This is a genomic window from Sphingobacterium bovistauri, from assembly GCF_020295405.1.
In the GTDB taxonomy this organism is placed as follows: Bacteria; Bacteroidota; Bacteroidia; order Sphingobacteriales; family Sphingobacteriaceae; genus Sphingobacterium; species Sphingobacterium bovistauri.
The window spans coordinates 115,344-173,014 of record NZ_JADEYP010000004.1; the positions used below are offsets into that span (position 1 = coordinate 115,344).

The 57,671-nt window shown below is 35.4% G+C and carries 64 protein-coding genes (2 of these 64 cut by a window edge); 52 read left to right on the forward strand and 12 right to left on the reverse strand.

The genetic code is table 11. The features are described 5' to 3' along the window. From pdhA to IPZ78_RS03670, 5 genes are all read left to right on the forward strand, one after another. A protein-coding gene (gene pdhA / locus IPZ78_RS03650; RefSeq protein ID WP_225551581.1) for a pyruvate dehydrogenase (acetyl-transferring) E1 component subunit alpha crosses the window boundary here: on the forward strand, positions 1–402 show its end. 594 nt of this gene lie to the left of the window's left edge; the window shows 402 of its 996 coding nt (coding positions 595–996); the start codon falls outside the window, past its left edge; its stop codon occupies positions 400–402. A gap of 48 nt (positions 403–450) precedes the next feature. Then, on the forward strand, positions 451–2,076 hold the full coding sequence (locus IPZ78_RS03655; RefSeq protein ID WP_225551582.1) for a 2-oxo acid dehydrogenase subunit E2: 1,626 nt from the start codon (positions 451–453) through the stop codon (positions 2,074–2,076). A 114-nt stretch (positions 2,077–2,190) separates the two neighbouring features. Next, positions 2,191–3,378, forward strand: coding sequence for a serine hydrolase domain-containing protein (locus IPZ78_RS03660; RefSeq protein ID WP_225551583.1), 1,188 nt, complete (start codon positions 2,191–2,193; stop codon positions 3,376–3,378). Positions 3,379–3,398: 20 nt separating this feature from the next. Beyond that, positions 3,399–3,758, forward strand: coding sequence for a CoA-binding protein (locus tag IPZ78_RS03665; protein WP_225551584.1), 360 nt, complete (start codon positions 3,399–3,401; stop codon positions 3,756–3,758). A 412-nt stretch (positions 3,759–4,170) separates the two neighbouring features. Next, complete coding sequence (locus IPZ78_RS03670; RefSeq protein WP_225551585.1) at positions 4,171–6,546, forward strand: right-handed parallel beta-helix repeat-containing protein; 2,376 nt, start codon at positions 4,171–4,173, stop codon at positions 6,544–6,546. Positions 6,547–6,626: 80 nt separating this feature from the next. Here the strand turns inward: IPZ78_RS03670 and IPZ78_RS03675 are convergent, their stop codons facing one another. Next, complete coding sequence (locus IPZ78_RS03675; RefSeq protein ID WP_225551586.1) at positions 6,627–7,517, reverse strand: DUF3078 domain-containing protein; 891 nt, start codon at positions 7,515–7,517, stop codon at positions 6,627–6,629. A gap of 557 nt (positions 7,518–8,074) precedes the next feature. On the opposite strand from IPZ78_RS03675, the gene rplC reads away from it, so the two are divergent. The 29 genes from rplC (at position 8,075) to rplQ (ending at position 23,092) form a co-directional block, all read left to right on the forward strand. Continuing rightward, a complete protein-coding gene (gene rplC / locus IPZ78_RS03680; protein ID WP_225551587.1) occupies positions 8,075–8,692 on the forward strand; it encodes a 50S ribosomal protein L3 in 618 nt (205 codons plus the stop codon). Positions 8,693–8,697: 5 nt separating this feature from the next. Beyond that, positions 8,698–9,327: a 50S ribosomal protein L4 gene (gene rplD / locus IPZ78_RS03685; protein ID WP_225551588.1), complete on the forward strand. Its 630-nt coding sequence runs from the start codon at positions 8,698–8,700 to the stop codon at positions 9,325–9,327. A 1-nt stretch (position 9,328) separates the two neighbouring features. Continuing rightward, entirely contained in the window at positions 9,329–9,619 is a 291-nt protein-coding gene (rplW, locus tag IPZ78_RS03690; protein ID WP_149912413.1) for a 50S ribosomal protein L23, read from the forward strand. Between the two features lie 7 nt (positions 9,620–9,626). Beyond that, complete coding sequence (gene rplB, locus IPZ78_RS03695) at positions 9,627–10,454, forward strand: 50S ribosomal protein L2 (protein WP_225551589.1); 828 nt, start codon at positions 9,627–9,629, stop codon at positions 10,452–10,454. Continuing rightward, positions 10,454–10,720 carry a 30S ribosomal protein S19 gene (gene rpsS / locus IPZ78_RS03700; protein WP_132777943.1) on the forward strand — a complete coding sequence of 89 codons (267 nt, stop codon included), beginning with the start codon at positions 10,454–10,456 and terminating at the stop codon, positions 10,718–10,720. The genes rplB and rpsS overlap by 1 nt, the downstream gene beginning before the upstream one ends. 6 nt (positions 10,721–10,726) lie before the next feature. After that, on the forward strand, positions 10,727–11,158 hold the full coding sequence (gene rplV / locus IPZ78_RS03705; RefSeq protein WP_225551590.1) for a 50S ribosomal protein L22: 432 nt from the start codon (positions 10,727–10,729) through the stop codon (positions 11,156–11,158). 11 nt (positions 11,159–11,169) lie between these two features. Further along, entirely contained in the window at positions 11,170–11,970 is an 801-nt protein-coding gene (gene rpsC, locus IPZ78_RS03710) for a 30S ribosomal protein S3 (protein ID WP_225551591.1), read from the forward strand. Between the two features lie 56 nt (positions 11,971–12,026). Continuing rightward, positions 12,027–12,449, forward strand: coding sequence for a 50S ribosomal protein L16 (gene rplP, locus IPZ78_RS03715; RefSeq protein ID WP_021071217.1), 423 nt, complete (start codon positions 12,027–12,029; stop codon positions 12,447–12,449). A gap of 95 nt (positions 12,450–12,544) precedes the next feature. Next, entirely contained in the window at positions 12,545–12,763 is a 219-nt protein-coding gene (rpmC, locus tag IPZ78_RS03720; RefSeq protein ID WP_225551592.1) for a 50S ribosomal protein L29, read from the forward strand. 13 nt (positions 12,764–12,776) lie between these two features. Next, positions 12,777–13,031 (forward strand): 30S ribosomal protein S17, encoded by a 255-nt coding sequence (rpsQ, locus tag IPZ78_RS03725; protein ID WP_153844936.1) that lies wholly within the window; start codon positions 12,777–12,779, stop codon positions 13,029–13,031. 1 nt (position 13,032) lies between these two features. After that, complete coding sequence (rplN, locus tag IPZ78_RS03730) at positions 13,033–13,401, forward strand: 50S ribosomal protein L14 (RefSeq protein ID WP_225551593.1); 369 nt, start codon at positions 13,033–13,035, stop codon at positions 13,399–13,401. A 2-nt stretch (positions 13,402–13,403) separates the two neighbouring features. Next, positions 13,404–13,748 carry a 50S ribosomal protein L24 gene (gene rplX, locus IPZ78_RS03735; protein WP_262903829.1) on the forward strand — a complete coding sequence of 115 codons (345 nt, stop codon included), beginning with the start codon at positions 13,404–13,406 and terminating at the stop codon, positions 13,746–13,748. After that, on the forward strand, positions 13,748–14,317 hold the full coding sequence (gene rplE / locus IPZ78_RS03740) for a 50S ribosomal protein L5 (RefSeq protein WP_225551594.1): 570 nt from the start codon (positions 13,748–13,750) through the stop codon (positions 14,315–14,317). Before rplX ends, rplE begins: the two co-directional genes overlap by 1 nt. Continuing rightward, on the forward strand, positions 14,310–14,579 hold the full coding sequence (gene rpsN, locus IPZ78_RS03745) for a 30S ribosomal protein S14 (RefSeq protein ID WP_132777951.1): 270 nt from the start codon (positions 14,310–14,312) through the stop codon (positions 14,577–14,579). The genes rplE and rpsN overlap by 8 nt, the downstream gene beginning before the upstream one ends. 141 nt (positions 14,580–14,720) lie before the next feature. Further along, positions 14,721–15,119 carry a 30S ribosomal protein S8 gene (gene rpsH / locus IPZ78_RS03750; protein ID WP_160069052.1) on the forward strand — a complete coding sequence of 133 codons (399 nt, stop codon included), beginning with the start codon at positions 14,721–14,723 and terminating at the stop codon, positions 15,117–15,119. A 23-nt stretch (positions 15,120–15,142) separates the two neighbouring features. Further along, positions 15,143–15,697, forward strand: coding sequence for a 50S ribosomal protein L6 (rplF, locus tag IPZ78_RS03755; protein ID WP_225551595.1), 555 nt, complete (start codon positions 15,143–15,145; stop codon positions 15,695–15,697). Between the two features lie 5 nt (positions 15,698–15,702). Further along, positions 15,703–16,056, forward strand: coding sequence for a 50S ribosomal protein L18 (gene rplR, locus IPZ78_RS03760; RefSeq protein ID WP_225551596.1), 354 nt, complete (start codon positions 15,703–15,705; stop codon positions 16,054–16,056). Positions 16,057–16,068: 12 nt separating this feature from the next. Beyond that, positions 16,069–16,587, forward strand: coding sequence for a 30S ribosomal protein S5 (rpsE, locus tag IPZ78_RS03765; protein ID WP_225551597.1), 519 nt, complete (start codon positions 16,069–16,071; stop codon positions 16,585–16,587). A 5-nt stretch (positions 16,588–16,592) separates the two neighbouring features. Continuing rightward, a complete protein-coding gene (gene rpmD, locus IPZ78_RS03770; protein ID WP_225551598.1) occupies positions 16,593–16,772 on the forward strand; it encodes a 50S ribosomal protein L30 in 180 nt (59 codons plus the stop codon). A 126-nt stretch (positions 16,773–16,898) separates the two neighbouring features. Further along, entirely contained in the window at positions 16,899–17,345 is a 447-nt protein-coding gene (gene rplO, locus IPZ78_RS03775) for a 50S ribosomal protein L15 (RefSeq protein ID WP_225551599.1), read from the forward strand. A gap of 3 nt (positions 17,346–17,348) precedes the next feature. After that, a complete protein-coding gene (gene secY, locus IPZ78_RS03780; RefSeq protein WP_225551600.1) occupies positions 17,349–18,689 on the forward strand; it encodes a preprotein translocase subunit SecY in 1,341 nt (446 codons plus the stop codon). Positions 18,690–18,698: 9 nt separating this feature from the next. Further along, positions 18,699–19,481 carry a type I methionyl aminopeptidase gene (gene map / locus IPZ78_RS03785; protein ID WP_225551601.1) on the forward strand — a complete coding sequence of 261 codons (783 nt, stop codon included), beginning with the start codon at positions 18,699–18,701 and terminating at the stop codon, positions 19,479–19,481. Between the two features lie 77 nt (positions 19,482–19,558). Beyond that, positions 19,559–19,777 carry a translation initiation factor IF-1 gene (infA, locus tag IPZ78_RS03790; RefSeq protein WP_225551602.1) on the forward strand — a complete coding sequence of 73 codons (219 nt, stop codon included), beginning with the start codon at positions 19,559–19,561 and terminating at the stop codon, positions 19,775–19,777. Between the two features lie 37 nt (positions 19,778–19,814). Next, positions 19,815–19,931, forward strand: coding sequence for a type B 50S ribosomal protein L36 (gene ykgO / locus IPZ78_RS03795; protein WP_021071232.1), 117 nt, complete (start codon positions 19,815–19,817; stop codon positions 19,929–19,931). A gap of 29 nt (positions 19,932–19,960) precedes the next feature. Beyond that, positions 19,961–20,338: a 30S ribosomal protein S13 gene (gene rpsM / locus IPZ78_RS03800; RefSeq protein WP_225551603.1), complete on the forward strand. Its 378-nt coding sequence runs from the start codon at positions 19,961–19,963 to the stop codon at positions 20,336–20,338. A gap of 10 nt (positions 20,339–20,348) precedes the next feature. Next, positions 20,349–20,738, forward strand: coding sequence for a 30S ribosomal protein S11 (gene rpsK / locus IPZ78_RS03805; RefSeq protein WP_225551604.1), 390 nt, complete (start codon positions 20,349–20,351; stop codon positions 20,736–20,738). Between the two features lie 64 nt (positions 20,739–20,802). Beyond that, positions 20,803–21,411, forward strand: coding sequence for a 30S ribosomal protein S4 (rpsD, locus tag IPZ78_RS03810; RefSeq protein WP_225551605.1), 609 nt, complete (start codon positions 20,803–20,805; stop codon positions 21,409–21,411). A gap of 86 nt (positions 21,412–21,497) precedes the next feature. Beyond that, entirely contained in the window at positions 21,498–22,490 is a 993-nt protein-coding gene (locus tag IPZ78_RS03815) for a DNA-directed RNA polymerase subunit alpha (RefSeq protein ID WP_225551606.1), read from the forward strand. Between the two features lie 89 nt (positions 22,491–22,579). Then, complete coding sequence (gene rplQ / locus IPZ78_RS03820; RefSeq protein WP_225551607.1) at positions 22,580–23,092, forward strand: 50S ribosomal protein L17; 513 nt, start codon at positions 22,580–22,582, stop codon at positions 23,090–23,092. A gap of 75 nt (positions 23,093–23,167) precedes the next feature. On the opposite strand, the gene IPZ78_RS03825 is transcribed toward rplQ, so the two are convergent. Beyond that, complete coding sequence (locus IPZ78_RS03825) at positions 23,168–24,478, reverse strand: acetylxylan esterase (protein WP_225551608.1); 1,311 nt, start codon at positions 24,476–24,478, stop codon at positions 23,168–23,170. 311 nt (positions 24,479–24,789) lie between these two features. Here IPZ78_RS03825 and IPZ78_RS03830 point away from each other — a divergent pair, with 311 nt between their 5' ends. From IPZ78_RS03830 to IPZ78_RS03850, 5 genes are read left to right on the forward strand one after another with little or no spacing between them, the layout of a single operon-like run. Next, positions 24,790–25,923: an aspartate aminotransferase family protein gene (locus IPZ78_RS03830; protein WP_225551609.1), complete on the forward strand. Its 1,134-nt coding sequence runs from the start codon at positions 24,790–24,792 to the stop codon at positions 25,921–25,923. Between the two features lie 29 nt (positions 25,924–25,952). After that, the gene (locus IPZ78_RS03835; protein ID WP_225551610.1) at positions 25,953–26,918 is read left to right on the forward strand and encodes a Rossmann-fold NAD(P)-binding domain-containing protein; all 966 of its coding nucleotides are present in this window, start codon (positions 25,953–25,955) and stop codon (positions 26,916–26,918) included. Positions 26,919–26,927: 9 nt separating this feature from the next. Beyond that, entirely contained in the window at positions 26,928–27,725 is a 798-nt protein-coding gene (gene argB, locus IPZ78_RS03840) for an acetylglutamate kinase (protein ID WP_225551611.1), read from the forward strand. A 19-nt stretch (positions 27,726–27,744) separates the two neighbouring features. Next, positions 27,745–28,545 carry a pyrroline-5-carboxylate reductase gene (proC, locus tag IPZ78_RS03845; RefSeq protein ID WP_225551612.1) on the forward strand — a complete coding sequence of 267 codons (801 nt, stop codon included), beginning with the start codon at positions 27,745–27,747 and terminating at the stop codon, positions 28,543–28,545. After that, positions 28,538–29,605: a M20 family metallo-hydrolase gene (locus IPZ78_RS03850; protein ID WP_225551613.1), complete on the forward strand. Its 1,068-nt coding sequence runs from the start codon at positions 28,538–28,540 to the stop codon at positions 29,603–29,605. Before proC ends, IPZ78_RS03850 begins: the two co-directional genes overlap by 8 nt. Before the next feature lie 33 nt (positions 29,606–29,638). Here the strand turns inward: IPZ78_RS03850 and IPZ78_RS03855 are convergent, their stop codons facing one another. The 6 genes from IPZ78_RS03855 to IPZ78_RS03880 all read right to left on the reverse strand — a co-directional run bounded on the left by IPZ78_RS03855 (position 29,639) and on the right by IPZ78_RS03880 (position 35,330). Then, complete coding sequence (locus IPZ78_RS03855; protein WP_225551614.1) at positions 29,639–30,226, reverse strand: hypothetical protein; 588 nt, start codon at positions 30,224–30,226, stop codon at positions 29,639–29,641. Positions 30,227–30,350: 124 nt separating this feature from the next. Beyond that, entirely contained in the window at positions 30,351–30,890 is a 540-nt protein-coding gene (locus tag IPZ78_RS03860; RefSeq protein ID WP_225551615.1) for a hypothetical protein, read from the reverse strand. A gap of 112 nt (positions 30,891–31,002) precedes the next feature. After that, on the reverse strand, positions 31,003–32,472 hold the full coding sequence (locus tag IPZ78_RS03865; RefSeq protein ID WP_225551616.1) for a glycine--tRNA ligase: 1,470 nt from the start codon (positions 32,470–32,472) through the stop codon (positions 31,003–31,005). Between the two features lie 40 nt (positions 32,473–32,512). Further along, entirely contained in the window at positions 32,513–32,980 is a 468-nt protein-coding gene (gene bcp / locus IPZ78_RS03870; protein WP_225551649.1) for a thioredoxin-dependent thiol peroxidase, read from the reverse strand. Positions 32,981–32,995: 15 nt separating this feature from the next. After that, positions 32,996–34,717 carry a M23 family metallopeptidase gene (locus IPZ78_RS03875; RefSeq protein ID WP_225551617.1) on the reverse strand — a complete coding sequence of 574 codons (1,722 nt, stop codon included), beginning with the start codon at positions 34,715–34,717 and terminating at the stop codon, positions 32,996–32,998. Position 34,718: 1 nt separating this feature from the next. Beyond that, positions 34,719–35,330 (reverse strand): fumarylacetoacetate hydrolase family protein, encoded by a 612-nt coding sequence (locus tag IPZ78_RS03880; protein WP_225551618.1) that lies wholly within the window; start codon positions 35,328–35,330, stop codon positions 34,719–34,721. A 200-nt stretch (positions 35,331–35,530) separates the two neighbouring features. Between IPZ78_RS03880 and IPZ78_RS03885 the strand changes: the two genes are divergently transcribed. The 13 genes from IPZ78_RS03885 (at position 35,531) to IPZ78_RS03945 (ending at position 53,268) form a co-directional block, all read left to right on the forward strand. Next, positions 35,531–36,718 carry a 6-bladed beta-propeller gene (locus IPZ78_RS03885; RefSeq protein WP_225551619.1) on the forward strand — a complete coding sequence of 396 codons (1,188 nt, stop codon included), beginning with the start codon at positions 35,531–35,533 and terminating at the stop codon, positions 36,716–36,718. Positions 36,719–36,724: 6 nt separating this feature from the next. Continuing rightward, complete coding sequence (locus tag IPZ78_RS03890; protein WP_225551620.1) at positions 36,725–39,541, forward strand: peptidase associated domain and porin domain-containing protein; 2,817 nt, start codon at positions 36,725–36,727, stop codon at positions 39,539–39,541. 309 nt (positions 39,542–39,850) lie between these two features. Beyond that, positions 39,851–40,438, forward strand: a complete 588-nt coding sequence (locus IPZ78_RS03895) for an RNA polymerase sigma factor (RefSeq protein ID WP_225551621.1) — start codon at positions 39,851–39,853, stop codon at positions 40,436–40,438. 81 nt (positions 40,439–40,519) lie between these two features. Continuing rightward, a complete protein-coding gene (locus tag IPZ78_RS03900; protein ID WP_225551622.1) occupies positions 40,520–41,686 on the forward strand; it encodes a FecR family protein in 1,167 nt (388 codons plus the stop codon). A 218-nt stretch (positions 41,687–41,904) separates the two neighbouring features. Beyond that, entirely contained in the window at positions 41,905–45,435 is a 3,531-nt protein-coding gene (locus IPZ78_RS03905; RefSeq protein WP_225551623.1) for a SusC/RagA family TonB-linked outer membrane protein, read from the forward strand. 12 nt (positions 45,436–45,447) lie between these two features. Further along, entirely contained in the window at positions 45,448–46,884 is a 1,437-nt protein-coding gene (locus IPZ78_RS03910; protein ID WP_225551624.1) for a RagB/SusD family nutrient uptake outer membrane protein, read from the forward strand. Further along, positions 46,885–47,754 carry a putative zinc-binding metallopeptidase gene (locus IPZ78_RS03915; RefSeq protein WP_225551625.1) on the forward strand — a complete coding sequence of 290 codons (870 nt, stop codon included), beginning with the start codon at positions 46,885–46,887 and terminating at the stop codon, positions 47,752–47,754. A 1-nt stretch (position 47,755) separates the two neighbouring features. After that, on the forward strand, positions 47,756–48,769 hold the full coding sequence (locus IPZ78_RS03920; RefSeq protein WP_225551626.1) for a DUF4302 domain-containing protein: 1,014 nt from the start codon (positions 47,756–47,758) through the stop codon (positions 48,767–48,769). A gap of 51 nt (positions 48,770–48,820) precedes the next feature. Then, positions 48,821–49,636: a hypothetical protein gene (locus IPZ78_RS03925; RefSeq protein WP_225551627.1), complete on the forward strand. Its 816-nt coding sequence runs from the start codon at positions 48,821–48,823 to the stop codon at positions 49,634–49,636. Between the two features lie 164 nt (positions 49,637–49,800). After that, the gene (locus IPZ78_RS03930) at positions 49,801–50,280 is read left to right on the forward strand and encodes a gluconate 2-dehydrogenase subunit 3 family protein (RefSeq protein ID WP_225551628.1); all 480 of its coding nucleotides are present in this window, start codon (positions 49,801–49,803) and stop codon (positions 50,278–50,280) included. Position 50,281: 1 nt separating this feature from the next. Beyond that, on the forward strand, positions 50,282–51,997 hold the full coding sequence (locus IPZ78_RS03935; RefSeq protein ID WP_225551629.1) for a GMC oxidoreductase: 1,716 nt from the start codon (positions 50,282–50,284) through the stop codon (positions 51,995–51,997). 113 nt (positions 51,998–52,110) lie between these two features. Beyond that, positions 52,111–52,767 (forward strand): HAD family hydrolase, encoded by a 657-nt coding sequence (locus tag IPZ78_RS03940; protein WP_225551630.1) that lies wholly within the window; start codon positions 52,111–52,113, stop codon positions 52,765–52,767. A gap of 60 nt (positions 52,768–52,827) precedes the next feature. Then, positions 52,828–53,268, forward strand: coding sequence for a Dabb family protein (locus tag IPZ78_RS03945; RefSeq protein ID WP_225551631.1), 441 nt, complete (start codon positions 52,828–52,830; stop codon positions 53,266–53,268). A gap of 44 nt (positions 53,269–53,312) precedes the next feature. On the opposite strand, the gene IPZ78_RS03950 is transcribed toward IPZ78_RS03945, so the two are convergent. From IPZ78_RS03950 to nrdE, 4 genes are all read right to left on the reverse strand, one after another. Further along, positions 53,313–54,809, reverse strand: a complete 1,497-nt coding sequence (locus IPZ78_RS03950; protein WP_225551632.1) for a S41 family peptidase — start codon at positions 54,807–54,809, stop codon at positions 53,313–53,315. A gap of 126 nt (positions 54,810–54,935) precedes the next feature. Continuing rightward, positions 54,936–56,351, reverse strand: coding sequence for a M20/M25/M40 family metallo-hydrolase (locus IPZ78_RS03955; RefSeq protein ID WP_225551633.1), 1,416 nt, complete (start codon positions 56,349–56,351; stop codon positions 54,936–54,938). 127 nt (positions 56,352–56,478) lie between these two features. After that, entirely contained in the window at positions 56,479–57,465 is a 987-nt protein-coding gene (gene nrdF, locus IPZ78_RS03960; RefSeq protein ID WP_225551634.1) for a class 1b ribonucleoside-diphosphate reductase subunit beta, read from the reverse strand. A gap of 96 nt (positions 57,466–57,561) precedes the next feature. Further along, positions 57,562–57,671, reverse strand: the 3' end of a protein-coding gene (gene nrdE / locus IPZ78_RS03965; RefSeq protein WP_225551635.1) for a class 1b ribonucleoside-diphosphate reductase subunit alpha. It continues 1,996 nt past the right edge of the window; only the last 110 of its 2,106 coding nucleotides appear in the window; the start codon falls outside the window, past its right edge; its stop codon occupies positions 57,562–57,564.

The following is a 57,671-nucleotide window of genomic DNA, read 5'->3' on the forward strand; positions in this document are numbered from 1 at the left end:
TTAGGTTTTGATATGCCATGTGCTCCAGTTGATGGTATGGATCCAGTAGCTGTTCACAATGCAATGGATGAAGCTGTTCAACGTGCACGTGCAGGTGAAGGACCTACATTTTTAGAGATTCGTACTTACCGTTACAAAGGACACTCAATGTCTGATCCGGCTAAATACCGTACAAAAGAAGAATTAGAAGAGTACAAAGGTAGAGACCCATTATTGGCTACTAAAGCTGCTATTGTAGAAAATAAATATGCTGACGAGGCTTGGTTTGCAGAAGTAGAAGCTGAGGTTAAAAAAGTGGTTGATGATTCAGTGAAATTTGCGGAAGAATCTCCATATCCTTCAGTTGATGAATTGTACAAAGATATCTATGTACAAGAGGACTATCCATTTGTAATGGACTAATTCAAAATAATTCAAGGTTTTTATAAAAGATTTAATCTACTATAATACATGGCTGAAGTAGTTAGAATGCCAAAAATGAGCGACACCATGACAGAAGGTGTAATCGCTAAATGGCACAAAAAAGTTGGTGATAAAGTGAATTCTGGCGACCTTTTAGCAGAGGTTGAAACAGATAAAGCAACAATGGATCTAGAGTCTTACGAGGAAGGAACATTGTTATATATAGGTCCAAAAGATGGTGAGGCAGTAGTTATTGATGCTATTATCGCAATCTTGGGCGAGGAGGGCGAGGATTTCCAAGCCTTGTTAAGCGGAGACTCAACTCCAGTTAAAGAAGAAGTTACAGAGACTAAAACTGAAGAAGCTGTTGCTCCTGCAAGTTCGGGTTCAACTGTTACTGCTGAAGATTTAGGCGTTACTGTAGTGACTATGCCATTGTTGAGTGATACAATGAAAGAAGGTGTGATTGCACAGTGGAATTTCAAAGTGGGTGACTCAATCAAATCTGACGATGCTATTGCAGATGTAGAGACAGATAAAGCTACAATGGAAGTAACGGCGTATGCTGATGGTACTTTATTGTATGTCGGGCTTGAAGCTGGACAAGCAGCGAAGGTAAATGATATTATTGCTATCGTTGGCCCAGCTGGGACTGATATTACTCCATTATTGAATCAACCTGCGGCAGCAGCTCCTAAAGCTGAAGCTAAGGAAGAAGTAAAAGCACCTGAAGCAACGACTACTACTGCTCCAGCGGCTACGACATCTTCATCTTCGGATGATTCAAGAGTGAAAGCTTCTCCTTTGGCACGTAAAATTGCTAAAGATAAAGGTATTAACCTGAATGATGTAAAAGGTTCAGCAGACGGTGGTCGTATCGTTAAGAAAGACGTTGAAAGCTTTGTTCCTGCAGCTAAATCAGCTCCTATTCCAGCACAAGATGCTGCTAAATCTGAAACAAAAACTATTAGCTTACCAACTTTCGTTGGCGAAGAAAAATATACAGAGGTTGGTGTCTCGCAAATGCGTAAAACAATCGCTCGTCGCTTAGGTGAGTCTTTGTTTACAGCGCCACATTTTTACTTGACTGTAAGTATCGATATGGATAATGCTATTGCTGCGCGTGCTCAAATAAATGAGGTTGCTCCAGTAAAAGTATCTTTCAACGATTTAGTTATCAAAGCAGTTGCAGTTTCATTGAAACAACATCCTGCTGTTAACTCTTCGTGGCAAGGCGATAAAATCAGATTCAACCAACATACTAACATCGGTGTTGCTATGGCGGTAGAAGATGGTTTATTAGTTCCAGTTGTTCGTTTTGCAGATGGAAAATCATTATCACACATCTCTGCAGAGGTGAAAGATTTCGCTGGTAAGGCAAAAACTAAAAAATTGACTCCAGCAGACTGGGAAGGATCTACATTTACAGTTTCTAACTTGGGTATGTTTGGTATTGATGAGTTTACTTCTATTATCAACTCCCCTGATGGAGCAATTTTATCTGTAGGTGCTATTCAACAAATTCCCGTGGTGAAAAACGGTGCAGTAGTACCAGGTAATGTAATGAAATTGACATTAGGTTGTGACCACCGCGTAGTAGATGGTGCGACAGGTGCTCAATTCTTACAAACATTAAAAGGATTATTAGAAGCTCCAATCCGTTTATTAGCATAAGGGATTATAGTTTGATCTTACAAAAGCCACTTTATGAAAATAAAGTGGCTTCTTTTTTGGGTTTTCAGGTAGATTCCTTTTATATTTAATAAAATCAAAATCGTATTAGAAATAGTGAATAGGTTAGTTAGGTTAGTAGCGTTTTTTGTCTTTACAATTTTTATTATCTCGTGTAAATCTGCCGTCAAAAAGAAAGAAGAAATTCTGCAAAAGCAATCTGAGTTGGATAGCATCGCTTTGATTTACGATCCCAAGAATGTTGATCTTCGAGTAGATGAGTATATGCAAAAATTGCATAAGCGCTCAGGTTTTAATGGCAATGTGTTGATTGCCAAAAAGGGTAAAATTATATATCAGAATTCTTTTGGCTGGGCAGATTACCTACATAAGGATAGTTTAGATATTGATTCTAAATTCGAACTAGCTTCTGTTTCAAAACCAATAACAGCTTTAGGTGTTTTACAATTGATCGATAACGGAAAGGTTGGGATTGATCAATTAGTTTCTGACTTTTTTCCTGGGTTTCCATATGAAGGTGTGACAGTGAGACAATTGTTGACCCACCGATCTGGGATGCCGAACTATGTCTATTTTGTTGATAAAATTTGGCCAGATCGCAAGAAGGGAATGTCCAATACAGATGCGATTAATTTAATGATTCAACATAAGCCTGCGCGATATGGTAAGCCAGATGGACGTTTTCATTACAATAACTCAAATTACATGATGTTGGGAGCCATAATCGAGAAGGTGTCAGGTCAAGATTTTGATACTTATATGCAAGAGAATGTTTTTAAACCAGCAGGAATGAAAAATACTGCGGCATTATCTCGGGTGAAGTATGATAAGATTCCCACCGATGTCATCGGGCACGATCGCGTGTGGAGAAGATCTGTTGTACAGGATTATTTGGATGGTCCATTGGGAGACAAAGGGATTTACAGTACAGTAAAAGATATGTATTTGTTGGATAAAGCTTTGAAAGAAGGCAGACTTTTGAAACCTGAATTGTTAGATTCAGCATATGTACCACGATCAGATGCTAAACGTGGTGTATTCAGTTATGGTTATGGATGGAGAATGTTTAGTTCGGGTAAAGAAAAAATTGTATATCACACAGGGTGGTGGCATGGTTTTAAAAACCTGTATGTAAGGGATTTAACTAATGATGTGACTATTGTTCTTTTGTCGAATATGGTCAATGGTAGTTTAAATCAACTCGATGAGTTGTATAAAATTTTAGAAATGCCTATATTAAGACAAAATGCATATGACTCTAATGGAGGATTTGTAGAACATTAATATTATAAAGTTTAAAGTATATGAAAAAGACATTGATTTTAGGTGCTAGCACAAATTCAGCTCGATATTCTTATTTAGTGGCTAATAAATTGGTAAGAAAGGGTTATCCGATAATCAATGTTGGGCGAAAAGTAGGAGAGGTAGCAGGTGTGGCGATTGAACCAGCTGAAGAAATTCATACAGATATTGATACAATAACATTGTACGTGGGGCCACGTAATCAAGAACCTTATTATGAATATATTTTAAAAACGAAGCCCAAACGTGTTATTTTTAATCCTGGCGCTGAAAACCCTGTACTTTCTGCAAAATTAGTAGAGGCGGGTATCGAACCGGTTGAAGCATGTACGTTAGTGATGCTAAATACTGGACAGTACTAGGTAATTGTAATACTGCAAAATATAGCACTTTCTCATAAGTGTTGCTGAGAGGTATATTTGATTTATTCATTTATACCTCTTTTTTGTACAATATAATTTTAGCTTGTAATTGGGGAGTCTTTAACCTCTTATATTTTGTAAAATGCTAAAATTTATGATTATGGACTTTTGAGTCATATTCCAAGAGCAATAATAATCAACGCGAAGGTTTATTTTGTGTTTTTTAATATATTACTTGTGTATATAGTTTATTTAATTGGTAGGATAGTTTATTTTTTAATAGAGCCATCTCCTTAACTTGGATTAATGTCTTTCAAGATGTTTTATGGATAACCATGCATAATAAACTAAATGAAGAAATTACAAACAATAATAAAGCACAAAATTCACTTTACCAATAAACTATAACATTATGAAGGTTTTGTTTTTGAATATATTAATAATTACACTTTTCGGTTTCTTGGATGCTAATGCGCAGTCTTCTCGAGCGATCTATGTGAGTGTGCATGGTCATGACAAAAATATTGGAGATGAAAAAAAACCGCTTAGTACAATTCAAGAAGGGATCAATCGTGTTAAAGAGATTAAAAAAACAAAATTCAAAGGAAAGGTAGAATTAGTAATAGGAGTTGGTACATATTATTTGGATAAAAGTATAAAGCTCGATCAATCTTTTTCAGGTAAGCAAAATACACCTTTTGTATTGCGAGCTGAAGATGGCGAAAAGGTAATTTTAAGTGCGGGTATTCTCTTGCAAAACTTAAAATGGAAATCTGAAACAAATGGTGTCTGGAGCACAGTTGTTCCTTCAGCGACAGTTATTGAGGATTTATACAGTAATGGCAAGAGATTAATCAAAGCACGATATCCAAATTACAATGCTAATATATTGCCTTTCAATGGATATGCAGCAGATGCAATTTCTAAAGAAAGGGTAGCGCGTTGGAAGAATCCAAAAGGTGGATATGTGCATGCTTTGCATGAAGGAAAATGGGGTGGTTTTCATTTTGAGATAAAAGGAAAGGATAGTCAAGGTAATTTGATGTTGGAAGGAGGTCAACAGAATAATAGGCCAAGTCCTATTCATGAGACTTTTCGATTTGTAGAGAACATTTTTGAGGAACTGGATGATACAAACGAATGGTACTTTGATATAAATAAATCTATTCTTTATTATAAACCTGAACAAGGTACAAATCCGAATGTTTTAAAATTTGAAACTGCACGTTTGGAAAATATCATATCGTTAGTTGGAACTAAACAACAGCCTGTTCGAAATATCAAGATTAAAGGATTAGATTTTGTGTGTACAGCTCCTACTTTTATGAAAACTAGTGAGCCACTGTTGCGTAGTGACTGGACAATCTATCGTCAAGGTGCTGTGAAATTTGAAAACGCAGAAAACTGTGAAGTTTCACAATCTAATTTTTATAATTTGGGTGGTAATGCTGTTTTTGTGAGCAATTACAATAGGGAGGTAAAAATTTCAGGTAACCTTATCGAACAAATCGGAGCAAGTGCAGTTTCTTTTGTTGGTGATCCTAGCGCTGTGAGATCTCCATCGTTTCGTTACGAAAACTTTGTGCCTGAAGCTGATTTGGATACTGTTCGCGGTCCTAAATCTGATAACTATCCTAAAGATTGTGAGGTAAGTGATAATTTGATTCGTAACATTGGTTTGGTAGAAAAGCAAGTGGCGGGAGTGCAAATTTCAATTGCTGAGTCAATTCGTGTGTTGCATAATACAATTTACGATATTCCAAGAGCTGGGATTAATGTGGGAGATGGTACTTGGGGTGGACATGACATTGCTTATAATGATGTGTTTAATACGGTGCTCGAGACAAGTGATCATGGAGCTTTTAATTCATGGGGTAGGGATCGATTTTGGCATCCTGATCGCGAAAAAATGGATGATTTAGTAGCAAGAAGGCCAGAGCTAATTTTACTAGACGCTTATAAAACAACATATATTAGAAATAATAGATTTCGTTGTGATCACGGTTGGGATATAGACTTGGATGATGGTTCTTCAAATTATGTTATTTTTAATAATCTATGTCTCAATGGTGGAATAAAGCTTCGTGAAGGATTTCATAGAACGGTTTATAACAATATTACCGTAAATAATGGTTTTCATCCACATGTATGGTTCAAAAATAGTCATGACGTATTTAGAAATAATATAGTGATGTTGCCCCATCAAGATATTCGTGTGGATTTTTGGGGAGATACCGTAGATTACAATTATTATGTTAAAGCTGAGGATTTGGTTAAAGATCAAGAAAAGAGATTGGAAAGGAATGGGAAAGTTATCACACCAAAATTCAAAGACGTAAAGAATGGTGATTTTACCTTATTGGCTGAGGTGCCTGATGGTTTTGTAAATTTTGATATGCAGAATTTTGGTGTGACTAGTGGTAGATTAAAAAAGCTGGCTGATTCGCCTATAATTCCTGAATTGAATTATAATAAACCAAAGACAAATACGGCTTCATCGGTCATTACTTATAAAGGAGCAACTTTAAAATCAATCGAGTCTCTAGGTGAACAATCTGCAGCAGGGTTGCCAACTATGGAGGGAATAATGATTGTAAAATTTGCAGACGATTCTTATTTGAAATACAATGGATTTCTGATTAATGATGTCATAGTGGCCTGTGAAGGTGAAAAAGTAATTAATACGACGGGTTTAGATAGTTTGTTGAAGCAATTCCATTATTACCATAAGCTGAATTTTACTATTTATAGAAATCAGGTAAAACAAGAAGTAGTCTTGAATTTATAGAGAAGAGTATTTTTGTTATTGTAAAATAAGAAAGGAGACCCATTTGGTCTCCTTTCAATTTATAAGTTGGTTAGTCTAGCCTAGAATTTGTAAGTAATACCAGCCCCTACGACTTGTTTTACTTGTAGTTTTGGACCTTCACCTGTCTTCACTCCATTTTCAAATGTTGGAATCTTGGTGTTGTCATCATAGATTAGTTGTACACCTGCATTTACAGTGATAAATTTATTTACTTTCATAAATAAATTTGCCGTGTAATCTATATCTATATTTTGAGGATTTTCTAAATAATTAGAATATAATCTTAGAATGTTTTCAAAGGCCACATTTTCCATAATATCCTTTTTGTAATAAGCATCCAAAGAAGCACCAAATTCAAAGCGCGATTTTTTACCTTCATCTAAGCCATATAATGTCTCGTCTATATTTTCATTTGTAACGAAGACGAATCTAGCAGAGGCGGGGGATATGTTGACTTTGAAATTATCAGATTCTTTATACGCTATACCAGGCCCAAAGCTTACATATGCGGGAGCAAAACCTGCTGATGTTAATTCACCATTTCCGTCAGCATCATATTTATAACCCTTTGCAAATTGGGTATTAAAATTCATAAAAAAAGTATATAACCATTTTTCTGTCAATTGTCGGCCCAAAAGAGAATTGAAAGCGAATCTATCATCATTTTTTCTCCAATCAGTTTCCTTTTGAAATGTTTGACCGTAGGCTGCTAATACTTTATTGTCCCAGCTCCATTTGTCTTTTTTGTAATTAAAGTCGTAATTGAAAATTACATTACCAGCAAATGAGTTAACACCACCTGCGGCCCAATTTGTGAATGAGCTTTGGTTAATTAGAAATGTATTTTCACCTTTTATAGTCCAAAACTTTGCCGTGTCAGCTATTTCTTGAGCTTGTGTGTCTAAGTTGTACAATCCAAATAGAGATAATGCTAAAAGAATTCTTCTCATACTCTTTAATTTTTGTGCAAAAGTATAATTAAACTATTAATGTTGTTCAATTAATAGTTTATGTTTTTCCATTTGTAGATAATGGTTTACATTTAAAGTTTAGGGAGGTATTATTTTCAACTATATGATAGCCCAAATCTTTAAATGTGTTATAATAGGATTACTAGCAAACGAAAAATACAAATAGTAGGCTATACATTACTCAATAATAATTTGGCAACAATTTTTAAGAATATTGCTAAACCTTACTAAGGTAAAATACTTCATTGTTGATTTTTGGGCAGAATACTGTGGGGCATGCAGATTAGCAATAGAACAAAGTTTTTCAGATAGAAAGAGGTTTGGTGATATTACTCAATTATTTCCGTTTGGGTATTTTAATACGAAGTAAATGTTTGTGTATAATTATCATTGACTCAAATATTTTATAAAAAATAATTCACTTATTATTTGATAGTTATAAAAATCTTTGTACTTTTGCAGTCCCTTATTGGGGAAAGTATGTCTTGAGCGAAGCCCTACTGCTTCGATGGACTTTAATTAATTTAATTTATAACATGTCAGGAATTATTGGTAAAAAAGTAGGAATGACCAGCCTGTTCAACGCTGATGGGAAGAACATCCCATGTACAGTAATCGAGGCTGGGCCGTGCGTGGTAACGCAGATACGTACGGTAGAGAGTGATGGCTATTCGGCTATTCAACTTGGCTATGACGAGGCTAAGGAGAAGAATACATCAGCTCCTCTAAAAGGACACTTTGCGAAAGCAGGAGTGACTCCTAAGCGTAAACTAGTTGAATTCAAAACTTTCGAAGATGAAAAACAACTAGGTGACATCGTGGATGTAACATTATTTGCTGAAGGCGAATTCGTAGATGTAGTCGGTACTTCAAAAGGTAAAGGTTTCCAAGGTGTAATGAAGCGTCACGGATTTGGTGGTGTAGGTGGTGCGACTCACGGTCAGCACAACAGACTACGTGCTCCAGGTTCAATTGGTGCTGCTTCATGGCCTTCACGTGTATTCAAAGGAATGCGCATGGCAGGTCGTATGGGTGGTGATCGTGTAAAAGTTCAAAACTTACAAGTTTTGAAAGTTTATGCTGAGCAAAACCTAATCGTAGTGAGTGGCTCTATACCAGGAGCTAAAGGTTCTTATGTAATCTTAGACAAATAGTAGAGATGGAAGTTAAAGTATTAAATTTATCAGGTAAAGAAACAGGTGCCAAGGTGCAACTTCCTGAAACAGTTTTCGGTGTAACGCCAAACGACCATGCGATCTATTTAGATGTGAAACTATACTTAGCGAACCAACGCCAAGGTACTCACAAATCTAAGCAACGTAATGAAATCGCGGGTTCTACTCGTAAATTACACAAACAAAAAGGTACTGGTGGTGCTCGTGCGGGTTCTATCAAATCTCCATTGTTTAATGGTGGTGGTCGTGTATTCGGTCCTCAACCACGTGATTACTCGTTCAAATTGAACAAAAAATTGAAACAAGTAGCACGTAAATCAGCGTTGTCTTACAAAGCGCAAGAAAACAATGTTTTAGTTTTAGATGCTGTTAATTTTGACTCTATCAAAACTAAAAACTATGTTGCTTTAGTAAACGCATTAAATGTAGCTGACGAAAAAACTTTATTAGTTTTGCCAGACTACAATAACAATGTTTATTTATCAAGCAGAAACTTGAAAAAAGCAAAAGTTGTAGTAGCTTCAGATTTAAACACATACGATGTGTTAAATGCTACTAAATTATTGTTAACTACAGATTCTGTTAAAACTTTGGAGGAAGCATTAGCTAAGTAATATGGAGATTATTAAAAAACCTATCTTAACTGAGAAAGCTTCATTATTGACGGAAAAATTAAACCGTTATGCTTTCAAAGTAGATCATAGAGCAAACAAAATTCAGATTAAATCTGCTATCGAAGAAATGTTTGGTGTGACTGTTGTTGCGGTAAATACTTCAGTAGTAGCTGGTAAAGCAAAAAGCCGTTACACTAAAGCAGGATTCGTTTCTGGAAGAGCTCCTAAGTATAAAAAAGCCATCATCACAATTAAAGATGGTGAAACTATTGACTTTTACAGTGTTATATAAATAAAAAATGGCAGTTAAAAGATTCAGACCGGTTACCCCTGGTACTCGTTTCAGAGTAGGCGCAGACTATTCTGATGTTACTACAAACGTTCCTGAAAAGTCGTTGGTAGTAGGCGCGAACAAAAGATCAGGTGGTCGTAACAAGACTGGTAAAATGACTATGCGTTATATCGGTGGCGGACACAAGAAAGTTTACCGTATTATAGATTTCAAACGCGATAAAAAAGAAATCCCAGCAACAGTAGCTACTATTGAGTACGATCCAAATCGTACTGCGCGTATCGCATTATTGCACTACGCGGATGGTGAAAAACGTTACATCATCGCTCCTACAGGATTACAAGTTGGTATGACTGTAATAGCAGGTGAAAAAGTTGCTCCAGAAATTGGTAATGCATTACCATTAGCAAACATTCCATTGGGTTCTATCATCCACAACATCGAATTGAATCCTGGTCAAGGTGGTTCAATCGCTCGTTCGGCTGGTACGTACGCTCAATTGTCTGCACGTGATGGTAAATATGCTATTATCAAGTTGCCATCAAGCGAAGTTCGCATGATCTTATTGACATGTGTTGCGACTATTGGTTCAGTATCAAATGCTGAAAAAGCTAACCAAGTATTAGGTAAAGCTGGTCGTAAACGTCACTTAGGTCGTCGTCCTCGCGTTCGTGGTGTTGCGATGAACCCTGTTGATCACCCTATGGGTGGTGGTGAAGGCCGTACTTCAGGAGGTCACCCACGTTCTCGTACAGGTGTGTTAGCTAAAGGTTTCAAAACACGCTACAAAAAGAAAACATCGAATCGTTACATCATTGAAAGAAGGAAAAAATAATGGCTCGTTCAATTAAAAAAGGTCCTTACATCGATCACAACTTAGAAAGAAAAGTTCTTTCTCAGAATGAAACAAACAAAAAATCAGTAATCAAAACTTGGTCTCGTAGATCAATGATTTCACCTGATTTTGTTGGCCATACCTTCGCAGTGCACAACGGGAATAAATTTATTCCAGTTTATGTAACAGAAAATATGGTTGGTCACAAGCTTGGTGAATTTGCGCCTACGCGTACATTCAAAGGCCACGCAGAAAAGAAAAAATAATAGGTAATGGAAGCAACAAAAAAAGTTAAGAAGTCTGTACTTGTCAGACAACGCAAAGAGCAGACAAAAGCTCAAACAGGAGGAGCTTCTACTGCCAAATTATTGAATTGCCCTACTTCACCACGCAAAATGCGTTTAGTAGTGGATCTGATCCGTGGCGAGAAAGTAGAGAACGCTCTTTACATTCTTAAACATTCAAGCAAAGAGGCAGCAGCTCGCGTAGAGAAATTGTTATTATCTGCAATCAAAAACTGGGAATCTAGTAATGAAGGTGCATCTGTCGCAGACAGCGCTCTTTTCGTGAAAGAAGTATCAGTAGGTGGTGGTCGTCAATTGAAAAGATTGCGTCCAGCTCCACAAGGTCGTGGATACAGAGTTCGTAAACGCTCAAACCACGTTACGTTGGTAGTAGATAGTTTAAATAACGTTAACAACTAATTTATTATAGAATGGGACAAAAAGCAAATCCAATAGGTAGCAGATTAGGTATCATCAAAGGATGGGATTCTAATTGGTTCGGAGGAAAGAACTATTCCGATAAATTAGTTGAAGACCAAAAAATCAGAAAATATCTTTCTGTACGTATCGCTAAAGGTGGCGTAGCTAAAGTTGTTATTGAAAGAACTTTAAAACGCATCACTGTAACGATTCACACGGCTCGTCCAGGAATCGTTATTGGTAAAGGTGGTCAAGAAGTTGACAAGATCAAAGAAGAGTTGAAAAAACTGACTAAAAAGGATGTTCAAATCAACATTTTCGAGATCAAACGTCCAGAACTAGATGCTAAATTAGTAGCTGAAGGTGTAGCTAAGCAATTAGAGGCTCGTATTTCATTCCGTCGTGCAATGAAAACTTCTATCGCTTCTACAATGCGCATGGGCGCAGAAGGTATCAAAATCATGTGTTCAGGTCGTCTTGGCGGTGCAGAGATGGCTCGTACAGAGCAATATAAAGAAGGAAGAACTCCTTTGCATACATTGCGTGCTGATATCGACTACGCTTTAGCAGAAGCTTTAACTACTTACGGTAAAATTGGTATCAAAGTATGGATCTGTAAGGGTGAAGTTTACGGTAAACGTGACTTATCTCCTAACATTGGTCAGACTTCTAACACTAAAACTCGTGGTGGAAACGAAGGTGGTGGTGAGCGCCGTGACAACCGTGGTGGTAATAACCGTGGTGGTCGTCGCGACAACAACAACCGTGGTGGAAACCGTGGTGGCCAAAACCGTGGTGCAAAAAAAGATTAATTAATAATAAGATTTAAAATTGTCCCGTCATAGGGCGGGATTAAAAAAATACGAACATGTTACAGCCAAAAAGAACGAAGTTCAGAAAGATGCAAAAAGGCCGTATGAAAGGTAATGCTTCTCGTGGAGCAGAATTATCTTTCGGTTCTTTCGGTATCAAATCAATGGAAGAAGCATGGATCACAAGCCGTCAAATCGAGGCAGCTCGTATCGCGGTAACACGTTTTATGAAACGTGAAGGTCAAGTTTGGATCCGTATCTTCCCTGACAAACCGGTTACTAAAAAGCCTGCAGAGGTACGTATGGGTAAAGGTAAAGGTGCTCCTGAGTATTGGGTAGCAGTTGTACGCCCGGGCCGTATGTTATTCGAAGCAGAAGGTGTGCCTTTAGAAGTTGCTAAAGAAGCTTTACGCCTTGCAGCTCAAAAGTTACCAGTACAAACTAAGTTTGTAATACGTAGAGACTACGTAGAAGCATAAAAATCGTTGGTAATGTCAATAGTTTAGCCTCTCGACCGTTACTCGGGAGGCAATATATAAACAGAATTGATAACCCAACATTAACACTGAAAGCAATGAAAAATTCAGAAATCGTAGAATTAACAACAGACGCTTTAACAGCTAAATTAGCTGAAGAAAAAGCGGCGTTAAACAAATTAAAATTTGCACACGCTGTTTCTGCTTTAGAAAACCCTAATGTTTTAAAAGCAGCTCGCAAAAATATCGCTAAAATCTCTACTGAGGTGTCTAAGCGTAAAAATGCAGCAAAATCTGAAACAGCCTCTGAGGCATAAAAATTAAGTCGAAATGGAAAGAAATTTAAGAAAAACAAGAATCGGCTTAGTAGTTAGCAATAAGATGGACAAGTCTATCGTAGTTACTGTTGAACGTAAAGTAAAACATCCTATCTACGGTAAATTCGTTAAGAAAACTACTAAATTCAAGGCTCATGACGAAACTAATACCTGCGGTATCGGCGATACGGTATTAATCATGGAAACTCGTCCGCTGAGTAAGACAAAGAACTGGAGATTAGTTGAAATAATAGAAAGAGCTAAATAACATGGTACAACAAGAATCAAGACTAAATGTAGCTGACAATAGCGGTGCTAAAGAAGTTTTAGTAATCCGTGTATTGGGCGGTACGCGTAAGCGTTATGCATCAATCGGAGATAAGATTGTTGTATCTGTAAAGAGCGCAACCCCTTCAGGAAACGTTAAAAAAGGATCAGTTTCAAAAGCAGTAGTAGTACGTACGAAAAAAGAAATCCGTCGTAAAGATGGTTCTTACATTCGTTTCGATGACAACGCTGCAGTATTATTAAATAATAATGATGAACCACGTGGAACTCGTATTTTCGGCCCTGTAGCTCGTGAATTACGTGAGAAGCAGTTCATGAAGATTGTATCACTAGCACCGGAGGTTTTATAATTATGGCTTACAAAAAAACAACAACAACTCACAAAATCAAGATTAAAAAAGGTGATTTAGTGAAAGTTATCGCTGGTAACTCTAAAGGTGTTCAAGGAAAAGTATTACAAGTTTTGGTGGATGCAGGTAGAGCTATCGTAGAAGGCGCTAACATCGTAAAAAAACACACTAAACCAAGTGCAGCTAATCCTCAAGGTGGTATTATCGAGAAAGAAGCTGCTATCAACATCTCAAACATAGCTTTGATTGATCCTAAAACAGGAGTTCCGACTCGTGTTGGTCGTAAAGTTAATGCAGATGGCAAAATTGTTCGTTACGCTAAAAAATCAGGGGAGGAAATTAAATAATGACTTACGTACCAAGATTAAAAGCGAAATATGCGGAAGAAATCCGTACAGCGCTTAAAGAAAAATTCCAGTATAAAAGCGTTATGCAAGTTCCGAAACTTGAGAAAATAGTTGTTTCACAAGGTGTAGGTGCTGCTACAGCAGATAAAAAATTAATCGATAACGCTATCGCTGAGTTAACTTTGATTACTGGTCAGCAAGCAGTTGCTACTAAATCAAAAAAGGATATCTCAAACTTCAAACTTCGTAAAGGAATGCCAGTTGGTGCGCGTGTAACATTGCGTGACAACAACATGTACGAATTCTTAGATCGTTTGATCGCAGTATCTTTGCCTCGTATCCGCGATTTCCGTGGTATCAATGACAAAGGTTTTGACGGAAGAGGTAACTATAATTTAGGTATCACTGAGCAAATCATCTTTCCTGAGATTAACATTGACAAAATCAATAAAATCGCTGGTATGGATATCACTTTCGTGACTTCTGCTGGTAATGATATCGAAGCATTAGAGTTATTAAAACAATTCGGTTTACCGTTCAAAAATCAAAATTCGGAAAACAATGGCTAAAGAAGGATTAAAAGCACGCGAAGTAAAACGTCAAAAATTGGTTGCTAAATTTGCAGCTAAACGTGCAGCTCTTAAAGAAGCTGGAGACTACGCAGCGTTAGATAAATTACCTAAAAATGCTTCACCAGTTCGTTTACACAACCGTTGTAAATTAACAGGTCGTCCAAAAGGATATATGCGTCAATTTGGTATCTCTCGTGTAACTTTTCGTGAGATGGCACTTGATGGTAAGATCCCGGGGATTACAAAAGCTTCTTGGTAATCAAGAAAAAATAATTATTTTTGCCCGGATAAGTCTTTTTTTAGACTTATCAGGGCTTTTGCATTGCAATTTTTTATTAACAGACAGTAGGTCTTGCGCTTTTGTTAACGTAAGAAACCATTGTCACAATATTTTTACATAATGAATACAGATCCAATAGCGGATTACCTTACACGAGTAAGGAATGCCATTAAGGCCAACCACAGGGTTGTTGAAATTCCTGCATCGAACCTGAAGAAAGAAATTACTAAAGTTCTTTTTGACAAAGGTTACATTGCTAATTACAAATTCGTAGAAGAAGGACCTCAAGGTTCTATCAAAATTGCGTTGAAGTATAACCCAATTAGCAAAGTACCGGCTATTCGCACTTTGACACGTGTGAGTAAACCTGGTTTAAGAAAGTATGCAAATGTCGACAACATGCCTCGCGTTTTAAACGGCTTGGGTATCGCTATCTTGTCAACATCTAAAGGTGTAATGACAGATAAAGAAGCTCGCTTACAAAACGTAGGTGGTGAAGTTTTATGTTACGTTTATTAATCTAGGAAAAAAAACACGAAGAAATGTCAAGAATTGGAAAAGCACCTGTCGTTATTCCTGCTGGAGTAACGGTGACTGTATCAGACAAGAATCTGGTTACAGTAAAAGGTCCTAAAGGTGAATTATCACAACAAGTAGATAGCGACATTACAGTTAAAGAAGAAGATGGTAACATCGTAGTAACTCGCGCTACTGAACAAAAGAAACACAAAGCATTACACGGTTTATACCGTTCACTATTGAATAATATGGTGATTGGTGTGACTGAAGGTTACAAAACTACGCAAGAGTTAGTTGGTGTAGGTTACCGTGCTACAAACACTGGTAATACATTAGAGTTAACTTTAGGTTTCTCTCACCAGATCGTTTTTGTTTTGCCAAAGGAAATTATAGTTACAACTACTGCTGAAAAGGGTAAGAATCCAACTATTACTTTAGAGTCTGTTGATAAGCAATTGATCGGACAAGTAGCGGCGAAAATCCGTGGATTCCGTAAACCAGAGCCTTACAAAGGAAAAGGTATCAAGTTTGCGGGTGAAGTATTAAGAAGAAAAGCAGGTAAATCAGCTAAAAAATAATAACCATGGCAGGAAGTAAAACATCTCGCAGAGAGCGAATCAAACAAGGAATTAGAAAAAACCTTGCTGGCACAACTGAGCGTCCACGTTTATCAGTTTTTAGATCTAATAAAGGTATCTACGCACAAGTAATTGACGATACTACAGGTAAAACTTTAGCTGCAGCTTCGAGCTTATCTAAAGACTTAGTAGCATCAGGTAACAAAGTAGATCAATCTAAAGCTGTAGGTAAATTAGTAGCTGAGAAAGCTGTTGCAGCAGGTATTAGTAAAGTAGTTTTTGACCGTAATGGGTACTTATACCACGGCCGTGTTAAATCATTGGCAGAAGGTGCTCGCGAAGGCGGTTTAGACTTTTAATCAAGAAAGATAATGGCATTAAGCAATATTAAAAGAGTAAAATCAAGCGAAATTGAATTAAAAGATCGCTTAGTAAGCATCCAACGCGTAGCGAAAGTAACAAAAGGTGGTCGTACCTTCAGTTTCTCAGCTATCGTAGTTGTTGGTGATGAAAACGGTATCGTAGGTTACGGTTTAGGTAAAGCTAAAGAGGTTACTGAAGCTATCACTAAGGGTATCGATGATGCTAAGAAAAATTTGGTAAAAGTTCCTATTATTAATGGAACGGTACCTCACGAGCAATATGGTAAATTTTCAGGTGGTTCTGTGTTAATCAAACCAGCTGTAGGTGGTACTGGAGTATTAGCAGGTGGTGCAATGCGCGCTGTATTAGAGTCTGCTGGTATCAAAGACGTATTAGCTAAATCATTAGGATCATCAAACCCACACAACGTAGTGAAAGCAACTATCACTGCATTAGCAAGCATGCGTGATGCATATACAGTAGCTCAACACCGCGGTGTCGATTTAAATAAAGTATTTAACGGTTAATTATCATGGCAAAAATCAAAATTACCCAGATAAAGAGCGTTATCGACAGAAGCGAGCGCCAAAAGAAAACTATTGAAGCATTAGGTTTGAAAAAAATCAATCACTCAGTAGAAGTAGAAGCTACTGCAGCTATCATCGGAATGGTACGTAAAGTAAACCATCTGGTTGCTGTAGAGGCTATTTAAATAAGCAAAAAATACTATATGGAAAGAATTTCGGTTCTTTCCATTAGTTGTTTATTAATATTTATTTGTTAATCGTTGTATCCTGTTTAGTGAAAGCGAAGGTGCAACACAATCTTAGTTTAAAAAATGAACTTAAGTAATTTAAAACCAGCAGTTGGTTCAACAAAAAGCAGAAAACGTATTGGTCGTGGTCAAGGTTCTGGTCGTGGTGGTACTTCTACACGTGGTCACAAAGGTGCTGGCTCACGTTCAGGTCACTCTACTAAAATCGGTTTCGAAGGTGGTCAAATGCCTTTACAACGTCGTGTACCTAAATTCGGTTTCAAAAATGCTAACCGCGTAGAATACACCGGTGTGAACTTAGACGTATTACAAGCTTTAGTTGAAAAGCACAACTTAACAGTTGTTGATTTCGATACGTTGAAAGCTCATGGTTTGGCTTCTAAGAATGACTTAGTAAAGGTATTGGGTCGTGGCGAGTTAAAAGCTAAAGTTGAAGTTAAAGCGCATGCATTCTCAGCGTCTGCTCAAAAAGCAATCGAAGCTGCAGGTGGTTCTATCGTAAAACTTTAATACATGAAAAAACTAATCACAACCTTAACCAATATATGGAAGATTGAAGATTTACGTAATCGTATTCTGAATACATTACTATTTCTTTTAATTTATCGTGTTGGGTGTCACGTGGTATTACCAGGTGTCAATCCTGATGCGTTAGTAAACGCTGGTGAAAAAGAGGGGCTTTTGGGCATGATCAACATGTTCTCAGGAGGTTCTTTTTCTCGTTCGGCTATATTTGCTCTTGGTGTAATGCCTTACATCTCGGCATCTATCGTTGTACAATTATTGGGGATTGCAGTTCCTGCGTTTCAAAAAATGCAAAAAGAGGGTGAATCTGGTCGTAAAAAAATGACACAGATTACACGTTACCTAACGGTGGCAATTACATTGGTTCAAGCTGTAGCTTATGTGAAGACTCAAATTGATGCTTCAGCTAAGACTATTGAAGATCCATTGTTTACGATTCTAGCTGCTATTGTTTTGTCTGCAGGTACTTTGTTTGTGATGTGGTTGGGTGAGAAAATCACCGATAAGGGTATTGGTAATGGTATCTCATTGATCATCATGGCTGGTATCATAGCACAATTACCAGGTGGTATTATCGCTGAGTGGGGATCTCGTATGAGCCCAAGCGGTGGTGGTATTATACCGTTTATTGTAGAATTTATTGCTTTATTCTTTGTGGTGATCTTTACTATATTGATCGTTCAAGGGGTGCGTAAGATTCCAGTACAATATGCTAAGAAAATTGTTGGTAATAAACAAGTTGGTGGTGTACGTCAGTACATTCCATTGAAAGTAAATGCAGCAGGTGTAATGCCTATTATATTTGCGCAAGCGATCATGTTTTTACCAATGTCTTTGGCGCAATTTTTCCCAAGTCTTCAATCAGATTTCTTGACTTCGTTGACTGACTTTACTTCCGTAGCTTATAATGTGACTTTCGCGGTATTGATTATTGCATTCACATTCTTTTATACAGCTATTATGGTAAATCCACAACAGATGTCAGAAGACATGAAAAAGAATGGGGGCTTTGTCCCGGGCATTAAGCCAGGATATGATACGAATTTATTCATTGATAATGTAATTTCTCGTATTACTTTCCCCGGTGCAATTTTTATAGCTATAATAGCAATTTTACCAGCTATAGCTAGTGCTGCAGGTGTTAATAATAACTTTGCACATTTCTATGGTGGTACTTCGCTATTAATTTTGGTAGGTGTAGTGTTAGATACACTTCAACAAATCGAATCTCATTTATTAATGCGTCATTATGATGGGTTGATGAAAACAGGTCGTGTAAAGGGCCGTTCGGCTGTTGGAGTAGAGGGGTATGATCAATCAGCTATTTAATTTCTTTAGATGTCTAAAGTAATTTATAAAACAGAAGAACAAATCGAGCAAATTCGAGAGTCAGCAAATGTACTCTCGAATTTACTTGCTGAAATTGCCAAAGTAATTAAACCTGGTGTCACGACGTTATCATTGGACAAGTTAGCATTTGACTATATCCAAGATCACGGTGGTACGCCCGCGTTTTTAAATTACCACGGTTTTCCTTATTCCTTGTGTATTTCTGTAAATGATCAAATCGTACATGGTTTCCCTAGTGACTATGTCATCAAAGATGGTGATTTAGTTTCTGTTGATGGGGGGGTAAATTTAAACGGTTTTATTTCAGATTCAGCATATACATTTGGTGTAGGAGAGATTTCAAAAGAAGCTCAATTGCTATTGGACGTTACAAAGGCTTCTTTGTTAAAAGGGGTTGAACAAGCTGTAGCTGGCAAACGAGTGGGTGATATCTCATCAGCAATTCAAGAATATGTTCAGCCATATAATTTTGGTATAGTAAGAGAACTTGTAGGTCATGGTGTAGGTGTTAATTTACATGAGAAACCAGAAGTTCCAAATTATGGCAAACGTGGTGCCGGACCTAAATTGGAATCAGGACTTGTAATCTGTATTGAACCAATGATCAATGCAGGCAAGGCTGGAGTGAAATTTTGGGATGACGGATGGACGGTGAGTACAGTAGATGGTAAATTGTCAGCACACTTTGAGCAGATGGTCGCTATTCGAAAAGGTACTCCTGATGTGTTGTTGAATTTTGATGAAATCGAAAAAGTTTTAAATAAAAAGTAGTTGGTTTCCAGTATTTTTTATTTATCTTTGCACTCCTGTTAAGTGCAGGTTGTTGAAACGTAAATAAGAATTGATATATGGCTAAACAAGCCTCAATAGAATTAGACGGAGTTATCAGAGAAGCATTATCTAATGCTATGTTTCGTGTGGAGTTAGAAAATGGGCATGAAATCATTGCTCATATTTCGGGTAAAATGCGTATGCACTATATCAAAATCCTTCCAGGAGATAAAGTTAAATTAGAGATGTCACCTTATGATCTAACAAAAGGTAGAATAACGTATCGTTATAAATAAGATAGCGCTCTGTGAAGAGCTTTAACAATTTATTACAATGAAAGTAAGAGCATCAGTAAAAAAACGTAGCGCGGACTGCAAAATCATCCGTCGCAAAGGAAAGATTTTTGTGATCAACAAAAAGAACCCTAAATTCAAACAACGTCAGGGATAATTAATTAACAAAATCGCTTAAAAAATTATATGGCAAGGATATCAGGTATAGATTTACCTAAAAACAAAAGAGGTGTTATCGGCCTAACATACATTTTCGGTATCGGTAGTGCAACAGCAGCTTATATCTTAGAGAAGGCTGGCATTAGTGAAGATGTGAAAGTGTCTGAATGGAACGATGATCAATTAGCAGCTATTCGTACTATCATTAATGATGAGATCAAAGTAGAAGGTGCTTTACGTTCAGAGGTTCAATTGAACATCAAACGTTTGATGGATATTGGTTGTTACCGTGGTTTACGTCACCGTAAGCATTTACCAGTTCGTGGTCAACGCACTAAAAACAACTCTCGTACTCGTAAGGGTAAGCGTAAGACAGTTGCAAACAAGAAAAAAGCTACTAAATAATAAGTAAAAAATGGCTAAAAGTAAAAAAGTTACTAAAAAACGTATCGTTGTTATCGAGCCTGTAGGTCAAGCTCATATCAATGCTACTTTTAACAACATTATTATTACTTTGACAAACAATTCAGGTCAAACTATTTCATGGTCATCAGCAGGTAAAATGGGCTTTAGAGGTTCTAAAAAGAATACTCCATATGCTGCAGGTCAAGCTGCTAACGACTGTGGTAAAGTTGCTTATGACTTAGGATTGCGTAAAGTTGAAGTTTTCGTTAAAGGACCAGGTGCAGGTCGTGAATCAGCGATCCGTACATTACAAACTGTAGGTATTGATGTAACAACTATCAAAGATATTACACCACTTCCTCACAACGGTTGTCGTCCTCCAAAACGTAGAAGAGTTTAATTAATAGTGTTTAAGATAAGATTCGTCAGTTAAAGGCTGATAGATACTTCAAACAGAGAAAGAAATGGCAAGATATACAGGACCTAAGTCCAAAATTGCACGTAAATTCAGAGAGCCTATTTTTGGCCCTGATAAGGCATTAGAGAAAAAAAATTATCCTCCTGGACAACACGGTCCATCAAAAAGAAGAGGTAAACAATCTGAATACGCTATTCAGTTGTTAGAAAAGCAAAAAGCAAAATACACTTATGGTGTATTAGAGCGTCAATTCGCTAACTTATTTGCTAAAGCGGCTGCTAAACAAGGTATCACTGGTGAGAACTTCTTAAGATTATTAGAAGCTCGTTTAGATAACGTTGTTTATCGTTTAGGAATTGCTCCTACTCGTTCTGCTGCTCGTCAATTAGTTTCACACAAGCACATTACTGTTAACGGATCAGTTGTTAACATTCCATCATATAGCATTCGCCCAGGTGATGTAATCGCTGTACGCGAGCGTTCTCAAACTTTAGAAGCTATCACTACTTCAGTAGCAGGTAGAGCAATCAATAAATATGGTTGGTTAGAGTGGGATGCTAAAAATCTTACTGGTAAATTCTTGAACTTCCCAGAAAGATCAGATATCCCTGAGAATATCAAAGAAAACTTAATCGTAGAGTTGTACTCTAAATAATAATTAATAGAAATATGCATAATCTTCTGAAGATTATGCATATGCTATTAAGATATACATTGTTAAAAAATATTAAAATATTATAAATGGCAATTTTAGCATTTCAAAGACCGGATAAAGTTATCATGCAAAAATCTACGGATTTTGATGGTACTTTCGAATTTCGTCCATTAGAGCCAGGTTTTGGTGTAACAATTGGTAATGCTTTGCGCCGTATTTTATTGTCCTCTTTAGAAGGATATGCAATTACGTCGATTAGATTTTCAGGTGTCTCTCACGAATTCTCTACTATTAAAGGTGTAGCAGAAGACGTAACCGAAATCATCTTAAACTTGAAACAAGTACGTTTCAAGAAAACAGGTGAGCAAGGTGACAACGAAAAAATCTTTGTAGTTATCAATGGTCAAGAACAATTCAAAGCTGGTGATATCACTAAGTTTTCTAACAACTTTACTGTTTTGAATCCTGACTTAGTAATTTGTAACATGGAAAGCTCAGTAACTATTGAGGTTGAATTGTCAGTTGCTAAAGGTCGTGGTTACGTAAATGCGGAAGAGAATAAAGTAACTGATGGTCCTGTAGGTGTTATCGCTATCGACTCTATCTACACTCCGATTAAGAATGTGAAATATACCATTGAAAACTACCGTGTAGAGCAAAAAACTGACTACGAGAAATTGTTGTTGGATATCTCTACTGATGGTTCTATTCATCCAGAAGATGCTTTGAAAGAAGCAGCTCGTATCTTAATTCAACACTTCATGTTGTTCTCTGACGAAAATATGTTGTTAGAGTCACAAACTAAAGAAGAAACTAAAGTTGTAGACGAGGAAATCTTACACATGCGTAAGATCTTGAAAACAGAATTGGTGGATTTAGATCTTTCTGTTCGTGCATTGAACTGTTTGAAAGCTGCAGATATTCGCAGTCTAGCTGAGTTGGTAACTTACGACGTAGCTGACATGTTGAAATTCCGTAACTTCGGTAAAAAATCATTAAGCGAAATTCAAGAGTTGGTTAAATCGAAAGGTTTATCATTCGGAATGAACTTGTCTAAATTTAAATTAGACGAAGAATAATAATTAATTAAATAATTAAGCGACCTGTTGCATAATTCCTCCGAAAGCGAAAGCAATTAAGAACGGTATGCACAAAAACAAAAACTAAAATGAGACACGGAAAAAAAGTAAATCACTTAGGCCGCACTGACAGTCACCGTAAGGCGATGTTAGCTAACATGGCGACGTCATTGATCAAACACAAACGTATTACTACTACTTTGGCTAAAGCTAAAGCATTACGTAAATATGTTGAGCCATTGATTACTAAATCAAAAACTGACACGACTCACTCTCGTCGTACAGTATTCGCTTACTTAAAAGATAAAGATGCTGTTACTATCTTGTTCCGTGAAGTATCTGAAAAAGTTGCTACACGTCCAGGTGGTTACACTCGTATCATTAAATTAGAAAACCGTTTAGGTGATAATGCTGAGATGGCATTTATCGAGTTAGTAGATTACAACGAGGTTTACGGCAAAACTGCTCAAACTGAGAAAAAAGCTACTCGTCGTCGTGGTGTTTCTAAGAAAAAAGCTACTGAAGAGGTTGCAGAAGAAGTAAAAGCTGAAGGAACAGTTGCTACTGAAGAAGCTCCTGCTACAGAAGAGAAAAAAGACTAATTTTAGTTTTATTTCTTATAAAAAATAAGGTCTATCAAGTAATTGATAGACCTTATTTTTTGCCTGATTAGCAGGTTATTTCTTGACAAAGTCTTTAACCCAATTATTAATCTTTGTGTACTGCTCTGGATAAGTCCAGTGTCCTGTTTCTTGTACTAAATAAAGCTCTTTAGATGATTTTATTTGATTGTAAGCTGCATAGTATGAGGTAGGGGGACATGTTTCATCATTATATCCCCACGTGTAAAATCCAGGTACAGTTATTTGACGAGCAAAATTAACAACATCATAATATCCTGAAGTTTCAATTTTCTGTTGTGTTGCCATCGTAGTAACATTGGATTCATTAAACATGTGAGGCCAGCCACCAGCACGCTTATGTAAATATCCTGTCAAGTCACACATAGCAGGATAAAGAGCTACCAAGCCTTTTACTTTTTTATTTAGTGCAGTCGTTGTTATAGCTAAAGTTCCTCCTTGGCTTCCGCCCCATACGACGATATTTGAGGGGTCAACTTCTTTTAGGGATGCCAATACATCTACTCCTCGACTGCAGCCTATATATACTCTTTTATAGTAGTAAGTATCTTTATTATCCAAATTATTGTATTGATATCCGCGTAAGGCCCCTGTCGATAGATTATTATATAAGCTTATATCATTTATTACGGATATACCATGAATTCCTACTTGCAGTGTTACAAAACCCTGTTCGGCGAGATCAATAATTCCGGCATATGGTCTTATTCCAGCGCCAGGGACATGTAAGATAGCAGGATATTTACCATCTTTTTTTGGCTTAGCTAATATTCCATACATTAGACTGTTGTCGATATTCTTATAGCTGATATGAAAGACATCCACGTTTGAAGTGCTACGTTCAGGTAATAATGTATAGTTAATGTCTAAAGGTAGTATTTTTGATTTTTCTAATTCATTATTCCAAAATTCTTGAAAATCTTTTGGTAATGTTTGTGTAGGCTGAATTTTTTCAGGGGATATAGCTGCTGTAGCGAAACCTCTGTATTCTTCACCATCAATTTTAACCGTTACATTACAACGTATAAATCCAGGTGTATCTAAAGAAAGTTGTTTTCCAATTTGAATTGTTTCTTTGTCGATTTTTACTTTCCCCTTTTGGTCAGCTGACATTTTTTCTAAACCAATTGTATAGGATGCCTCTATATTTTTGATCGGGATATGATTTTTTAGAACAGTAGCAGTGAATTTAATCTTTTCTCCAGGAGCGTAAGTCCAATCTGCTTTATCTGGTGCTACGATAACCTGAATAGCCTGATTACTTCTGGATTGGGCAAGCATGGGTACCTGCGCACTAAAGCACAATGCTATGACCAAAATTAATTTTGTAATGATTTTGTTTTTCATAGATTTTATAAGTGTATTGGTTAAACTAAAAGGCTCTAATATCAATATTTTGTGATTCAATATGAAAAAGTATTTCATGTTTTATCTCCTTAAGTCGTCTTGTAAGGGTGAAATCTCGGAATTAATTAGTAATCATACTGTAAGGTTACAACTTGCTTCCTTCGGAGTATGCACCATATGTAAAATATTAGAGGTAATTTATTGAAGATGTAATGTAAAAATAAAAGATAAAGTAGGTCTTTTTATAGACACTTGAGTATATTTGCTAAGGATGTTATTTAATATTGTTATTGCCATAAAATATATAAAAAATGAATTTATTTAATGTTTACCCAATTAATCCCATCAATATTGTTAAGGCAGATGGCTTAGCAGTTTGGGATTCGGAAGGTAATGAATACTTAGACCTTTATGGAGGTCATGCTGTTATTTCTATAGGACACACACATCCACATTATGTACAGCGTATTACAGAACAATTAAATAATATTGGATTCTATTCAAATTCAATAGAAATCCCAATTCAAAAGCAGTTAGCTCAACAGTTAGGTGAAGTTTCTGGAAAGGAAGACTATACGTTATTCTTGTGTAATTCTGGAGCTGAGGCAAATGAAAATGCACTGAAATTGGCTTCTTTTCATACAGGGCGTAAGAAAGTTATAGCTTTTAGTAAGTCATTTCATGGTCGTACATCATTAGCTGTAGCTGCTACGGACAATCCTTCAATCGTTGCTCCAATAAATGAAACTGAAAATGTAGTTTTTCTTCCTTTCAATGATGAGGAGGCTTTAGCTATAGCTTTCGCTGAATATGGGAATGAAATTGCTGCTGTTATTATTGAGGGTATCCAAGGTGTTGGTGGTATTCGCGAAGCATCCGTTTCATTTTTACGATTAATTCGCTCTTTGTGTGATCAATATGGATCAGTCTATATTGCTGACTCAGTACAATGTGGCTATGGTCGTACAGGTGATTTCTACTCACATGATTATGCTGGTGTAGATGCGGACATTTATTCGATGGCAAAGGGTATGGGTAATGGATTTCCGATAGGTGGGATCTCAATTTCTCCTAAGTTTAAAGCATCCTACGGTTTGTTAGGTACTACATTTGGTGGTAATCATTTGGCTTGTGCAGCAGCGGTAGCGGTATTGGATATAATAAAGAAAGATAATCTATTAGCAAATGCAGCTTCTGTAGGTTCTTATTTGATCGAAGAATTGAAAAAGTTTGATAAAGTGCAAGAGGTGAGAGGTCGTGGGTTGATGATCGGAATTGATTTACCGGCTGAATTTGCACATGTTAAGAAAGATTTACTGTTGAAGAATAGAATCTTCACAGGCGAGGCTAAACCAAATGTGATTCGTATTCTACCAGCATTGAATATTACAAAGGAAATTGCAGATAGATTTTTAACAGCTTTGGACGAACGTCTAAAAGCTTAACAATACACATATTCATAGGTAATTTATCAATGAAAAGATTTTTTTCAGTAGCTGATGTTGACAGCTTAGATGCTATCGTCAAAGAAGCTTTAGAACTAAAAGCATATCCTAATGCAAATGAGTCATTAGGTAAACACAAAATGTTAGGCTTGGTCTTTCTGAACCCAAGTCTTCGTACGCGTTTGAGTACACAAAAGGCTGCTCTAAACCTTGGTATGAATGTCATGGTCATGAATATGGACAAAGATGGCTGGGCACTAGAGACACAAGATGGAGTCGTAATGAATGGCACAACTGTAGAGCATATTCGTGAAGCGGCAGCGGTAATGGGTGAGTATTGTGATATCTTGGGCTTACGTTCTTTTCCTTCATTAAAAGATAAGGAAGCTGATTATAACGAAGATTTATTTAATAAATTCATGAAATTTTGTGGAGTACCAGTAGTATCTCTAGAAAGTGCGACGCGTCACCCATTACAAAGTTTGACTGATTTAATTACGATCACAGAACATAAGAAAGTAGCTAAACCTAAAGTAGTATTGGCATGGGCTCCCCATGTTAAAGCACTTCCGCAAGCGGTACCAAATTCGTTTGCTGAATGGATGTCAAAAGCACAAGAACAAGGCTTGGTAGATTTTACTGTTGCACACCCTGAAGGATATGATTTGGCCGAAGAATTTACAACAGGTGCTACAATTACGAATAACTTACAAGAGGCATTAAATAGTGCAGATTTCGTTTATGTGAAAAACTGGTCTTCATACAAAGAATATGGACAGGTATACCCTGTTTCTGAAAATTGGATGATGGATAATGAAAAATTAAAATTTACTAATGATGCTAAAGTAATGCACTGTTTGCCAGTGCGTCGTGATCTAGAGCTTTCATCTGAAATATTGGATGGGCCAAATTCATTAGTAATTAAAGAAGCGAGTAATCGTGTTTGGGCAGCACAGGTTGTATTAAAGAGAATGTTAGAAAGTCTAAATAAATAAGTAAAATATATGTCGAATAGTACATTGAATATTATTAAAATCGGTGGAAATGTAATTGATGATGATATTCAATTAGAAACTTTCTTAGAAAAATTTGCCGCGATTCCTGGAAAAAAAATACTTGTCCATGGTGGTGGTAAAATTGCTACGCGATTGGCGTCTAAATTGGGGTTAGAGGCTAAGATGGTTGAAGGTCGTCGTATTACAGACAAGGATATGCTGGATGTAGTAACGATGGTATATGCAGGTCTTACTAATAAAAATATAGTAGCTTTATTACAGAAATATACATGTGATGCTATTGGTTTGAGTGGTGCTGATGGTAATGTGATTAAAGCGGTTAAGCGTCCTGTAAGAGAAATAGATTACGGCTATGCCGGAGATATATTAGCAGATTCAGTAAATTCTTTAGCTATTAAAAAATTTTTGGATGCTGGTTTTACCCCTGTGTTTTCAGCAATTACACATAATGGATCAGGACAATTGTTAAATACGAATGCAGACACGATTGCTTCTGCATTAGCTACAGCAATGGCAGATCATTACGAAACTTCATTAATTTACTGTTTTGAGAAAAATGGTGTGTTATTGGATGTTAATGATGAAAATTCGGTAATAGAAAATATCACTTCAAGCGACTTTGATAAATATAAAGAACGTGGAATAATAAGTGATGGTATGATACCAAAGTTACAAAACGCGTTTGACGCGATTAATAAGGGCGTTAAATCAGTTTACGTAGGTAATGCTTCTAATTTGCATTTATTTCAACAACAAAAATTTGGTACCTGCTTGATAAACAAATAACCATCAACAAACCTAAATCATGAGCAAAATAACAATAATTGGATCAGGAAATATTGGATTTTCTCTCGCCAAAGGGCTAGTAAAATCGGATATGTATGAGGCTGAAGATATTATACTTACGCGCAGAAATTTGGCTTCTTTGTCAGAAGAGGTAGCTTTTGGCTTTGGTGTGAGTGCGGATAATTCAGAGGCTATCAAAGGAGCTGAAATCGTAGTTTTAGCTGTTCTTCCACAACAAATAAAAAGGGTAATGGAGGATATTGCTCCAACGGTATTACCTCATCAAGTTATTGTTTCTGTAGCATCGGGTGTTTCTTGTCATGATGTAAAGGAAATTTTGGGGCATGATAAAATTGTGGTACGTGCAATGCCTAATACCGCTATAGCAATTGGACAATCTATGACGTGTATTGCTACTGAAAATGCAAGTGATGAAGCAGTCAATAAAGTAGAAAAATTGTTCGAGGCAGTAGGTTCTGTTATTGTTATTAATGAAGATCTAATGACTGCTGCCACAGCATTGTGTGCATGTGGTATAGCTTTCTTCTTACGAGCTATTCGTGCAGCGTCCCAAGGTGGAGTAGAAATTGGATTTCACGCTCACGACGCTCTGAAAATGGCTATACAAACAGCGAAAGGAGCAGCCGATTTACTGTTGCAAACACATAGCCACCCAGAAAGTGAGATAGACAAAGTAACTTCTCCAAAAGGATGTACTATTGCTGGATTGAACGAAATGGAGCATAATGGCTTGAGTTCTGCTTTTATTAAAGGAATCAAATTGTCGGCTAAAAAGGCTGGCGGACTATATAATGAATAAAAATATAGATCAACTTATTCAAGATAGTAAATCTCTATTGGCACAGCTGATAGAGATTCCTTCTTTTAGTAGGGAGGAGGATCAAACGGCGGATTGCATCAGTACTTTTCTTATCGAGCGTGGTATTTCGAATAATCAGATAGGGAATAATGTGATCGCGTACAACAAGTATTTTGATGAATCAAAGCCTACAATTCTTTTAAATTCCCACCATGATACTGTAAAACCGAATTCTGGCTACACAAAAGATCCATTCAAGGCTATTGTGGAAGATGAAAAATTATTTGGCTTAGGGGCTAATGATGCTGGTGGTTGTTTGGTTTCGTTGATAGCGACATTTTTATATTATTATGAAGATGAAAATTTAGCTTATAATTTGTGTTTGATTGTATCCGCAGAAGAGGAGATTTCAGGTAAAGAAGGAATTGAGGAAGCTTATAAACATGTTGTAGCATGTGACTTTGCTATTGTGGGCGAACCAACTCTTTTAGATTTGGCGGTAGCAGAAAAGGGTCTAATGGTCTTGGATTGCACAGCTCTCGGCGAATCTGGACACGCTGCACGTGAAGAAGGCGTTAATGCGATTTATAAAGCGATTGAGGATATCAATTGGTTTAATTCCTATAAATTTCCAAATGAATCAACTTTTTTAGGACCAGTGAAGATGTCGGTGACGGTTATCAATGCGGGATCACAACATAATGTCGTTCCAGCAGAATGTAAATATGTCGTGGATGTGCGTACTACGGAGGTATATACCAATGTAGAAGTGCTTGGGATCATTCAGTCTCATGTTAAATCTGATGTCGTAGCACGTTCTACACGCTTGAATCCATCAACAATTGCTGTTGATCATCCAATCGTACAGGCAGGTATAGCGTTAGGTAAAAAGATGTATGGCAGCCCAACAATGAGTGATCAAGCGTTATTGCCAATTCCATCTATTAAAGTCGGTCCTGGTGATTCTGCACGCTCACATACTGCGGATGAATTTATTTATCTCAAAGAGATTGAGGATGGTATCAGCTTTTACGTACAACTTTTAGGTAAAGTATTATAAAGAATAAGGAGATCAATCTGATCTCCTTATTCTTTATCTTAACTTTTTGACTTCTCTTTCAGCTTTATCAAAATCTCTTTCTAATTCTTTTAGTTTTATTTGTTGTTTACTGATTTTGATAATTTCCTTTTCTCTGTCAATGTCAGAAATTCTATTTCTGCGTATTTTTTTATCTAAATCATCTTCCATCTTTTCAATTTTGGAAGATTGCTTTTTGATGTTATTTTCGATTTTTTCAATTTTTGCTACCGCTTTGTCGTATTTTTTTGCCGCCTTTGCTCTTTCTTTTTCTGCTTTTTCTAGCTTCTTAGCTTGTTTTTCAATTTCTTTTTGACGTTTTATAGCTTCCTTTTCAGCTTTTATTTTTTCTTTTTCCGCTTTTTGAGTCGCTTTTAAAGCATCTCTTTCTGCCTTCTCAATTTTTTTTCGTTCAGCTTCAGATTGTGTTCGTTGGTTATCAATAGCCTTTTGTTTATCTGCAGCGATTCTAGTCACATTGACGGTGTCAATTTTATTATTTAAAGTATCTATTTTTCGATTGACAATTTGTGCATTACTTGCGAAGACCGTTCCAGTAACTATGCTGGAAATAAAAAGAATTTTAGCAATAATATTTTTCATACCTCTTGGACTCTTAATGATGTAGAATGTTTAATTTGAACAAAACTAAGTAACAAATAAGGGGTAGCCAAGATACTGCTGCATTTTAATGTTTTTTGTAGCTATGGAGCTATTTGCAATCTAATTAGTAGTTATATGGAGCTGAGAATTCACCTTCAGTAACATCTAAAATTTCAGATCCCCCTGATAGTTTTAATTTGCCGCTAAATTTTCCCTTCACTCCCGATTTTGTAAGGCTAGTGATTTGAAATGTAAATGGGGTTTCATTTGTGTTATAAGTTGTTGTTCCTGTTATTTGTCCATTACTGACATTTTGGATGGCATAGGTCGCGTGTAATTGGTCTCCATTAGCGTTGTTATTGAGGTATGTTCCTATTTGTGCCCCTTTATCCGAGACCAATTGAAAGCCTAATGAAGTCGACGTTGCAATGTTATTGCTCTCGAAAGCTGCTATCGTTACGAAATGAATAACTTTTTCACTAGGAGGATCGTTTGCATTGATATGATATTTATATTCTTTTTGCACCCCATTTAGTTTAAATTTAAAATAAGCTTCTTTAGAAGTTTCGGGTGTATTGTTGTCTTTGGAACAGCCTAAAAATAGTAGTGTTGCACAAAAGATAAAAACTAATGAATTGATTTTTGTTCGTGTGATAGTTCTCATGGTGTTAAAGTTTGTAGTTTAAATTTAGTTAATTTCTTTTATGTTTAAAATTTAAACCAAAAAAAGGTCTCCTGTTAATAGGAGACCTTTTTTATAACCAATAAAAGCTTTCTTAAATCAATTGTGTTAGTAAGTTAGTCCAACTCACGCGCTCTCCGATTATTGATGATAATTGATCGATAGCTACGCGCTCTTGTTCCATAGAGTCACGGTGACGAATAGTTACCATATTATCTTCTAATGATTGATGATCTACAGTGATGCAATAAGGAGTTCCGATTGCATCTTGACGACGGTAACGCTTACCGATTGCATCTTTCTCATCATATTGAATATTGTAATCCAATTTTAGTTTTGCCATGATCTCACGAGCTTTCTCTGGAAGACCATCTTTTTTAGTCAACGGTAATACAGCAGCTTTTACAGGAGCAATCGCAGGGTGGAATTTCAAAACTACACGTGAATCTTGTTTTTCTTCTGTCGACAGATCTTCGTGTACTAATGAATTAGCAAATACTGTTAAGAATAAACGATCCAAGCCGATTGACGTCTCCACTACATAAGGAATGTAATTTTGGTTGATCTCAGGATCGAAGTATTGCATTTTTTTCTTTGAATACTCTTGGTGTTGTTTCAAATCAAAGTCTGTACGGGAGTGGATACCTTCAACTTCTTTGAAACCAAAAGGAAAATCATATTCAATATCAACAGCAGCATTAGCATAATGCGCTAATTTTGCATGATCGTGGTAACGGTATTTTTCTGGATTAGATCCCAAAGCTAAGTGCCATTTCAAGCGCGTTTCTTTCCATTTGTTGTACCATTCCATCTCGGTGCCAGGACGAACAAAAAATTGCAATTCCATTTGTTCGAATTCACGCATACGCATAATGAATTGGCGTGCGATTACTTCATTACGGAAAGCTTTACCGATTTGAGCGATACCGAAAGGGATTTTCATTCTTCCTGTTTTCTGAACGTTCAAGAAGTTTACAAATATACCTTGTGCAGTCTCCGGACGAAGGTAAACTTTCTCCGCACCATCAGCCATAGCCCCCATTTGTGTATCGAACATCAAGTTAAATTGACGTACATCAGTCCAGTTTTTTGTTCCCGAAATAGGACATACAATATTGTGATCTTCGATAATAGTTTTTAAACGTGCTAAATCGTCAGCGTTTAATGCATTATCAAGATCTTGTTGTAATTGTGCTGCTTTATCAGATTTACCGTCTTTTTCATAACGATCGATTTTATCTTCGATCAATTGATCTGCACGGTAACGTTTTTTAGAATCTTTATTGTCGATCATTGGGTCATTGAATCCGTCTACGTGCCCTGAAGCTTTCCAAGTAGTAGGATGCATGAAAATTGCGGCATCGATACCTACAATATTTTCATTCAATTGCACCATGGATTTCCACCAATATGTTTTAAGGTTGTTTTTTAATTCAGAACCCAATTGACCGTAGTCATATACGGCACTAAGACCGTCGTAAATTTCACTCGATTGGAACACAAAACCGTATTCTTTTGCGTGTGAAACTATGTTTTTGAAAAAGTCGTCTGTTTGCTTGCTCATAAAGGGTAAAAGTATAAAATTCTACATCAAAAGTCAACAGCTATTTGTCTGTATACAAATCCAAAATCTGCTGTGATGCATTCTTATTATCAACTTTCTTGATGATGTGTTCGATCAGACCTTCTTCATTGATAACAAATGTAGTGCGTGCTGTTCCCATATATTTTTTACCGTACATGTTTTTCTCCACCCAAACGCTATAATCGTTTACAATTTTTTGGTCTTCATCAGCCAAAAGATTAAAAGGTAATTCAAATTTGGATATAAACTTTTGATGTGACTGTTCACTGTCTATACTTACACCTAAAACTTCAAAACCTTTTCCAAGAAGAAATTGATAGTTATCTCTGAAATTACATGCTTCTGTAGTACATCCAGGTGTATTATCCTTTGGATAAAAATATAGGATGACTTTTTTGCCTTGGAAGTCCGATAACTTTATCGTTTCACCATTTTGATTTTTAGCAATTATTTCTGGTGCTTTTGTTCCTATTTCTAATGACATAATAATTAATTTTTATTGCTATCTAATAAACTTAGCCTCATAGACTTTTTCATTGTCTTTCCAATCTTTGACAATCAATCTGAATGTATGCTCTCCCTTACTTAAAGAAGAATCAAAACGATGCCACAAGTGTCTATTTTTAGAATCATATTCCATCAAAACCCATTGGTCATCGATATAGCCATTAAAAGATTGAATTCCAGAAAAATTGTCCGAAATGGTAAAATCAATCTTGTTTTGGCGAGCTACATTTTTTCCGTTTGAAAAATTGCGAGCTACGATAGATGGGACGATAGTATCTACTGTGACATAGAAATTTCCAAAGTTTCGTGTATTTGCGGTGACCCAACCGTTTTCGAATTTACCCCCTTCAGCTCCACCTTCTTCTGAAGCTAATAATGCTTTACTTTCCAAATGTAGCGGTAGATTTGTCGGTTTGATAGAAATCGAGTAGGTAGAAAATAAAGGCGTCAATGTATTGTGCACTTTATGTAATGAAGAATACGTATTGGGTAATTGCGTATCTTCCGTGTAAATAAAGTCTAAATCGTTGTAAAGAACACCTTTTGGCATTTGAAGTTTGATATTCTCTTTTGAGAAATTATTTTCTGCGTTATAGGTGAACAGTTGACCTTTAACCGCAGGTGGCAAAGAATCAATTTGAATTTTGTAATCAATTTTGAAATCTAATTCGCTACAATTTCCAGCAACATCTTTGACTACATATTTTACGGCGTAAATTTTGTTTTCTGATAACTCAATTACTCCGTTATTATCTAATGTTTTAAAAATTTCGATTGGATTGCCGGGGTCTTTAAATGATTTTTGAATTTTTGCTTTTGAACGTTTCCAATGCGGATAGTCGATATATGCATGTATTGCACGCGATGTGTTAAAATCTAATTCTTCAAATACCGCTGATGAAATTAAATCACCATCCACAAAAAGTTCTATTGAATAAACTCCGTTTTGGAATCCTCCAGCACGATGTCTATCTATTGTATTGATTCCTAATCCGAATTTTCCAGTTACGGAAATCGGTGATGTCTGTGTTAAGGAATATCTGCCAGCACCAATACTTTTTAGGCCATAACCTTTACGTGGCGTGAATTCATCAAACATTTTATTTTCCAAATCATAAAGCATAATGCTATTAATCGTGGGGTTGAAACGATCCGAAAATTTTAGTCCGAATAATTGTGGATTTAATGGTTGCTGTGTCTTGGTATCTCTAATTTCAAAATGTAAATGCGGTCCACCAGATCCCCCAGTATTTCCTGCACTACCTATATATTGGCCTTTCGTAAGATTTACTTGATCCGGATCAAGCGTGATATCTACATCAAATTTTTGCTGTTTGTATTGTTCAGTTCTGACAAGTTTTGTCAATACTTCATTGAAAGAATCCATATGAAGATATACTGTCGAATATCCATTAGGATGATCAATATAAACGGCATTGCCACCGCCACCAATTTGCACACGAACGCGGGATACAAATCCTTCAGCTGCTGCATGCAGAGGTAGACCTATTTTTTGCTGGGTACGGTAGTCATCACCAGCATGAAAATGTGTGCTACGCAATTCACCAAAAGTCCCCGAAGCATCCATTGCAATATTCAAAGGATTACGAAAGTAACCTTGTGGATAGGTGCGAGAAGTGATTATATTTTTATTTTGCGCTTGGGTAAATGAATTAATTCCTAGAATACCTAGCATCAAAATTGCCAATTTCTTCATTTTATTTAATTTGAGTCGAAAACATCAATTTGTCTTCGATATACCCATCAAATTTGTCGCCAATTTGTATAGATCCTACTCCAACGGGTGTTCCTGTATAGATTAAATCTCCCTTTCGTAGCGTGATGAATTTCGAAATGTATACGATTAATGAGTCAATATCAAAAATCATATCTTTGGAGTTGCCTGACTGTACAACAATATCATTTCTTTTCATTGAGAAGTTGATATTGTTGATGTTTTCAAACTCTTCTTTTGGCATTAGATTACTTATCACAGCAGAATGATCAAATGCTTTAGCTAATTCCCAAGGAAGCCCTTTTTCTTTATGTTTAGCCTGTATATCACGTGCAGTGAAGTCTATACCTAATCCAATAGCATCGTAATATTTGTGGGCAAACTTTAGGGACACATGCTTTCCTTCATTGCAAATGCGAAACACCAATTCACATTCATAATGTACGTCTGAAGAAAACTCCGGATAATAGAAATCCTTGTTGTCTTTTAATATCGCCGTATCTGGCTTCATAAAGATAACAGGGGATTCAGGAACTGGATTATTTAATTCTTTAGCATGATCTATATAATTTCTACCAATAGCAATAATTTTCATAAAGAATATATGTTTTACACAAAGATAAGGAAAATGAAAGAAGTGATTTGTGGATATAATTGATAAGTTTTTGAATTTCTGTTTATTTTTTATATATTGATTGACAATGAGTTTGTTGCGATTAAAATGTTCAATTGCAGTTGATTGAGTGATCTGTAACCTATTAGCCAAATTATAATTTTCCTAAAAACATATCATTGATGAGCAGTTATTTTCTTTTTATCATTACTTTTTTGTCTGCTCAAATTTCCTATGGCCAACGGCTTATCTATGACGATAAAATACCCGTAGAAAAACTACGTGTTGTGCTCGAGCAAACGCAGGGCGGAAAAGTTTCAGACATGTTAACTGACTTAGAATATATTCCACTTCAGGGCGGAAAAAATAATTTAGTTAATTATATAGCAGATATTGTCATACATGATAATAAAATAGGTCTTGTAACAAGTAATGAAGGTTATTTTTATCTGTATAATGCTGATGGTTCATTTTTAAAAAAAATCACTAAGATTGACGGATTTAAATCTCCTTATGGAGAGAAGGCATTATTTTATGAAGTAAAAAAGGATAGTGCTGGTTTTATTCTTGAGCATGGTGCTTTTCGGGCACGAGTGGATCTAATGGGTAATTTGGTAGATACATTAACACGTTCAGATCAGAATGTAAAAGATGATGGATTTGGTCAATATGTTCAAGATGAAATAAGGATTGGTGATGCGAAGTATAAGTGTTATGGCATTTATCAATCCGAAAAGCGTAAAAAACAAGATGTTCTTTTGTATAATGATTCTGTGATTTTAAAGTACAATGTTTTGGATACGATTAAGCAATTTTTGACAGTTAATCATATATCCAAGGTGCATAATGATAAAGCCTATTTAACAGCTGGCTACAATACAAAAATTTTTGAATTAGATTCAGCAGGCATTGCCAAAATTTATGATCTCGTGTTGCCACTACGTAATACTTTTGATTTAGAAAAGGCAAAAGCAGCTGGTTTGGGTTCAGATGATTTTATGAAAACCTATAATTATTTAGACCAAAGCAATAACGTTGTCTATGGGTTGAATAATGTGTTCCCTTACAAAGATTACCTCATCTTTAAAGCGCAACGATTTCATAAACCGATGTGGCTGGTTTATAATTTGAAAACAAAACAAACGTATGGATTGGATAATATTCTTCCTGATGCGTCAAATGATTACCTCAATTTTTTTGATGTAAATGAATTATTTGTCGACGGTGATTATCTGTATTCATTTATCTTTCCTCATCATGTTCTCGCTGCTAAGGACAAGTCCAAATTGGAGGGGCATACAATGCATAAGGAGTACGCTGATCTTGGGAGATATAATAACCCAATTCTTGTTCGTTTCAAATTAAAATAACCATCCATGAATCTACGTATTTTATATCTTTTAGTAGTCAGTCTTTTTATAACTTTTCAGTCTCATGCACAATCCAAAATCAAAGGTTTTATAATTGATTCCACGCACAATAATATGCTTCGTTCGGTGTCTGTGTCGGTATTTGAAAAAGGGAAGGAAACAGTAGACAAAGTGGGTTTGACGGATCGATTTGGGAAATTTGAGATTTCAGATTTAACCTTTAACAAACAGTATGTAGCTGAGTTTACTTATTTAGGCTATCAAAAAGCTGTTCGGGAATTTGTGATGAAGCAAAATCAAGAGTTGGATCTAGGTCATATCAATATGCCTTTTATCGAAAATGAAATTGAAGCTGTAGATGTGATTCCTCCAGTGCGCATGAATGGGGATACATTGGAATTTAATGCAGATGCTTTTCAATTGGATTCAAATGCTGTTGTGGAGGATTTATTACGTCGGTTGCCTGGTTTGGTGGTGTGGGGGGATGGTGCAATTACCTATAATGGGCGTGAAATTCCTTCTGTTTTGGTAAATGGTAAACCATTTTTTGGTGGCGATATGGCTACCGCAATTCAAAATATTGATAAGAAAGCTGTAAAAACTGTTCAAGTATATGATTCTCGTGATAGAGAAAAGCAACGTGAAGATCCGGATGATAAAAAATACCAGATGAACTTGATATTGAAAGAAGGAAAGGATAATATACTGATGGGAAGTGTGGGAGCTGGTGGAGGAACTGAAAAAAGGTATGATGGGAACCTCAATCTCAATCGATCGACCAAAAGAGCGCAAACGACATTGGCTTATTCTGTCAATAATGTCAATAAAAGTCTAAATAGTATTGATCAGCTACTTAAAAATACAACTTTTAAAGGAATAGGTATTAATGCAGACTTTGACTCTGATTTTATGCGAACAGGAATTTTGCAACAGAATGTTTTGGGTGGACGATACCAGTATGATTTTTTGGGGACTAATGAAGTAGGAAAAGATAACCTATTAAAAGCGAGTGTTCTAAACCGATGGGATAACAGTCTTCAAATGAATGAATCGACTTCTCGATTATTGGACGTGGTACAAGGTCAAGAAAATTTCCGAACAAATAGATCCACCAATGATAATACTGCACGTCGGCATGATGCTAACATCAGTTATAACAATTCCGTAAGTAGTTTGGGGAAAAGACCTATTACAGTTCGAAGCATATTGGATTTGAGCCAAAATAACAATGAAAGTCTTTCCACAACCTTTAATGAATATGCCCTAGTAAATAATCAATCAAAAAATGAAACTGAAAATTCTTCTCAGCTTCGGGGAAATAGTGCATCATTTAATACTACTATAGATCTACACGGTAAAGCAGGACGACATACATTTTATAGAGGTGGGGATAAATATTCTTTTACAGATCAGCTCGTGATGACACTCAATGTTCGGGCTGGTATTTCTGATAATAATAATGCTAAATATACCATAGGTGATTATAAGAATTATTTGAATGCAGATCTTAACCGCTTATATCATCGTGATTATAATGAAGATTTTGATTCGCGAAACCTACAACTTGATTTGAAGATAATGGATCAAACTTCTGGTGTCACATTGGGAACCAAGGCGAGATGGAATGCTACAGATATGATAAACGTAGTAACAGACTTTAATAATGCAATAACTGCTAGTAATCAAGATCTATCCCATGTCTCGAATTTTAACAATGTAGAATATGAACCTTATGTTGAATTCGGTAGAACTCTTAAATCAAAGAATCTCTATGGTAGAATGAATTCACATTTCTATTTTTCTAGTACGATAGCTGGACGTTTTTATAAGGACAAAAATGAATCTACATTGGATTATAGAAATTTGGGATTAGCCTATCAAAGTTTTCTGCCCTCCTTAAGGTTAAATTATAGTTATTCTCGTCAAAATTCTTTTCATTCTAGTCTGTCTTTAAATTATAATTATAATGAAGAATATCCCTTGTTAGATCGGATGAGGCCAATTTATGATGATATCAATCCAGCCTATCGCTATTTTGGTACAGATAAGCTCTTGGAGAAAACAGGCTTGCATCAATTAACATTGAATGGCTCCTATAATCAGCAACGTCAATACGGATTTACTTTTAATTTGAACTCATCTATACGTCGATACACAAATGGATTGACCGACAGTATTGTATATGCTGCTAATCAGCAAGAGGCCTACGTCGCACAGATTTTAAAACCAATGGATATGTATTCCATTAGTTTCTCTGGTAAGAAGCCTTTTATGATTTCAAAGACACAAACCTTCTCCGTGCAATTTAATACTGGTACGAATTGGGGAAACAAATTTCAATATGTTGGTACTACAATGCAGGAAATGCTAAACAATAGTCAAAATATTGGATTGGAATTTTATTATACAGTCTTAGATAAATATCAGGTTGGGTGGAAGAACAACCTAAGTCGTTATGAACGCTATGACAAATTGAATGAAGTGTCTTCTAACAATTATACTTCTTACAGTTGGAATTCTGGATTAAGTATGTCGTATGCATTCACCAAGCGTTGGTCAGTTAATACAAATGCAACAGGGCGATATAATACATCGGGTAATTATTCGGATCACGCTGTCATTTGGAATGCCAGTACAACTTATCGTATGTTTAAAGGGAATAATCTGGAGTTAAAATTGTCTGCCTACGATCTGTTAAGACAAAATATGGGTTTATATTTTAACAATGGATTGACTGAGTTTACGACGGGGTATCGCAATATTTTGACACAATACTACATGTTATCATTAACATACTTTCCAAGAAAATTCGGTTTCAAGTAGTTGGCTTCAAGAGATGTGTTTTGAAAAAAATGTTATAGGTACTAAGTAAGCTAATTGAGAAGTGTTTGGTTTATATTAGATCAGTATATTCACAATGTTGTAATATAAGAAATTCTCTATTGTATTATTCCATACGATTAATTCAAGATTCTGATAATAAGAAAATACGAGCTTTAATTCTTTGTATTCAGATCTGTATTGAAATTAATTATCATTTACAATTAATTCGATTTATATCCGATATTTAAGTATTTTGGTTAATAATATTTATATTTACTTATCAATGCAAAGCATTTGCAATCCTAAATAATGAATAAACAAAAATTGGATATCACTATTTTTAATGCCTTTATTAATGGCAATGAAAAGGCATTTTCTGTTATATTCAATCTTTATTCTGAACGAATTCTAAAACGAATCTACTACATACTTAAGGATGAGGATATTTCAATAGAAGTAATGCAACAGCTTTTTGTGAAATTATGGCTCAAAAGGGCAGATTTATCCATTACTTATGAGACTTTTGAAAGTTATCTGTATAAGATGGTTTCATCTCTGTCTATTGATCATTTAAGGAAAAATGTGAGAAATCAAAATCTCATAAATACTTTAGCAAATAGTAGATGTGATCTTGAAAAATCTACAGAAGAGTATTATATACAGAAAGAATCATTATCGATTATTGAAGATGCAATAAATATGTTACCTCCGCAACGAAAGCAAATTTTTACACTTTGCAAATTGGAAGGGAAAAGTTATTTTGAAGTAAGTGAAATCTTAGGTATTTCTGTTTCTACGGTCAGTAATCAGTTGGTCTCAGCTACTAAATCAATTAGAAATTATGCATCTAAATACCACTTAGAGGCAAAAATTATTACAATTATATTTTTTTTATAAAAAATACACATTTCCAATAGTGTGTTTTTCTATTCTATACGTATTACTATTATAAGCTGATAATTATAAATCTAATAGTATATGTATAATAGTGAATTGTATAATTTGTTGAAGAACCATTTTGATGGAGTCATCACCAAGCAACAAAGTCAATTCTTAGAAGAGCTAATTACTAAAGCTGATTTAAAGACTTTGGAAGATACCATTTGCCAGGTTTTAAAAGATTCAGAAGAGAAAATAGATGCTATTGATGTAAATTTTAATAGAATAAAGTTTGAAGATGTTAAAAGACAAATAGAATCAAAAAAGGATATTGAAAATCAGAGGTTTTTCTCTAAGAAAAACTATAGTATAATGCGCTATGCAGCTTCAATAGTAGCAATATTTATAGCATCATTTTTTATTATTCAATTTTTCCAAAAAAAAGAAGGTATTACCTCAGTTCATACTATTTCTGACATTAATCCAGCTCAATCGTTAGCAAATATTTCTCTAGGAAATGGAGATGTATTGATTGTAGATTCTACGACTACAGGCTTAATTTATCAAGAAAACGGAATTAGTGTTTACAGGTCTGAAGAAGGTGTATTGGAGTATAAAATCGATAGTGCCAATAGTAATATGTTGGAGAATATCACGATTACCACTCCGAAGGGAGGCTTTACAAAATTGACATTGTCTGATGGGACTATAGCATCATTAAATTCTGCTTCTACGATAACATATCCCGTTTCTTTCGGAAAGAATAATAGGGATATTAGTGCTGAGGGTGAGATTTACTTTGATATTGCTAAGGATAAATCAAAGCCTTTCAGGATATTTTCAGAAAAGCAGACTATTGAGGTTTTAGGCACTTCTTTCAACTTAATGTCAAATAAAGACGAAGCAAAAACGACTTTGATTGAAGGAGCTGTTCGTATTATCGTTGACAATAAAAGTTATTTCTTAAAGCCTGGACAGCAATCAATAGTAAATAATGCTGTTGAGATTAAAAACACTAAGGTAGATGAGGAATTAGCTTGGACTAATGATCAATTTTTATTTGATAATGGTTCTTTCTTTGAGGTGCTGAGGGAGATTGAAAATTGGTATAATGTAAAGTTTGTCTTCGTTCGAAAGGATGTAGAGAATATGCATTTATCTGGGAGTTTGTCAAGAAAAGTTAAATTATCAGAACTATTAAAAGTTCTCTCCTTAAATACTGGATATAAGTATGAAATACAAGAAAGGAGGGTATTGGTTAAATAAATACATTTTAATAAAAATACTGGAGATGTTGGCGCATCCCCAGTGTAGGGGTTTCAAAATCAGTCGTTCTAATTACTAAATTTCTAACCAGTACAAATATAACAATTAGTTATGGATGTACTTAACTTTCAATTATGGACAAAATAAAAGTGAATTATTCTTTCTATAGATATCGAAAGAATATTGCGCTATCTACTAGTTATTATACACTACTAAAAATGAAAATAACTATTGCTTTAATTTTTTTATTAGGCATTCAAGTTTCTGCAAATACTTACGGTCAAAAAGTTCATTTGAACGTTAAGAATGAGCAATTGAATCGAGTACTTGCGGAGATAAAAAAACAAACAGGGTATAGCTTTTTAATTAATTCAAATTATTTAAAAAACTCGAAGCCAGTAACACTCTCAGCAAATGACGAGAATCTTATTGGAGTATTAGATGATATATTTTCCAATCAACCATTTAACTATATTATCTCTGATAAGATTATTACTATTAATCCTGAGACGATTAAGCCTAAAGAAGTCATTCAGCAGAAAATATCGGGTACAGTTACGGATAATACGGGTAAACCATTAGCAGGTGTAACTGTAACAGAAATTGGCAGCTCTAATGCGACAAACACCAATAATGAGGGGAAATTCACATTGAGTGTATCAAAGCAAAATGCAGCTCTTCGGTTTAACTTTATAGGCTATGTAGCCGTTCAAAGACCAGCTTCAGATAATATGAATATTACTCTTTCGACTGAGGATAGGGATATTGATGAAGTAGTTGTAACAGGTTTTCAAAAAATAAATAAACAAAAATTTACAGGTTCAGTAAGTTCTGTTGATAAAAAATTGATCGAGCGATCAGGTTATGTCGATGTTTCTAAGATGCTTCAAGGAGCAGCAGCAGGTGTATCTGTACAGAATGTATCTGGTACAATGGGTACTTCAGCAAAGATTCGTATTAGGGGTAATGCATCTATATCAGCAAATCAAGAACCATTGTATGTAGTGAATGGTGTGGCAATTACTTCGCCAGCAAATGTTGCAGTAAGCCAATTGTACTCGGGAGATGTTGCGGCGGTATTGGGGTCTGCAATTGCAGGTTTAAACGCTCAAGATATTGAGGATATTCAAATATTAAAGGATGGCGCAGCGACTTCATTGTATGGAACGCGAGCTGCGAATGGCGTAATTTCGATTACAACAAAGTCTGGAAAATCAAATGAAAGTTCTATTAACTATTCATCTTCGTTAGCTTATGGTTTAAAGCCAAATGTCAATGATTTTAATTTGATGACTTCAGAAGAAGAGATGAATTTAAACCGCCGCTTATGGAATGCAGGCTATTATTCAAATGAAGTTTGGCCCTCAAGAACAGGAGCATATACGGAAGCATATCGTCTTTATGGGCTTCGCGAAATAGATGAAGAAAAGGCTTATGCTGATCTTAGATATGCTACTCGGGCGAATACTGATTGGTTTGATGTTTTGTTTAAAAATAATTTAACACAAGAGCATAATTTATCATTCTCAGGGGGTACTGATAAAAATACATATTATGTGTCGGGCAATTATTCTAAAGACAATGGACAAGCTATAGGCTATGATTTTGATCGATATACAGTTGATTTTCGTGATGTCATTAAACCTGCAAAATGGCTTTCGTTAGATATAAATGCAAATTATTCACAACGTAATCAAAAAACTCCTGGTGTATTAAATTCAGGCACTTCATTTGGCGCAGTTAATAGGTCTTTCGAGTTAAATCCTTTGTTATATGCAGCGGGAACAAGTAGAGCAATGGTCCCATATAATGAAGATGGCACTCTAAAATACTATATGAATAATTTGGCTCCATTTAATATTATTGAAGAGTTGGGTGAAAACTTTGCTGATATTAATGCGCAAGAATTTCGGGTTATGGTGCGTCCAACCTTCAAAATCAATGAAAACTGGACTTATGAGTTTACAGGAGCTTTGCGTAGAACGTATAATATTTATAATCATACAGCTACTGAGAGATCAAACTATGCAGAAGCGCATCGGGTAGATTATAATGAGCAACTGAGAGAGAAAAATGATTTATTATGGAGAAATCCAAACGATCCAAATGCTGTAAAGGAGTCTATTCTTCCTTTTGGAGGTATAATGATTGCACGTAGTAACTCAAGTAAAACATATAATATCCGTAACCAAGTTACCTTTGATAAATCTTGGACTGACCATCATTTAAATTCTTTGGTGGGGTCTGAAATTCGTGAAGAATATATAGATCGGAGTTATAATAAGAACTTCGGCTATATGTATTATTCTGGTAAGACAACTAATCCTTCTTCATTGGCATATTTAAAATCAGTATCAGAGGATGATAAGTTATTTATAACATCTTTTCAAAATGTCAGAGAAGTAGGCTTTTATACCTCGCATCAATATTCATACTTGAATAGGTATAATGTAGAGGGAGGTTTACGTTTTGATGCTAGTAATGTATTCGGTAAAGCAGTACGCTCTAAATTTTTACCAAATTATTCATTAGGGTTCTCGTGGAATATGGAGAAAGAGGCATTCTTTCAGAACTCAGGTTTAGCTAACACAATAGATTTCGTGAAGTTGAGAGCAAGTTATGCTTTAAGAGGAAATACATTTCAAACTTCGCCCCAGTTGAATGCTCAACCTGTGAATTTAAATCGTATAGATGAAGCTAATTCTTTGAGTGGGATAAGAATACTTTCGCCGGAATTATACTCCTTAAATTGGGAACGAGATTTAGTGAAAAATATTGGTATTGATATTGGATTATTCAATAAGATTAATGCAACTGTTGAATACTACCATCGTAAAAATTCAGATTTGATCTCATCATTTAATACAAGTTTAGAGGAAGGTTTTGCTAATAAATTAGTGAACTGGGCAAATATGACAAATAATGGTATTGATGTAACTATTGCTGCAAATAATGTCTTAAATGGATCAGATTTTAAATGGGATTTAAGCTTTATCTATGGATATGTCAAAAATAAAATTATTGATGGAACATTGCAGACGATTAATTTAACAACGATAACTCGTCCTAATGGATATGGTCTAGAAGGAAATCCTTTGGAAGGACTATATGCATATAATTTTTCACATTTGAATACTATGGGACGACCTATGTTTTCTAACGGGGTAGATATTGTTAATGGTTTAGCGTCATCATCAACAGATCGTAATCTTATATCATACATGGGGCCTAGGTCCCCGACATCCACTGGCTCGGCTGCGTCTACATTCAATTACAAAGATTTTAGTTTAAGAGTCTTTTTCACTTTTGCCGCAGGACACAAAGTGTTTAATAATGCCGTAGTAGAAAGAGCATATTTTGATGTGAACTCAAAAAGTAACGATCTAAATTATATGTGGCAAACAAGCGGTAATGAAGTGTATACTTATATTCCAGGTTTAATAAGTACTACACAGCAGTCATTTTTATCTACGTTGTCGAATATTGATGAAGTGGCTTTCAATCGGTCTACAGCACGAGTGGTAGATGCTAGTCATGTTAGATTAAGTGAATTGATGGTGACTTACAATGCTACGGCATTGCTTAAAAGAGATAATTATATTAAGAATGCGAGAATTACATTGTCAGCGAATAATCTAAAATATTGGGCTAGTGAGAGGTTACGTGGAGTCGATCCAGATGTATATATCACAGGTGTTAACTTACCTAATCCAAGAACATTTTCATTACGTTTAGCTTTAGGCTTTTAAAAATCGAAAATTATGAAAAGAAAACAAAAAATATTCATAACAACTATGTTGTTAGCAATGCTGATATTTCAAAGTTGTGAAAAATATCTTGATGTACCTTATGATAATAGGTTGGAAATAAAGAATGATCAGGATTTGGGAGCTTTGGTAAAGGATTCATATCCTACTAAAATGGATATGTTCACCGATATGCTTACAGATTCGTATTTTATTTATCCATCTCTAATGCAATCAGCTTGGAGACCCCTTTATACGCCAATGTATTTGTTTGATGATGAGTATGAAGCAAACCTGGGTTACCCTTCACCTGCTACAGCATATACGCATTTTTATAATAGTATATATGATGCAAACTATGCTATTGAAAATGCAAGTAGTGTTGAAGGAAATGGTATAGCAAAAGATGTTGTAGTAGCAGAGGCTTTACTAGTCAGAGCCTATAGTTATTTTGTTCTGACCAATTTATTTGGTAAGCATTATAATACTTCTACATATGATAAAGATTTGTCTGTGCCCTTAGTGACGGAGGTTAATAAAGAAAATCGTCCAGTATTTTCAAGAGGAACTGTCAAAGAGGCTTATGATTTAATAGAAGCAGATTTACTTAAGGCGATCAGTACTTATGAGAAACATCCATCATATGCTCCAACCAATCCTTATCAATTTACTATTCAGGCAGCCTATGCATTTGCATGTAGATTCAATCTTTATAAAGGAGATTATCAGAAGACAATAGACTATGCTAATAAAACTTTTACAGCTACAGGTCTTGTACTACGTAATATTCCGAAGGATATTGAGCTATTAACTAAGTTTGGCTGGGCATATTTTTTAAATCAAATGAATGATCCATCAACTCATCCTAATTTGATTATGACGGCTCAAAGTAATTACATACATTATCCAACAGGTAATAACTGGGGTGGTTTTTTTGTTAGCAGAGATTTAGTGACAAAGATTACTTCTTCAGATCGACGTAGAACTTATCTTAATAATGCAGGAACAGTAATTGATAATGCTAATTATGTCGCAAAAAATCATACTTCTTGGGGCACTAGTAGGTATATTATGTTTGGAACTGAAGAGGTCTTGTTAAGTAGAGCTGAGGCCTATTTGCGATTAAGTACTCCAAACAAAGCGGCTGCTATTACTGATATAAATTTGTTCAAAAGTACACGTTATTCTACAAATGCAGCCGTTCCGACTTCTGCTACAGATGCACAGGTTTTAGAAGAGGTATTACTACAGCGTCAAATAGAATTTTTAGCCGAAGGACTTAGATGGTATGATGTGAAACGTTTGGGGCTTCCTGTTGAACATAAGTTGGATATCAACTCTTCGAAAGTAGATGCACGGTTAGAACCAAATGATCCTCGTACAGCTTTACAGATTCCTCTTAATGCTAGAATAGGTAATCCGATTTTAGAAACACAATTAAATCCGAGATAGATGAAAATGTACATAAAATTATTTTTGAGCATGACTATGCTTGCTTTTCTGAGTCAGTCGTGTGAAAAAAGTGAAGAAATTACTACAATAGATGAAAGTATTGATTATTTCGATATTGTAGACAAGCCAAAGGATAAATGGAATGAATTGGATTATTTATGTGATTCTATTTATAAGGCTTATGGAACTAAAGTTATTTATGAGTTTACACCTAAAATAATTCGAAATGGGAATGCTTTTTATTATCCCGCAACTTATGATAAGTCTTTGGCTTATACAAGGCTAATGGTGGATAAGTTTTGGCTAAAGCCATTAAAGGATAATTTTCCAGAATACCATAGTAAGGAAACACCGCGTGAATATATCATAATGGGTGGCTATTATCATAATACACCAGTAGCTACTAATCAAGGGAGTGGAGCGGGATTTAATGGTCAGTTTTATAGGTTGGGTATGGGAGGTATTAATAACTTCGATAAGCAAAATAAGGCTAATTTACATGATCATTTGGTAATTCTTTGGCATGAACATGCACACAATCAAGATGTAAAGTATGGTAGAGGTCCTTTATTTGATAATATATCTGTAGGGACTTATTACAAGGAACAGTGGAGTACGAAAACATTGGCTCAAGCAAATTCAGATGGCTTCTTTAGGAATTATGGAGGCTTTGCACCTGAAGAAGATTTCGCTACTACGGTGGAACATATTACTCGTTTTCCAGAAAATACAGTTACAACATTAATTAATACTAATGATAAATTAAAGACTAAGTACAATTTTGTGATGAAGTTTTATCAAGATAAGGGTCTAAATTTACATAGATTACAAGTGTTGTGTGATTCAGTAGTGTATAAAACAAATTATTAATATGAAAAAGTATAATATCATATATATGCTTGCAGTGTTACTGTTTGCACTAGTAAGTTGTGAAAAGGATGAAATGCAAATTAAGAAGGAAGATATATTCGCTTCTGTCGATAAAAAGGAACTTGATTTAAAAGAAGCTTTGGGGGCAACACCCGAAGGATGGGTGATGATGGTGAAGGGTACAGCTTCTAGAAATGCATATTTTCCTATTATTATGAAGTTTGATACTGCCAAAAATTTGGTATCTATGGTGTCTCCTTTTGGTATTCAGGCGAATAATAAATCTACTTATCTGATTAATAGAGGTGCTTCAGGTGTTGTCTTAAATTTTTCTGGAGGATCTGCAATTTCAGCATTAATGCGAAGAGGAGCCTATTTATCAGATATTACTGATTATCAGTTTAATGTTTTGGATGTTAAATCAGATACTCTTACTATTCAAGGTATTCGTAGTGGACCTTCTTATGCAAAGGAAGGGGGAGTGATATACAAATTATTTAAAAAACCCGTTACTTGGAATTGGGATGGGCCTTTGGAATTGGATTTTCGTCAAACTACGAATCATGTGTATATTAATAAATGGTCGAGGGTAAATTTAAAGAATCATTTGTCCGGCGACAGCTTGTTTGTATTACTTAATATTAATCCTAATTCTTATAATCAAGCATCTTGGAGTGTTACGGATGCCTTTTTGTCTGATGCATCTTCTAGAGTTTTTGATCCACATTTTCTTATGAATGGTACCTGGATGGAAGCTGCTACATCGAGTGCTACTGCTGGCTTAAATACAACGGTATATGGATTTACCCAAGGATATAATAGTTTGACAGTTTTTCAAACTTGGGGTAGTAATACCTTAAATGTTAATAATCCATTATTCAATACGAAGTATGGTTTCTCCTATTTGGTATACAATAAGGTGACCAAATCTGGTAATAATGCTTTAATCGAATTGGAAGCATACGACAAGCAAGGTAAGCCCATTGTATCAGGAGTTTATACAGTTTATCCCTAATTTTTGAAATATTAAAAAACATCCTCCAATAGGAGGATGTTTTTCTCAATTATGATGAAATACATTTATATTTTCATTTGTTTTTTTATTATTTCTTGCCATTCAATTGATGACAAACTTATTGTGGATATTGAAATTCCTCTTGAACAAGCATACGTTGAAATTTACCACACAGTATCTGGAGATAAAATTTATAGTTCTTTTTATGAGGATTTAAATGGTAAACAATTAAGTATTGAATCTCTGCCCGAGGATATGTATACCATTTGTTTGGTATGGGAGAGAACATTTGTCCCGCATAAATTATTCAAAAGGAAAGAAGGTAAAATTGTATTTGATATTGATAATAAGTTCTATTTAATTAAAGATATTTACTTAAATAGGAATCAAGATAACAGGATCAAATTAAGATTGAATGAAGTGTTATCAAAAGAAGATATGGAGACGGCAAATTATTATCAAGATGTCCTTGATGTGATTTCAACATCGGAAGATTTAGCTCTTTCTTTAGTATATGAACATGTATATGAAGAAGCAGACTCGTTGAACGAGACTCAACACAAAATTTGGTCTAGAAATTTGATTGATTATATTGCTAAGAATAACTGGGATGAGGCGCGTAAGGTGAATATTTTATTGAAGAGTGATAGCTTAGATCGATTCAAAAGTGAATTTGTCAATATGAAATTTAATTCTTTGGCTGTCTCTAATACCGAGAGTCCAGTAAGTACGTATTATATCTTCAAAGATTTATTGGCAAATAGGAATTTTAATGACTTTAGAAAAGCTTTTTTCCTATTAGAGGGAAGAGCGAAATTAAGTCCATACTATCGAATGGTTAAGAATCAATATGATAATATAGATTAAGAATTAATACAAAAATTGATAATTATTATCAATTTTAGAAAAGAGTTGAAGGAGTTATTATATAAAGTAACTCTTTTTTTATTATATCTGTCTACAATGAATTTATTCTTTGCTAAATCGTTTTCATAAAATAATTCTTATATTCGGTTACCAATTAAATGATAATGAAAAGAAGAACCGCGATTAAGCAACTTTTTATTCTAGCCGGTGGTATAGCCATAGCCACAGCATGTGATTCTGGACGAAACAAAGCAAGTATAGCGTTATCAAATGTAGATTTTACGAAAGACGATGAGGAATTATTAGCGCAATTAGTCGAATCAATTATCCCAGAGACAGATTCCCCAGGTGCAAGATCATTGAAATTGCATCTTTTTGTTATGAAAATGGTTGATGATTGCCATAGCTCAGAGGATCAACAAGCATTTATTGAGGGATTGAAAAAATCTAAAACAATAAAAGGGAAACCATTAGCAGAAGTACAAAATTATTTGACATCCTTAGAAAAGGAGGATAAATTCCTTGATATTTTGAAAAGAAGAACCTTAATGGGGTATCAGAATTCTGAGTACGTCATGAAAAACAAAGTAATTTATGAATTGGTGCCAGGAAGATATGACGGTGCAGTAAAAATTAGTAGCTAGTATGGCAAATCTAAATATAGATTCTAAAAAGGAAAGAACATACGATGCGATTGTGATTGGCTCTGGTATTAGCGGAGGTTGGTCAGCAAAAGAATTGTGTGAGCGCGGATTGAAGACTCTTGTGTTGGAGCGTGGACGTGATGTGCAGCATATCAAGGATTATCCAACGACCAATATGAATCCTTGGGAATTCGAACATCGCAATGAAATGCCCTATCAAGTGAAAAAGGATAACCCAATAGTAAGTAAGTGTTATGCTTTTCATGAAGACGCAGCGCATTTCTTTGTAAAAGATGCTGAACATCCTTATATACAAGAGAAGCCTTTTGATTGGATTCGGGGTTATCAAGTCGGTGGAAAGTCATTGCTATGGGCAAGACAAACCCAGCGTTGGTCTGATTTTGATTTTGAAGGGCCACAGCGAGATGGATTTGCGGTAGATTGGCCTATTCGATATGCTGATTTGAAGCCATGGTATGATCATGTTGAACGATTTGCAGGTATCGCTGGAGATAAGGATGGTTTGCCCGAACTTCCTGATGGTGAGTTTTTGCCTGGTTATCCATTAAATGTTGTTGAGAAATATTTCAAACAGGGTGTTGAAAAAAAATATCCTAATCGAAAAGTAATCTCCGCTCGATGTGCCCATATCTCAAAACCTGAGCCTATCCATATTCAACAGGGGAGAACGCAGTGTCAAAATCGTACTCTTTGCCAACGAGGATGTCCTTTTGGCGGATATTTTAGCTCTAATGCATCGACATTACCTTGGGCCGCTAAGACTGGAAATTTAACACTTAGGCCTGATTCTGTAGTTCATTCTATACTATATGATGAACAAAAGGGAAGGGCTTTAGGTGTAAAAGTAATTGACAGAAATAGCAAGGAAGAAATAGATTTCTTTGCTGAAATCATATTTGTAAATGCAGGTGCTATTAATACAAATCTGATTTTACTGAACTCTATTTCCAATCGTTTTGAAAATGGATTAGGTAACGATAGCAATACACTGGGCAAATATGTAGCTTTTCATAATTACAGTGCACGTATCTATGCAGAATACGAGGGTTTATTAGACTATACAACAGCAGGGCGCAATCCAGCAGGTGGGGCATATATACCACGATTCAGAAATTTGCATAAGCAAGAAACAGATTATTTGCGAGGATATGCAGCAGGATTTGGTGCTGGAAGATATAGTTATTCGGATACTGAAGGTTTAGGTGAAGAATTGAAAAATTCATTATTAAATCCAAAACTGGGCAAATGGTCAGTTGGCTCACATATGATGGGAGAAACAATTCCTAAGGAATCTAATTATGTAGCATTGGATGCTGCGCAAAAGGACGATTGGGGAATTCCATTGCTTAAAATTGCGATAGACTATGATGATAATGATGCAAAGATGAAAAAGGATTATCTTGACACGATGGAAGATATGTTTAAAGAGGCTGGATTTACAAATATTCGTCGTGACGATAAATGGCAAGCTCCAGGTTTGGATATACACGAAATGGGGGGAGTACGTATGGGGTTAGATCCTAAAAGTTCTATGCTTAGTAAGTGGAATCAGCTTCATGCTGTGCCGAATGTTTTTGTGACAGATGGTGCCTCTATGACTTCTACCTCAACGCAGAATCCATCTTTAACATATATGGCATTTTCAGCCCGATCTGTAGATTATGCAGTTAATGAATTAAAAAAGAGAAATATATAATATCCAAAATTTTATCCAAGGGAAAGTCCATATCATTTATTTGAATGGACTTTTCTGCGTTTTTTATAACGTAAAACAGTCGTTTAAATGAATAATTTGCCGACCTTTGAAATATGAAAATTCCTAATGTTAAAGCTGTATTATTTGATTTGGATGGTACTTTAATTGATTCAGAGTATTTTTATTTTAGTAATTGGGCGCCAATTCTTGCTAAAGAATTTGGTTTAGATATTACATTTGATGATTGGATTCAAGACTTTGCAGGTCATACTTTGGTTCGTAATGTTGACTTTCTGAAAGATAAATTTGGAATTGAAACAACACAAGAGTTTATGTGGACGACTACAAGAGCTAATTATGCCAAGTCGGATATGACTACCATTCGTTTGATGCCCTTCGCTAAAGAGACGTTGGATAAGTTGAAAGCTAAAGGAATAAGAATTGCATTGGTCACTTCGAGTTATTCGACTACAGTAAATACTGTCTTAGGACATCATAATCTACTTGACTATTTTGAGTTTTTTGTGACGCGAGAACTGGTCGAAAATCCTAAACCAAATCCGGAACCCTATTTGCTTGCAACTCAAAAGCTGGGCCTAGATAAGGATGAAGTTTTGGCGGTAGAAGATACGATAACCGGTTATACATCGGCTTCGTCAGCAGGATTGCAATGTGTTGCTGTAACACGACATCAGTCAGAAATTAATCGCTTGTCCACAGCCAAATATTTGATCCAAGATTTATCAATTCTCATAGATAGTATTGATTAGAATAATTTATTTAGTATCTTGTTGAAAATAAGCTACCTAACAATATACTAAAGTTAAATTATGAAAAGAAGAATTTTTCTAGGTGCTGGAATTGCAGGATTGTCAACGAGTTTGTTGTCATCTTGTACAGCGTCCACTGATTCAAAAGAAGAAAAGGCAGAAGTCAAACAAAATACTTTGATTGCTGGAAATATAATCCATCAAGTTTATTTTTGGCTGAAAGAGGGTATTACTCCAGAAGAAGAAAAGGATTTTTTGGAATTTTTCCGAATATTAAAAACCGTTCCAGGTATTAAATCAATTGATATTGGAAAACCAGCTCCTACAAATCCTCGTCCTGTAGTGGATAATTCATTTTCTTATAGTATTACGGTAAGTTATGAGGGTATAGATGAGATTAATGTTTATGAGGTTCACCCCATACATTTGGATGCAGTAGAGAAATACAAAAAATATTGGACTAAAGTGGAAGTTCGAGACACAGTTGTCATTGATGTATAAAAAAGAACGGGACTTAAATTTTTAAGTCCCGTTCTTTTTTACAGTTATTTTAACTTGATAACGTTATCGCTAAATTTAAACATCCCGATGTCGCTAGCACGCGAATTCACTGATTTTATGTTATATGTATTATTTACACGTCGTAGATCTTTTGCTGCTATCGCAGATCTAGTCGCTGTAGAATAGGACCCATTTTTAATATGGAATATTGCTTCCGCAATGAAACCTTCATTCACATCACCGAATTCTTTAAAGAAATCTTCTTTGGTTAATTTATTTGGTGTTAAGCCATTAAAATAATCCCCAAAATTGTTAGCATTGAACGTTTGGAATGAAGTAACAAAAATATCTGCTGTGGAAGGTTTTTTGCCAATAGGAATACCCCAAAACCCTACAGGTTTACCATATGTATTCTCTGAACCAATTACCTGCACATCCATGTAGGGTTTCAGTGAATTAATTAGTAATTCACTTGCAGAAGCTGTCGAACTAGTAACAAGAAAGTATACTTTGGTTAATTCTAGGCTACCGCTTTTATTGAAATCTTCTGGAGGAAATTCATCGCCCAATTCTGCCTCAACAAAGGGGTTAAGTTTGTAGTAATACATTCTTTTTCCATTGGCTGTAGCTGGCACAATCTTGTTCGCTAAATATTCCGCTGTGAAAGTGGAACCCCCACCGTTGTAACGAAGGTCAACTATTAAGTGCTTGATTCCTTCTGTTTCGAATTGTGTAAATAGGGTTTGAAAACTCTGTTGTAGGTTTGTCGGTTGATTTTGATTATTAATGATGCTTAAGAAAGAGCTAAAAGCAAAGTACCCTACCTTTTTATTATCAATATCCTTGATCCATGATGTCAAAATGGGATTAATCGAATATTGACCACTTATAACGGTTTTTTCCAATTCTTCTCCACTTGGTTTCTTCCATTTGATCACCATCTTTTCACTACCAAGTGCATCACTAATGCCCCTGAAATTTTGTGAATTTTGCGTGTTATAATCAAATTTTGTATTTCCATTTATACTGATGATGCGGTCTCCTCGACGTATTCCTGCTTGATAGCTTGGTGAATTTAAATCTACCATCCGTACATACAGATGGGCATTGTTATTATCTTGCTTCGATTCGGTGGTTTTCAGATAGAAAACATACATACCATAACTTATAGCTCTAGCATTTTGAATTTCTTCATTCACGACACCCTGTCTATCCAGAAAACTAAACCTATCATAAGGATTGCCACTTGCATCTTTGGGAGTCAAACCAATAAGGTAATTAAGGGTGCTATCAGCTGTGGGTTGATTTTTTGTAATATTTCTAACTTTTACAGAATCTGCTATATCATTGATATTGGCAGGGATTATATAATCCTGCCATAATGAAACCAGTTTAGTAATATATAATGTAGAATCTTTCAGATATGCTTCTGCAGATGTGTCCCATTCATTGTTGTTATCAGGGTTGGGTGAGTCCTTTTTGTCACAACTGTAGATTAAAAAAGCTGTAATAATAGACAGTGTGTATAAAAATCTTTTCATATAATTTTTGTTAGTGTATGTACTCCATACTATTATAGACTAAGGTAAGAAAATTCGTAAACTATATTTAAATAAAAATCCCCAGCAGAATTTCTGAAGGGGAGGTGAAAATCGCTTTATTCAATGTTAAAATTTATAGCTGAGATTGAAATATACTGCGTTTGGAATAACTTTAGAGGTTTGTTTAAAAATGGATTGCAATGAATTACGTTGAAGCCATCCGAATCGTAACTTATTAAACTTTAATCCTACACCATAATTATATCCCCATTCATTTGAACGATATTGATTGTTGAAATCAAGTTCGATATCCCCATCTTTTCCGCTAAAGTGATGTTTATAATACGCACCTGCATTGATATAGAGTAAATTACCAAATTCTACATTTGCCGGAATTAGTAAGGAGTGTCTAAAAAATTTTCCTTCTACTGACTGACTAGTGTTTTCATCAAATAATGCTTCCACATTAATTGCCCAACGCTTAGAAAATTTATAATTAGCATAGAATCCTATACTATATGCAACCTCTTCCTTTGCATCATAAAATTCGTCATTGTAAAGATGTCTTGAAAATCCAAAATAACCCGTAGCTCCTAAAGAAAATGGTTTATTTATTTTTTTAGGATCCGATTTTACAGCTTCCATAGAGCGAGCAGCTTGGACAAACTCTTCATTTGCTAAGTCTGCAATGACTTTTGCGGTGTAGTCAGCTACCTTTTTCATTCCTGGATAATCCAACAGATTTGCTTTGTCTTCTGGTTTATGGTAAGGAGATTTTAAGCCTGTGAAGACATGGATGGCAGGAATGCCAGTTAATCCAAAGGGCTCAGTATCTGTTCTTTCTTCGATATCGGAAGACAGGTCCAACAAATTGATATCTTGTGCATGTTTTTGTGCTACCTCTTTTCCATTTACTAGACTAGCTATTCCTTTTAAATTTAATCCATTATTTTTGTTCAGCATACCTACCATATCATAACTAAACATTGCTTTTATTTGATTCTTCTCATTAATGTCAAGTTGTTTCACAAAATGTTTAGAGCCCAATAGACCAGATTCTTCAGCATCAAAAGCAATAAATACTATACTGCGCTTGGGTTTATGTTGTTGGAAATAGCGTGCAAGTTCAATGATTGTTGCCACGCCAGATGCATTGTCATCAGCTCCTGGGTAGAATGTGCTTTTATCTTTTTTAGGTCCGAGATGATCATAGTGTGCACCTAGGACAATAAATTCATTTTTTAGCTCAGGGTCGATTCCTTCTACAAATCCAATAATATTTTTTGCCTTTACCCAAGCTAGTTTAAAATTTAAATCAAAATGTTGTAGATAATTATTTTTATATGGGATTAATCCAATACGTTCAAACTGATTTACAATATATGTTGTTGCTTTATCTTTTCCTTCAGTACCTAATGCTCTACCTTGAAGTTCTTCTGAAGCGAGAAAATGAACGTGTTTGGATAAGGAATCTATGTTTATATTTTGTGCCGAAAGATTATATGTGATGAATAGAAAAAGTATAGAATATAAATGTTTCATAATTTATTTTTTTTACTCTAAATTAATAAATTAAAAGGTTTAAATGCCTAAAATACTGTTAAAATAAAAACCTCCCTTCCAGAATCTCTGAAAGGGAGGTGAAAATTGCTTTATTATAAGTAATTTCTTAAATATCTACGGTAGCATCCATTTCGAAATCATCGTGCATTAAATGGACAATCTCGGTTGCTTTTTCGTAGTTTGTAGATTTCTTAGAGAAGAAATCGTGTTGTGTTGTTTCTGTATTCAAACCGTTTAATACGATTGGGTTTACTTGTTTTACTTCGAAGATAGGTTCGAAACCTAAGTTCATCAAAGCTTTGTTACCATTATAACGTACATACTCTTTTACCTCAGCGGTCAAACCTACTACTGTATACAATTCTTCTGTATATTTTACTTCGTTTTCGTAAAGGTCGTTCAACAATTTCAAGAACTTTGCTTTTACTTCTTCTTTGTTCGGTAATTTAGCAAATACTTCTTGTGCAATTAGACCTACGAATACACCATGAATAGATTCGTCTGCTACGATTTTTTTGATGATATCTGCAGAAGCAACCATTTGTCCTTGACCACACAACCATAATGGTAAAAAGAAGCCCGAGTAGAATAAGAAAGACTCTAACAATACCGAAGCACCTAAAGCCATGAATAACTCTTCGTCAGTTGGATTTTCTTTGTCAATGGCACGGTAGTAAGTATCGATAGTAGATGCTTTGAATTGCAAGAATTTATTTTGCGACACCCAGCCAAATACGTCATTTATCTCGTTCGTAGTTGATACTGTCGAAAAAATTGTGGAATACGACTTAGCGTGGATAGCTTCCATCATACACATGTAAGACAATACGGCTTTATTTTGTAACGAGGAAATATGATCAATGATTTTTGGCATACCAGTATGACTTTGTAGGGTATCCAATAAAGTCAAACCTCCTAATGCTTTTTTGTAACATTCTTTCATATCCCAGCTCAAACCTTTCCAGCTATCGATATCTTTCGAAGGAATGTATTCTGTATCAATCCAGAATTGTTTAATGTTTTGCTCCCAGAACATTAATGCGTAATCGTTGTCTGGTGTATTCCAGTTTACTGCCGTAAATTGCTTACTCATTTTGATTTAACTGTCTTTTGATAAAGACGCTGAATAAAATGTTTTTTATTCAGCGTCTCTTATATGGTTAATATTTTACCTTTTAATACTGATCATCTATGCCGAGCATGAGATACACTCATCAATTGAAGACTTACGTGTACGTGTGTAGTACAACGATTTTAAGCCTAATTTGTGCGCATAGATATAATATTTCGCTAAGTCGC

Excerpts from the sequence above, each read along its gene's own strand:
- rplC (WP_225551587.1), top strand. The coding sequence starts at position 8,075 with ATGTCAGGAATTATTGGTAAAAAAGTAGGAATGACCAGCCTGTTCAAC.
- map (WP_225551601.1), top strand. The coding sequence starts at position 18,699 with ATGTCTAAAGTAATTTATAAAACAGAAGAACAAATCGAGCAAATTCGA.
- IPZ78_RS03905 (WP_225551623.1), top strand. The coding sequence starts at position 41,905 with ATGAAAATAACTATTGCTTTAATTTTTTTATTAGGCATTCAAGTTTCT.
- rpsS (WP_132777943.1), top strand. The coding sequence starts at position 10,454 with ATGGCTCGTTCAATTAAAAAAGGTCCTTACATCGATCACAACTTAGAA.
- IPZ78_RS03880 (WP_225551618.1), bottom strand. The coding sequence starts at position 35,330 with ATGAAAATTATTGCTATTGGTAGAAATTATATAGATCATGCTAAAGAA.
- rpsC (WP_225551591.1), top strand. The coding sequence starts at position 11,170 with ATGGGACAAAAAGCAAATCCAATAGGTAGCAGATTAGGTATCATCAAA.
- rplO (WP_225551599.1), top strand. The coding sequence starts at position 16,899 with ATGAACTTAAGTAATTTAAAACCAGCAGTTGGTTCAACAAAAAGCAGA.
- IPZ78_RS03910 (WP_225551624.1), top strand. The coding sequence starts at position 45,448 with ATGAAAAGAAAACAAAAAATATTCATAACAACTATGTTGTTAGCAATG.
- IPZ78_RS03890 (WP_225551620.1), top strand. The coding sequence starts at position 36,725 with ATGAATCTACGTATTTTATATCTTTTAGTAGTCAGTCTTTTTATAACT.
- IPZ78_RS03665 (WP_225551584.1), top strand. The coding sequence starts at position 3,399 with ATGAAAAAGACATTGATTTTAGGTGCTAGCACAAATTCAGCTCGATAT.
- infA (WP_225551602.1), top strand. The coding sequence starts at position 19,559 with ATGGCTAAACAAGCCTCAATAGAATTAGACGGAGTTATCAGAGAAGCA.
- rpsE (WP_225551597.1), top strand. The coding sequence starts at position 16,069 with ATGGCATTAAGCAATATTAAAAGAGTAAAATCAAGCGAAATTGAATTA.
- IPZ78_RS03855 (WP_225551614.1), bottom strand. The coding sequence starts at position 30,226 with ATGAAAAATATTATTGCTAAAATTCTTTTTATTTCCAGCATAGTTACT.
- proC (WP_225551612.1), top strand. The coding sequence starts at position 27,745 with ATGAGCAAAATAACAATAATTGGATCAGGAAATATTGGATTTTCTCTC.
- nrdF (WP_225551634.1), bottom strand. The coding sequence starts at position 57,465 with ATGAGTAAGCAATTTACGGCAGTAAACTGGAATACACCAGACAACGAT.
- IPZ78_RS03655 (WP_225551582.1), top strand. The coding sequence starts at position 451 with ATGGCTGAAGTAGTTAGAATGCCAAAAATGAGCGACACCATGACAGAA.
- IPZ78_RS03950 (WP_225551632.1), bottom strand. The coding sequence starts at position 54,809 with ATGAAAAGATTTTTATACACACTGTCTATTATTACAGCTTTTTTAATC.
- IPZ78_RS03825 (WP_225551608.1), bottom strand. The coding sequence starts at position 24,478 with ATGAAAAACAAAATCATTACAAAATTAATTTTGGTCATAGCATTGTGC.
- IPZ78_RS03865 (WP_225551616.1), bottom strand. The coding sequence starts at position 32,472 with ATGAGCAAGCAAACAGACGACTTTTTCAAAAACATAGTTTCACACGCA.
- rpsD (WP_225551605.1), top strand. The coding sequence starts at position 20,803 with ATGGCAAGATATACAGGACCTAAGTCCAAAATTGCACGTAAATTCAGA.
- rpsK (WP_225551604.1), top strand. The coding sequence starts at position 20,349 with ATGGCTAAAAGTAAAAAAGTTACTAAAAAACGTATCGTTGTTATCGAG.
- rplV (WP_225551590.1), top strand. The coding sequence starts at position 10,727 with ATGGAAGCAACAAAAAAAGTTAAGAAGTCTGTACTTGTCAGACAACGC.
- IPZ78_RS03835 (WP_225551610.1), top strand. The coding sequence starts at position 25,953 with ATGAAAAGATTTTTTTCAGTAGCTGATGTTGACAGCTTAGATGCTATC.
- rplP (WP_021071217.1), top strand. The coding sequence starts at position 12,027 with ATGTTACAGCCAAAAAGAACGAAGTTCAGAAAGATGCAAAAAGGCCGT.
- IPZ78_RS03675 (WP_225551586.1), bottom strand. The coding sequence starts at position 7,517 with ATGAGAAGAATTCTTTTAGCATTATCTCTATTTGGATTGTACAACTTA.
- IPZ78_RS03885 (WP_225551619.1), top strand. The coding sequence starts at position 35,531 with ATGAGCAGTTATTTTCTTTTTATCATTACTTTTTTGTCTGCTCAAATT.
- rpmC (WP_225551592.1), top strand. The coding sequence starts at position 12,545 with ATGAAAAATTCAGAAATCGTAGAATTAACAACAGACGCTTTAACAGCT.
- rplB (WP_225551589.1), top strand. The coding sequence starts at position 9,627 with ATGGCAGTTAAAAGATTCAGACCGGTTACCCCTGGTACTCGTTTCAGA.
- rplN (WP_225551593.1), top strand. The coding sequence starts at position 13,033 with ATGGTACAACAAGAATCAAGACTAAATGTAGCTGACAATAGCGGTGCT.
- IPZ78_RS03920 (WP_225551626.1), top strand. The coding sequence starts at position 47,756 with ATGAAAAAGTATAATATCATATATATGCTTGCAGTGTTACTGTTTGCA.
- rplE (WP_225551594.1), top strand. The coding sequence starts at position 13,748 with ATGACTTACGTACCAAGATTAAAAGCGAAATATGCGGAAGAAATCCGT.
- IPZ78_RS03895 (WP_225551621.1), top strand. The coding sequence starts at position 39,851 with ATGAATAAACAAAAATTGGATATCACTATTTTTAATGCCTTTATTAAT.
- IPZ78_RS03925 (WP_225551627.1), top strand. The coding sequence starts at position 48,821 with ATGATGAAATACATTTATATTTTCATTTGTTTTTTTATTATTTCTTGC.
- IPZ78_RS03830 (WP_225551609.1), top strand. The coding sequence starts at position 24,790 with ATGAATTTATTTAATGTTTACCCAATTAATCCCATCAATATTGTTAAG.
- rplF (WP_225551595.1), top strand. The coding sequence starts at position 15,143 with ATGTCAAGAATTGGAAAAGCACCTGTCGTTATTCCTGCTGGAGTAACG.
- IPZ78_RS03955 (WP_225551633.1), bottom strand. The coding sequence starts at position 56,351 with ATGAAACATTTATATTCTATACTTTTTCTATTCATCACATATAATCTT.
- rpmD (WP_225551598.1), top strand. The coding sequence starts at position 16,593 with ATGGCAAAAATCAAAATTACCCAGATAAAGAGCGTTATCGACAGAAGC.
- IPZ78_RS03935 (WP_225551629.1), top strand. The coding sequence starts at position 50,282 with ATGGCAAATCTAAATATAGATTCTAAAAAGGAAAGAACATACGATGCG.
- rpsH (WP_160069052.1), top strand. The coding sequence starts at position 14,721 with ATGAATACAGATCCAATAGCGGATTACCTTACACGAGTAAGGAATGCC.
- IPZ78_RS03930 (WP_225551628.1), top strand. The coding sequence starts at position 49,801 with ATGAAAAGAAGAACCGCGATTAAGCAACTTTTTATTCTAGCCGGTGGT.
- ykgO (WP_021071232.1), top strand. The coding sequence starts at position 19,815 with ATGAAAGTAAGAGCATCAGTAAAAAAACGTAGCGCGGACTGCAAAATC.
- argB (WP_225551611.1), top strand. The coding sequence starts at position 26,928 with ATGTCGAATAGTACATTGAATATTATTAAAATCGGTGGAAATGTAATT.
- rplR (WP_225551596.1), top strand. The coding sequence starts at position 15,703 with ATGGCAGGAAGTAAAACATCTCGCAGAGAGCGAATCAAACAAGGAATT.
- IPZ78_RS03945 (WP_225551631.1), top strand. The coding sequence starts at position 52,828 with ATGAAAAGAAGAATTTTTCTAGGTGCTGGAATTGCAGGATTGTCAACG.
- IPZ78_RS03915 (WP_225551625.1), top strand. The coding sequence starts at position 46,885 with ATGAAAATGTACATAAAATTATTTTTGAGCATGACTATGCTTGCTTTT.
- IPZ78_RS03670 (WP_225551585.1), top strand. The coding sequence starts at position 4,171 with ATGAAGGTTTTGTTTTTGAATATATTAATAATTACACTTTTCGGTTTC.
- rplQ (WP_225551607.1), top strand. The coding sequence starts at position 22,580 with ATGAGACACGGAAAAAAAGTAAATCACTTAGGCCGCACTGACAGTCAC.
- rplX (WP_262903829.1), top strand. The coding sequence starts at position 13,404 with ATGGCTTACAAAAAAACAACAACAACTCACAAAATCAAGATTAAAAAA.
- rplD (WP_225551588.1), top strand. The coding sequence starts at position 8,698 with ATGGAAGTTAAAGTATTAAATTTATCAGGTAAAGAAACAGGTGCCAAG.
- IPZ78_RS03875 (WP_225551617.1), bottom strand. The coding sequence starts at position 34,717 with ATGAAGAAATTGGCAATTTTGATGCTAGGTATTCTAGGAATTAATTCA.
- rplW (WP_149912413.1), top strand. The coding sequence starts at position 9,329 with ATGGAGATTATTAAAAAACCTATCTTAACTGAGAAAGCTTCATTATTG.
- IPZ78_RS03860 (WP_225551615.1), bottom strand. The coding sequence starts at position 30,890 with ATGAGAACTATCACACGAACAAAAATCAATTCATTAGTTTTTATCTTT.
- IPZ78_RS03940 (WP_225551630.1), top strand. The coding sequence starts at position 52,111 with ATGAAAATTCCTAATGTTAAAGCTGTATTATTTGATTTGGATGGTACT.
- IPZ78_RS03815 (WP_225551606.1), top strand. The coding sequence starts at position 21,498 with ATGGCAATTTTAGCATTTCAAAGACCGGATAAAGTTATCATGCAAAAA.
- IPZ78_RS03850 (WP_225551613.1), top strand. The coding sequence starts at position 28,538 with ATGAATAAAAATATAGATCAACTTATTCAAGATAGTAAATCTCTATTG.
- rpsN (WP_132777951.1), top strand. The coding sequence starts at position 14,310 with ATGGCTAAAGAAGGATTAAAAGCACGCGAAGTAAAACGTCAAAAATTG.
- IPZ78_RS03900 (WP_225551622.1), top strand. The coding sequence starts at position 40,520 with ATGTATAATAGTGAATTGTATAATTTGTTGAAGAACCATTTTGATGGA.
- rpsQ (WP_153844936.1), top strand. The coding sequence starts at position 12,777 with ATGGAAAGAAATTTAAGAAAAACAAGAATCGGCTTAGTAGTTAGCAAT.
- rpsM (WP_225551603.1), top strand. The coding sequence starts at position 19,961 with ATGGCAAGGATATCAGGTATAGATTTACCTAAAAACAAAAGAGGTGTT.
- secY (WP_225551600.1), top strand. The coding sequence starts at position 17,349 with ATGAAAAAACTAATCACAACCTTAACCAATATATGGAAGATTGAAGAT.